The sequence below is a fragment of the Variovorax defluvii genome, from assembly GCF_039541515.1.
GTDB classification, from domain to species: Bacteria; Pseudomonadota; Gammaproteobacteria; order Burkholderiales; family Burkholderiaceae_C; genus Variovorax; species Variovorax defluvii.
The window spans coordinates 111,077-167,083 of sequence record NZ_BAABGJ010000002.1; the positions used below are offsets into that span (position 1 = coordinate 111,077).

The window sequence follows — 56,007 nt, forward strand, 5'->3', positions numbered from 1 at the left end:
CCAGCTTCTGCTGCTGTTCCTTCTTGCGCTCCGCCTCTTCCTCGGCGCGCTCGCGCTCGCGTTCCTTGGCTTCGCGTTCCTTCTTTTCCTGCGCGGCCTTGCGGGCGGCCTCGAGCTTCTTCTGCTGCTGCCGCTCCAGCTCCTCCTCGCGCTCGCGCTCCTTCTGTTCCCGCAGCTTCTTCTCGCGCTCCAGCGCGATGTCCGGCTGCTTGGGCGGCGGCGGTGCAGGCTCCGGCGGCCGCGCGGCCTGGGGCGGCGGCGGGGGAGGTGGTGGCGGAGGAGGGGCCGGTGTGGGGGCGGGCGCCGGGGGCGGCGGTGTCGGCGCCACGGCGCGCGGCGCGGCCTGCTGCACCGTCGAGGACCAGAGCTCGGCCTCGACCGCGGCATCTTCCGACTCGCGCCGCCAGCTCACGCCCCAGGTCAGCGCGATGATCAGGAGCGCATGGGCGATCAGCGCCAGCAGCAGCGCACGGAAGGTGCCGCGCTGCGGCGGCGGCGCGAACTCGGGGCGGTCGGCGGCCAGGGACATGGCTTACTTCGCACCCGTCGTCTGCACCGAGAGGCCGACGCGCTCGATACCGCTCTGCTTGAGCTGGTTCATCGCCTTGACCACGGTCTCGTATTTGACGGTCTTGTCGGCGCTGATGACCACCGGGCGCTGAGCATCGCCGCTTTGCGCGGTGCGTGCGGCGCTGCCGATCTGCGTCATGGGGATGGACAGTGCGCCGGTCCCGGTGGACGGGTCCTTCTTGATCTGGACCTCGTCGTCGCTCTTGATGACGATCTCGACCGGCCGATCGGGCTGTTTGTTGGCCCGGTCCACCGTCGGCAGGTTGATGACGCTCGGCGTGATCAGCGGTGCCGTGACCATGAAGATGATCAGTAGCACCAGCATCACGTCGATGAACGGGACCATGTTGATCTCGTTGATCGTTCGGCGTCCGCGGCCGCGGGAGGAGGTGGCTGGCATGGGGCGTTTCCTCGGGCTTCTCAGCGCACGGTGGCCGGTCCCATCGAGGCCGGATTGACGATGTGCGCGGTCAGGTTGCGCTGCAGGATGTTGGAGAACTCCTCGATGAAGGTCTCCAGGCCGATGGCGATCTTGTCGATCTCGCGGGCAAAGCGGTTGTAGGCTACGACGGCCGGAATGGCCGCGAACAGGCCGATGGCGGTGGCGACCAGCGCTTCGGCAATGCCGGGCGCCACGGTGGACAGCGTCACCTGCGCCAGCGCCGCCAGGCCCGTGAAGGCATGCATGATCCCCCAGACAGTGCCGAACAGGCCGACGTAGGGGGACACCGAGCCGACGGTGGCCAGAAAGGAAAGGTTCTGTTCCACCGCATCCAGCTCGCGCTGGAAGCTGGCCCGCATGGCACGGCGTGAGCCGTCGAGCAGCGTGCCGGCGTCGGTCACGTGGCGCTCGCGAAGCTTCTGATACTCACGCATGCCGGAGGCGAAGATGCGCTCCATCGGGCCGGCGAACTTGGCGTGCTGGGCCGCCGAAGAGAAGAGTTCGTTCAGGCTGGTGCCCGACCAGAACTCGCGCTCGAAATCCTCGTTGAGCGAGCGCGTGCGCTTGAGCGAGAAGTACTTGCGGAAAATCGCCGCCCAGCTGGCGACCGAGACAATGACCAGCAGCAGCACCACGAGCTGCACGGGCAGGCTGGCATGAAGCAGGAGGGAGAGGATCGAGAGGTCTTGATTCATGGCTTCTGAGGTTGAGACATGGAGCCGGCATGGGGCGCGAGGGTTCCCGAAACCTGCGCCGGGATGCGCGTGGGCCGCAGCGTGTCTGCGTGGACCCAGCCGATGCGAATGCTGCCTTCGCACAGCAAGGGGCCATCGGCCGGGGGAGGATTGTCGGCGGGGGCGTGCGCCGGGCGTGTCAGCACGCGCTGGGCGATGACGAGAGACGCGGTGCCGACCTGTTGCAGCTCGGCCGTGACCAGCAGCTCGTCGTCAAGCCGGGCCGGGCGATGGTACTTGAGCCTGGTTTCGCTGACCACGAAGATGCCGCCGCTCTCTTCGCGCAGCTTGCCCTGCGAGATGCCCAGCGAGCGGAGCCATTCGGTGCGGGCGCGCTCCATGTACTTGAGGTAGTTGGCGTAGAACACGATGCCGCCGGCATCGGTGTCTTCCCAGTAGACGCGGATCGGGAAGGCAAAGCTCATGCCGCCGCGCCCACCGTACCCGTGGCGGCCCAGGTCCGCAGGCGCTCCACCGACTGCTGCAGGTGCGTCATCGAGCTGGCGGTGGAGAAGCGCACGAAGCGGGCGGTTTCGGCCGCGCCGAAGTCGCGGCCCGGGGTGACGGCGAGGTGGGCCTTTTTCATCGCCTCGAAGGCGAAGTCCCAGCTGTTGGCGATGCCCAGCTTCTCGCCGAAGGCCGAGCAGTCGGCCCAGGCGTAGAAGGCGCCGTCGGGCACGACCGGTACGTCCAGCCCCAGGGCCTGGAGTTGCGGGATGAACCAGTCGCGCCGGGCCTTGAACTCCGCGCGGCGCCGCTCGTACTCGGCGATGCTCGCCGGATCGAAGCAGGCCAGGGCCGCATGCTGGGCCACCGTGCTGGCGCAGATGAAGAGGTTCTGCGCGAGCCGTTCGACCACCGGCACCAGGGCTTCGGGCACCACCAGCCAGCCCAGGCGCCAGCCGGTCATGCTGAAGTATTTGCTGAAGCTGTTGATGCTGATGATCTGGTCATCGATGGCCAGGGCGCTTTGCCCGAAGACGTCGTCGTGCGACAGGCCGAGGTAGATCTCGTCGATGAGCGTGATCCCGCCGCGCCGGGTCACCACCTCGTGAATGCGGCGCAGCTCGCCGGGCTCGATGGAGGTGCCGGTCGGATTGGAGGGCGAGGCCAGCAGCACGCCGCGGGTGCGCTCGGTCCAGGCAGCCTCGACCTTGGCGGCACTGAGCTGGAAGCGCTCGGCCGCCGTGGTCGGGACCAGCACCGCACGGCCCTCGGCCGCGCTCACGAAGTGGCGGTTGCAGGGATAGCTGGGGTCGGGAAGCAGGATCTCGTCGCCGGCCTCGATCAGCGCCAGGCAGGCCAGCTGCAACGCTGCCGAGGCGCCGGCGGTGATGATGATGCGGCGGGCCGGCACGTCGACGTTGAAACGCTGCGCATACCAACCGCTGATGCACTCGCGCAGTGCGTCCAGGCCGGTGGCAGGGGTGTACTGCGTCGCGCCCGCACGCACGGCCCGGATCGCGGCTTCCTGGACCAGCGGCGGGGCGGTGAAGTCGGGTTCGCCGATGTTGAGGAAGATCATCGGGCGGTCGGTGTGAGCGATGTCGCGCGCCAGGGCGGAGGCCGCCTTGGCGATCTCCATCACGTAGAAGGGCTCGATGCGCTGCGCGCGCTCGGCGATTCTCATGGCCTGGCCTTGCCGCTGGCGCGGTCCGCCTCCACCTCGGCCGGGCGCAGCTTCGGCGCCAGGCCGTTGAGCACCGCGTTCACGTACTTGTGGCCGTCGGTGCCGCCGAACTCCTTGGCGAGCTCGATGCATTCGTTGAGCACCACGCGCCAGGGCACGTCGAGGCAGTGCTGGAATTCGTAGACGCCGATCCACATGACCGCGTGCTCGATCGGCGAGATCTCTTCCAGCCTGCGGTCGAGCAGGGGCACGATCAGCGCGTCGAGCTCCGCCGCGGTGGCGATGGCGCCGTGCAGCAGAGCGTCGTAGTGGGCGGCGTCGGCCTTGTGGAAGCCGGAGAGGTCGCGCGTGAACTGGTCGATGGATTCCGCGTCGTTGCGGCCCACCAGGTGTTGGTAGAGCGCCTGCAGCGCGAACTCGCGCGCGCGGCTGCGCGTGGATTTGGCGGAGGCCTTGCGGGCGCCGGTGCTCTTGAGCCCGGTACGGGACTGGCGCGGCCGTTCGCCGCTGGTCTTGGTGTCGTCGGTCATGGAGAAGGTCAGGGCCGATCGGCCGGCGCCAGCAACCGGGCCATTTCGACTGCCACGCGGGCCGCATCGCGGCCCTTGTCGGTCTGGCGCGCGACCGCCTGTTCGAGGTTCTCGGTGGTGAGGATGGCGTTGGCGATCGGCATGCGGTAGTCGAGGGCGACGCGGCTCACGCCCGCGCCCGACTCGTTGGCCACGAGTTCGAAGTGATAGGTCTCGCCGCGGATGATGCAGCCCAGGGCGATCAGCGCGTGATAGCGGTTGCGTTCGGCCAGGGCCTGCAGCGCGATGGGCACCTCGAGTGCGCCCGGCACGCCGATGTGGTCGATGTCTTCGCCGGCGACGCCCAGCGACCCGAGTTCGCCGAGGCAGGCCGTGGCGAGCGCGTCGGTGATGTCCTCGTTGAAGCGGGCCTGCACGATCCCGATACGCAGCCCGCGGCCGTCCAGGGCGGCTGCGCTGCCTTTGTTGGCATCCTTCATTGTTCTTCCTTCGTGATGTAGCCCGCGATCTCCAGTCCGAAGCCGGCCGCCATGCTGGGCATGCGGCGCGGCGTGCCCAGCAGGTTCATGCGGTGCACGCCGCAGCTGCGCAGGATCTGGGCGCCGATGCCGTAGCTGCGCAGGTCCATGCGGCCGCGCTCGGGCGCCTGTGCGGGCCTGGCGGTGCCGTCGAACTGGGCGAGCAGCTCGGCGCCCGTTTCGCCGCAGTTGAGGAACACGGCCACGCCCTTGCCCTGGGCCGCGATGTGGGCCAGGCTGGCGTCGAGACTCCAGGAGTGCATCGAGCGGTTGACTTCCAGCACGTCGAGCACCGACAGCGGCTCGTGCACGCGCACGTCCACGGTGTCGTCGGGGCTCCATTTGCCGCGCACCAGGGCGAGGTGGACGCCCTTGCTGGGCTTGTCCTGGAAGGCATGGGCGGTGAACCAGCCCCAGGCGGTGTGGATCTCGCGGCAGCCCACTTTTTCGATCAGCGACTCGGTGCGGCTGCGGTGCTCGATCAGCGCGGCGATGGTGCCGATCTTGAGGCCGTGCTCGGCGGCGAATCGCTGCAGGTCGGGCAGGCGTGCCATGGTGCCGTCTTCGTTCATCACCTCGCAGATGACCGAGGCGGGCGAGCAGCCGGCCATGGCGGCGAGGTCGCAGCCGGCCTCGGTGTGGCCGGCGCGCATGAGTACGCCGCCATCCACCGCCTGCAGCGGGAAGATGTGGCCCGGCTGCACCAGGTCCGACGCGACCGCATTGGGCGCGACCGCCGCCTGCACCGTGCGTGCGCGGTCGGCGGCGGAGATGCCGGTGGTCACGCCTTCGGCCGCCTCGATCGAGACGGTGAACGCCGTGGAGTGCTTGGCGCCATTGCGCGCCACCATCGGCGGCAGGTTGAGCCGCTCGCACATCTCGCGCGAAAGCGTCAGGCAGATCAGGCCACGTGCGTGGCGCGCCATGAAATTGATCGATTCGGCCGTGATGTGGTCGGCCGCGATGACGATGTCGCCCTCGTTCTCGCGGTCCTCCTCGTCGACCAGGATCACCATGCGGCCGGCGCGCAATTCGGCCACGATGTCCTCGACAGGGGAGATGGGTGCCGGCGCGAGGTCGCTGCGCGTGGCGGTAATGGGGGTGACGGCGGCGTTCATGGCGTGGGGTCCTTGGGGGAAGACGGCAGGGCGCCGGCCTGGAGCATGCGCTCCACGTAGCGCGCGACGGTGTCGATCTCGAGGTTCACGCGGCTCCCGGTCTGCAGGCTGCCCAGCGCGGTGTTTTCTACCGTGTGGGGAATGAGGTTGATGCTGATCTCGCTGCCGTCGGCGCTGTCGGTCACGCGATTGACGGTGAGGCTCACGCCATTGACGGTGATCGAGCCCTTGTAGGCGAGGAAGCGGGCCAGGGAGGGCGGCGCCAGGACGCGCAGCTGCCAGCTCTCGCCCACGGGGGCGAAGTGGCTGACGATACCGATGCCGTCCACATGGCCCGAGACGATGTGGCCGCCGAGACGATCGCTGGCGCGCAGGGCTTTTTCGAGGTTGACCTGGCCGCCGGGCTCGGCGAGGCCGGCGGTCTTGTCCAGCGATTCGGCCGAAATGTCGATGGTGAAGAGATGCTGCGCCGGATCGAGGGAAGTGACGGTCATGCAGGCGCCATTGAGGGCGATGCTGTCGCCGAGGCCTACGTCGTCCAGGTAGCCGGCAGGCGTGGTGATGCCGAGGCGCTTGCCGTGAAATGAAGAGCTGCCGAGGTCATGGACGGCGGCGATGCGCCCCACGCCGGTGATGATTCCGGTGAACATCGCAACATTTTCGCAGAGATGCGAAGGTCGCCCCGGGCGCGGGCGGTCAGAAGCGGTCGCGGCCTGCCACGCGGGCGATGATCCGCAGGTCCGGACCGATGGTCTCGCAGGACTTGAATTGCAGCGGCAGGGCCTGGTCCAGGCGGGTCAGGGGGCCGGCCGCATGGGGCTGACTCGCGATGCCCAGGCCATCCCCGATGAGCTTGGGCGCCATGTAGAGAAGCAGTTCGTCGACCAGGCCCTCGCGGATCAGGGAGCCGTTGAGCTTGTGGCCGGCTTCGACATGCAGTTCGTTGATCTCGCGTGCGGCGAGGTCCCGCAGCACGGCGGCGAGGTCCACCTTGCCGCGGGGGTCGGGCAGGTAGCGCACCTCGGCGCCGCGGGCTTCCAGTGCGGCCTGCGCTGCGGAGTCGGGTACGGCGGCGTAGATCCAGACCGGGCGGGCGGGCTCGAAGATGCGCGCGGCGGGGGGTGTTTGCAGGCGGCTGTCGATCACCACCAGGGGCGGCTGCCGATGCGTCTCGGCCAGCCGCACGTCCAGCCTCGGATCGTCTTCGAGCACCGTGCCGACCCCGGTGAGCACGGCACCGGCACGTGCGCGCCAGGCATGGCCGTCGGCGCGTGCGGCCTCCGAGGTGATCCATTGGCTGGTGCCATCCGGCAAGGCCGTCTTGCCGTCCAGCGAGGATGCGACTTTGAGCCGCACCCAGGGCGTCTTGCGGATCATGCGGCTGAGGAAACCGATGTTGAGCTCGCGCGCCTCTTCTGCGCCCAGGCCGACCTCGACCTCGATGCCGGCGGCGCGCAGGCGTTCGAAGCCCTGGCCGGAGACGAGGGGGTTGGGGTCGGTCAGCGATGCCACGACCTTGCGGACTCCTGCTGCGATTAGGGCGTCGCAGCAAGGACCGGTGCGGCCTTGATGGGAACAGGGCTCGAGGGTGACGTAGGCAGTCGCATGAGCGACTGAGTGACCATGCGCCGCGGCGTCGCGCAATGCCATGATCTCGGCATGTGGACCACCGGGCGCCTGAGTGTGGCCTCGCCCGACGCATTCGCCGTCCGGCGACAGAATGACGCAACCGACAGATGGATTGGGCTGAGAGAGCAAGCGGGCCGAAGCGCTCAGATCCAGCGCCAGCCGCATGGCATCGGCGGCTGGCGTCGAATCTGAAGGAAGCGAATCAATCGTCGGAATCGGGGCCACTGCACTGGCTATCGGAGGCGCTTGCGGGCCGGCACGAGCGGATGCGTCCGGCTTTCGAAATCATAACGCGGCGTGTTTGGTCCCAGCGCGTGGAATCGGCGACGTCATTGCGTACGATGCTGAACGTCAAGTTCCCCCAGGGGGGGGCATTTGACGATCTCTTCTTCGGGTAGCCTGACCCATCGAACAGAATGTAAGGTGCCGATCCATCTGCGGTGCCGGAGGCGCTCACGGAAAGATGAGAAGCCAAGGCAGCTTGCCGAAAGATCACCTGGTCGCCGCTTTCGGTGAACGCCTCGTTCTGGTCCTTGTCGAGGAAGACCACCCAACCACTGTTCCACGACGATCCATCGGCAGGCACAACCATCGCCGGCTTCCCCGTCTTCATGGCTTCGCCACGGGCTGTCGCGAGACTCGCGACCAGACCGTTCGCAGCCGATGTGAGCTCGGAATTGCGCTGAAAGGCGAGGAAACTGGGGACGGCGATCGTCATCAGGACCGCCGCGACGGCCAGCGTCACCAACAGTTCGATCAGGGTCAAGCCGCGGACTGCGCGGCTGCTGCGGCGCGGCCTCATTGCCAGCACACCTTCGGCGGCGCAGCCGGCGGCGTGGTGCCGGCGGTGCCGTCGCAGTTCTTGATGCCGGAACTGGTTGCCCACAGCGTGCCGGCTTCGGAATCGGAAAAAGTCGGGGTCGCTTTGATTCGGATGCACTCCTTCTCACCGTCGGTAGCAGCAGTGCAGGGCTCTGCCGACAGGTGGTAGGGCGTGCCGGTGAGACTGTCGCCGGCGTAGGCCTTGAATGGAATGGTGGCAGGGCTGGTCACTCCTCCAACATTGGAGAACTTCATGTAGCTGTTGTACTGTGTCATGTAGCGCTCCTGCTGCTGCAGCAGCTCCAGGATGGCCGTGCGTCCTTGGGCGCGTTTGCCCCTGACCACCGCCCATTGGTAGGACGGATAGGCGATGCTTGCCAGGATGGCGATGACGGCGACCACGATCATGAGCTCGATGAGCGTGAAGCCTTTCTGGGATCGTTTAGTCATCATCGCTCCTTCAGAGCTTGGTAGTTGTGAATCTGGCGCCAGCTGAGGCGACCGGCAATTTCGTCGTGGGTGACCGTACTGCTCGTAGCCAAGCCCATCGTCCCCTGGGCGATGCTTTGCGTCGTCACGGTGCGGTGCCGCCGGCCGGTGCTGTCCGTCGTGCTCGACGTCGTCGCCGAAGTGATCCGCATGGCCATGCTCTCGCCCAGAAGGCCGACCGTCGAGACTCTGGATGCGCCGTCGCCGGTGTCGACATCAAGGCGGTACTCGCGCCCGCTGCCGCCTCCCGCGCCGCAGACGCTGGTCGTGGTGTTGGCGTTGGGTGTCAGGCTGTTGAAGATGAGGGTGCTGCCCGCCAGTGAGATGCCGCTCACCTGGCGTTCGCCCGTGCTCGGAAAGTCGAGGTACCAGCCGGATCGTTGGGTCGTGTCGCTGTCGCTGGTGGGGCGGCCCCAGACGAAGGTCGGCACATCGATGATGCCCGTCGAGCTGTCGATGGTGCCGGCCTGGAGCCGTCCGCGGCCCGTGATGGCGCTTGTTGGAGATGCTGCGCTGCTGTCGGCTCGGTTCGTTCCGTCATCATTCACCACATAGAACGAGTTGGTGCCTAGACGCCATAGGCAGGGTCGCCGAACACCTCGTATGCACTGCATTTGACTGAGTTGGATGCGGGTGCCACGAACCAACTTGTGCCTGCTCCATACCAGACTTCCTTGATGCCGGAGAACGTGCAAGTGCCTCCCTCCGTGGCACAGGCCGGCGATGCATCGCCGGGCAGGGTTTCGTTCCTGGAAGCGATCGGTCCGACGGCGCGGATGGGCACGTCGGCCCCGAGCGTGTAAGTGCCGTTGCCGGTATAGACGCCGGCCGTACCGCACGTGCCCCCACGGGCGGTTCCGAAGAAAACGCGATTGAGCAGGTTGGCAACCCAAATATCGTTGACGCCCGCGGCCCGCCGCATGGCAACGGGGACGGCGCCCCAGTAAGTGCCGGTGCCGCCCCCGTCGCGCTGCAGCTGCTTGGCGGGAAAGCTGGTGGAGTTCCACAGACATTGCGGATCGCCCGCGGGAATGTGGGCCCGCTGCAGGATGGTCAGGTCTTCACGGTCGATATAACGGTCGCCTCCGGAGAGGGCGAGTCGCAGCATGTCGATGGCCGAACCGGTGGCCCAGTTCAGGAAGTTGCCGCTGAATCCGTCGGCGCACTTTCGGGCGGTCGCTGGGCCGGTGCGCTCGAATCGTTTGTAGTCAGCGGCCGTCTGTCCGGAGTCCGGCGTTTCCGTCGGCCTGTCGTTGTACGTATAGCAGGCCTCCGTGTTGTAGTAGCCGATGTACTCCGTTGTGTTGGAGTAGGTGTCGTCGATCTTGCTGTCCGGGCCCTTGAAATACTGTGCGCCCGCCGTGGGCCATTCGACAGAGAGCGCCAGCGTCATCGTGGGCTTGTCGCCCGACGTGGTGGCATACAGCGGATCGCTGGACAGTGAGACTTGTGGTATGGCGGGCGGCGCCGTCTGACTGCGCACGGCCAGCGAGACGGCGATGGCCATGGCAAGGACGAGGACCCCGGCGAGGAGGCGCTGAACTTGGCTCCACGATCGGGGACGCAGGAAGCGATTGATCCTGTGTGTGGAAGTGCTGGGAGGGGCGATCATCGTTGTACTGCCGATCTAGTTTCGATAAATGATCTGGGTCACGGCCTGGATGTCCTGCCGCGGTCCGAATCCCATGGCAGTCACTCGATAGACGTAGCTGCCGGTCGAGGAGAGATCGCGGTTACCAGGATCGGGAATGGGCTCGATCACGTAGCGGGGGGCCTGAAAGGGCTCGATGCCGTTGGTCGATCCGGTGTCGCTGGCAGCGAAATTTCGGCCCGTGAAGGTCCCGAACTTCACGGTGCGTGCCTGTGCGTTGGTGACGATGAAATTCACTTTCAGCCAGGCGGGTGTCCCCGTCGCCACCAACGCGCAAAGTCCTAGACTGCTGACGGCAGCCGAGGTGTCGTGGGTGCCGCAGTCGGCGATGAAGCTGCTGGTGTCCCGCAGAGATCCGAGAAGGGCGCTGCGATTGTTGGTTCCTGGCCCGTGGATATCGAACTCTGCATCCTGCAATGCGGCTTCGGCAGCCTGCCAGGCCAGTTGCATGTCACGGTCGTTGCGCGCGCTGTGCTCGCCTTGCAGGGCGATCTGTGCGCCCCCGACGCCAAGGATCGAAACGACGATCAGGATGAGGAGCACGACGATCAGCGAGAAGCCGCCCTGACGACGCGCTGACGAGGCACTGCGGAAACAGGTGGATCGGCGCATCTTCAAAGTCCCTGGTCATTTCGCAGATGGACGGTGAAGGTCACGACCTGACGCAGCCGGTTATCGGCAGGCGTGACGAAGATCGTGCCCTCGTCCTGGGTCGAGGCGAAGGCGGAACCGCCCAGCGGATACAGCGTTGTCGACTTCGTCTCCACGGCGGCTCCCGGATCGCTGCGCAGAACCATGCCGATGCGCAGGCTGCGCACGCGTCGCCAATTCGCCTGCGTGGCCGCTGGATCGCCCGGGACGGTGAACTGGTCGGCCCGCAGGTATCGTTCCGGCACGGAATCGGGCTTCGAAGTGGGGTCTGCCGCATCAATGGCGGCACCGGGCTTCACGCCGTCGACGCCATACATGACCTGGAAGTTTTCAACACCTCGCACCAGCACATCTGCCGGCTTGAAGGGCGGTGAACCCGTGTCCGATCGATAGCATTTCAGTGCCGGCTCACCATCGTTGGAAGGCGCCACGAACAGGACGCTGGTGCGTACATCGTCCCTGTTCGTCGGCAGCGAATCGGCACGCACACCGGCGCAATCGATCATGGCCTCGTCGGCCTTGCCCGAGCCGGGAAAGGTTTCGGTGGCCTGGAAGCGAAGAACCAGAACATCACCAAACGTGTCGGGGGGTCGCGTGGCACCGGCGGCGAGTGAGTTTCTGTCTGCGATCGCGTTGTCGAAGCCGAACACCTGGGGCAGCGGAGCGGCACTGAGACCGACGGCGGAGCCGCGCTTGGTTGCCGCAAAGGCCAGATCCTTGTAGCCAGCCTGCACGGCAAGCCGCCGGATGAACTCGGTCGCGAAGCGGGCGTTGTCGCGCAACTGAGACGCTGCATCGACAGTGGCAAAGCCGCGGCGCGCAGCAACGAGGGCAGAGGCCGCGGCAAGGGCGATCATCAATCCCACGACCATCGCGACCATGAGTTCGACGAGCGTCATGCCTGCGGATCGACGCCGAGATGCTTGCTTCATGGCGTGGTGCTTCCCGCCGTCACCGGCAGAACGATGCCGGGGCGGCTGCCGGCGGAGTCGGTTCGGATGCTGCGGTCGAGTGCCCTGGCGTCCGTCGACAACTGGGTCCATCCGATCTTGATGACAACCGTGTCCGAACCCGGGCTCGCCGTGCAAGGCCACTGGGGCAATCCGCTGGTGCTGTAGGGAGCCGAATCCAGGCAGACGCTGGCACGTGCGCCTGGAAGGCTGACATCGACGCGCGCTAGCCAGTCGGTCAACTCGGCCACGGCAACGTCGGTCGGGCTGGCGCAGGGAGAGTCGCCTGTGAGGCGGCAGTTGGAAGCGTCGGAGGGCTTCAGCGGAGATGCGGAGAAATCACCCAGGTAGGGGTTGTGAGCCGCCAGCATCGCAACGTCTTTGTTGCCCCGCATCATTTCGGCCAGCTCTTGGGCCAGGCTGACGGCAATGGACTGGTAGCGGGCTTCTCGGTTGTTCTGCAAAGCTCTCGCCTGCAACCCGACCATGCCCAATAGTCCGAACGAGAGGACGAGCAGCGCGATCATCACTTCGATCAGCGCAAAACCCGACGCACCTTTGTTTCCCTGATTCCTCGCTTGCACCGTCTCTCCTGAGTTGCCGCCACTTGCGGGCGACCTAGGCGACGATTCTGGGAGGGGGCGTGGACGAAAAAGGGCCGCTGGGCGGTGCCTTCAGGCCGCTAATCATGGCCTTCTGGCGAAATCACAATGGCGCGCGAGCTTTTGTCAGATATCCCGCAGCAACTGCCGGAACTCGTCCACATCCTCGAAGCTGCGGTACACCGAGGCAAAGCGAACGTAGGCTACCTTGTCCATGCGCTTGAGCTCGCGCATGACGAGTTCGCCGACCTTCGTAGAGTCGATCTCCCGCAGCCCGCTGGACAACAGCTTCTGCTCGATGCGCAAGAGCGCATGATCGATCTGTTCGATGGTGACTGGCCGTTTGCGCAGCGCCAACATCATCGATGCGCGCACCTTCTTGGCATCGAAGTCGGCGCGGCTGCCGTCTTTCTTGACGACGACCGGGAAATTGACATCCGGCCTTTCGTAAGTGGTAAAGCGCTTTTCGCAAGCGCCGCATTGCCGGCGGCGCCGCACGAAGTCGCCGTCCTCCGACACGCGGGTCTCGACAACCTGCGTCTCGAGGTGGCCGCAGAACGGACACTTCATGCGTATGCCGGCGTGAGAGGGCGACGCTTATCAGCCGTAGACCGGAAAGCGGCTGGTCAACGCGTGCACCTTGGCGCGGACCGCTTCGATGGTCGCAGGGTCGCGCGGGTTGTCCAGCACATCGGCGATCAGGTTGGCGGTGATGCGTGCCTCTTCGTCCTTGAAGCCGCGCGTGGTCATGGCCGGCGTGCCGATGCGCACGCCGCTGGTCACCATCGGCTTCTCGGGGTCGTGGGGGATGGCGTTCTTGTTGATCGTCATGTGCGCGCTGCCCAGCACTGCCTCGGCTTCCTTCCCGGTGATGCCCTTGGCACGCAGGTCCACCAGCATCACGTGGCTCTCGGTGCGACCGCTGACGATTCGCAGGCCGCGCTCGGCGAGCGTTTCAGCCACGATGCGCGCGTTCGTCACGACCTGCTGCTGGTAAGTCTTGAATTCCGGCGAGAGCGCTTCCTTGAAGGCCACCGCCTTGGCCGCGATCACGTGCATCAGCGGGCCGCCCTGAAGGCCTGGGAAGATCGCGCTGTTGATCGCCTTCTCATGCTGCGACTTCATCAGGATGATGCCGCCGCGCGGGCCGCGCAGGCTCTTGTGGGTGGTGGAGGTGACAACGTCCGCGTGAGGCACGGGGTTCGGATAGACGCCTGCGGCGACCAGGCCGGCATAGTGGGCGATGTCCACCATGAAGATCGCGCCAACATCCTTGGCCACCTTGGCGAAACGCTCGAAGTCGATGCGCAGCGAATAGGCCGAAGCGCCCGCGATGATGAGCTTGGGCATGGCGTCGTGCGCCTTGCGTTCCATCGCGTCGTAGTCGATCTCTTCCTTGTCGTTCAGGCCGTAGCTCACCACGTTGAACCACTTGCCGCTCATGTTGAGCGGCATGCCGTGGGTCAGGTGGCCGCCTTCGGCCAGGCTCATGCCCATGATGGTGTCGCCGGGCTTGAGGAAGGCCAGCATCACGGCCTCGTTGGCGGAGGCGCCGCAATGCGCCTGCACGTTGGCCGCATCGGCTCCGAAGAGTTGCTTGACGCGTTCGATGGCCAGTTGCTCGGCCACGTCGACGTGCTCGCAGCCGCCGTAGTAGCGCTTGCCGGGGTAGCCTTCGGCGTACTTGTTGGTGAGCTGGGAGCCTTGGGCGGCCATGACGGCCGGCGAGGCGTAGTTTTCGCTCGCGATCAGCTCGATGTGCTGTTCCTGGCGGGCGTTTTCGGCCTGGATGGCGGCCCAGAGTTCGGGATCGGTCTGTTCGACCAGGGTCTGGCGGTGGTACATGGCAGTCCTTTGAGAACGGTGGTCCTTGTTCTTCAACCAAACAAGGGCTGCCCAGGCGAACGGCGGAACGCCTGCCGAGATCCGCAGGCGGCGCGCTTCCCAGTGGTCATCCACGTCAGCGCAGGGCACCTGCAGGGCACCGCGCCTATCGCCAGTCGCGCGCCGCCCGAGTGTAGCTGACAGCGGTGCGCCCGTGGCCTCAAAGGCCTCTCACAGATCGGCCAGCGCCACCTTCGGATTGCTGCCGGATTCCGGCTTGGCCGGCGCGACCACCGGCAGCGGCTGGGCCCGCAGGCCGGGCGGCGTCGGCGTGGTGGAGGGCGTGCGGCCCGCGATCACCTGCTGCAGGCGCGAATGCTCGGCGAGCACCTTGCTCGCGTAACCGCCGTCGTCGGACAGATTGGCGGCGCCGACGTAGTACTTGAGCCCGCCTTCGAGCGAGCCCGCGCGGGCGATGCATTCCTGCAGCACCTTGACGCCGACACGCATGTTGGTGACCGGGTCGAAGGCGGTGAGGGTCCCGCCGGCGCTTTCGTATTTCTCGCCGTGAACGCGGGTCATCACCTGCATGAGGCCTTGGGCCCCGACGTGGCTCTGGGCAAAGGGGTTGAAGCTGGATTCGACGGCCATGATGGCCAGGATGAGGGTGGGGTCGAGCTTGGTGCTTTTGCCCAGCTCGAAGGCTTCGGAGACGAGCACGCTCAGGGGCTCGACGGCGACGCGGTACTTCTTGCTCAACCAGTAGGCCACCGCGGCCTGCGGCTTCGGCAACTCGTGCGGGCTCGCAGCCGTCGTGCGGTCGATGGCCGTGGGCTGAAGGTCGGTCGGTTCCGGCGGCGCCTTGCGCGACTGCAGCCAGCCCATGAGCTGTTCCTCGCCGGACTGGCGCAAGTCCGGCCGCGCGACCAGCGTCAGCACGGCGAACACGCAGGCCAGCCCAAGCAGGGCAAAGCCGTTGTGGGTCACTTCGAAAAAGCCTTCGGCCACATCGGACACGAATGTCCGCAGCCCGCGGGCTGTGGCGTCAAACGCCTTGTTCATCGCTCTTCCTCCTTCTGTGCGGCACCTGCGTCGCAGTCCCGAAAAGGGCATTGCGGAGAGGCGGCAGCGCTTGTGGATGGGTACGAGTCAGGTTCCGCGCGAGAAGTGGAGGCGCGGGAGCCTGATGTAAGCCGAAAGATTTCGGCGGCGGTAAGGGTGCAATCCCGGCCTGGGGTTGAGCGGCTCGGGCTGCGGCGATTTTAGGAGGCGCTTAATATCAGGTCAAGAATATCAAATTATTGTTTTATGAATAATGGAGCTTTGGAAACGCCCGTGAATCGCCACCGCCTCGGCCATTGAAAAGCTCATTTGCAATCTCGCGGGCGGGGTTCTACCCTCACGAAGCCCGAATATTCGGGCGTTCGACCGAGGTCCGGAACCGGGAGACATCCCTCGAACGGTTCAGTGGCCGAGGCCCGATGGTGGCAATCTCTTGCTGCCAGCATGACCGGAACGATGAAACTTCCGGTGCAGCGAAAAGATGGCATGGGCCTTGCGCCAGCCATCGAGCCCGGTGGCCAGACGTCAATGTCTGGCCCCCGGGCTTTCTACTTTCTGGGAAGCGTCTCTGGTTTGGGGCACACTCGTCCCCCGATGAATGCTGCTTCGCTGAGACAGAACAAGTGGGTCAGGCGCGCAGTGCTGGCGGTGCTGGTGCTGGTTGCCTTCTGGGGGCTGGCGTGGTTGGTGGTCCCGCCCCTGGCCAAGAGCCAGATCCAGAAGATCGCGAGCGAAAGGCTCGGGCGCCAGGTCACGATCGGCAAGATCGACTTCAAGCCGTGGACACTCGAACTCACGCTCGACGACTTTCGAATCGCCACGGCCGACGGCAGTCGTTCGCAGGTGGCGGTGGGCCGCATCTACGCCGATGCCGAACTGCAGTCCATCGTGCGCCTGGCGCCGGTCATCGACGCGCTCAGCGTCGACGGCCCGGCCATCCTGCTGACACACCAGGCCGACGGCAAATACGACATCGACGACATCCTGGCCCGGCTGGCCAGCGCACCAGAGGCGCCCAAGAGCGAGCCGCCGCGCTTCGCCATCTACAACATCGCCGTCACGAACGGGGCGGTCGAGTTCGACGACCAGGCCGTCAAGCGCAAGCACGAGCTGCGCGACTTCGTCCTGAAAGTGCCATTCCTGAGCAACCTGCCATCGCAGCGCGAGATCAAGACCGAGCCCAAGCTGGCCTTCGTGCTCAACGGCAGCCCGTTCGACTCGGCTGCAGCGAGCACGCCCTTCGCCGATGACCACAAGACGGATGCGCAGATCAGCTTCAAGGACCTGGACCTGGCCCCGTACCTGGGCTATGTGCCGGGTGGGCTTCCGGTGGCGCTGCGTTCCGGCAAGCTGGATGCGGACCTCAAGATCGACTTCGTCCAGACCGCGAGCACGGGGCTGAAGATCACCGGCACTGTGGCCGCGCGCAGCATCCAGCTGGCGGACTCTCAGGCGCGCGATCTTCTTCGCTTCGATTCGCTCAAGGTGGCGCTGGCCGATGTGCGACCCCTGGATCGTGTGGTGCACCTGGGCGAGGTGGCGCTGGCCGCGCCGCACTTGGTGGTGGCGCGCGATGCCGCCGGGAAGCTCAATCTGCTGCCCGCCGGCCAGGACGATGCCGCCGCTGCCAAGCCGGTACCGGATGCGCCACCGACCGGCGAGGCTGTGGTCAAGCCCAGCGCGCCGCCCGGTTGGCGCGTGCAGGTCGACAAGTTCGCGCTGTCCGGCGGCGAAATAGGTTGGCGTGACCAGAGCATCCAGCCGGCCGCCGCCATCGACGTCCAGCGGTTCCAGGTCGAGGCGAGCGCCATCGCCTGGCCGATGGACAAGCCCGCCGTCTTCAGCGGCTCCTCGGCCGTCGGCGGCGCCGCGCTCAAGTTCAACGGAGAGGCCACCGACAAGGTCGCCAAGATACAGGCCGAGGTCGAGGCCCTGCCGCTGTCCCTGGCGGCGCCCTACCTGGCCCAGAGCCTGGAGCCGACGCTGGACGGCAGGCTCAGCGGCCAGGTGGACGTGGCCTGGAACCGGCCCAACCTGAAGCTCATGGCCCGGCGTGTGGCGCTCGATGGCCTGGCGCTGACGCAGGAGAAGACGGCGCTCGCGAGCGCCGGGCGCTTCGAGTTGGTCGATGCCGAAGTCGACATGACGCGGCACACGCTCACGGTCGCCTCGTTCAGCGCCAACAGCCCCAGGATCGCCGTCGAGCGTGACAAGGAAAAGCGTTGGATGTTCGAGCGCTGGCTGAAGGCGCCGCAGGGAGGTGCCGATGCGAAGGTCGCCGCACCCAAGAGCCCGAAGGCGGCGGAGGCGGCCACCGGTGACAACACCCAGCCCTGGGCGCTGACCATCGGCAGCGTGGCGGTCGACAACGGCGCTCTGTCCTATTCGGACAAGGCCGGCGCGACGCCGGTGGCCTTCGAGGTCAGTGCCTTGAAGCTCAACGCGCAGAAGATCGCGCCCGAGACGGCGACCGTCTCGCCGCTGCAGTTGTCCGGGCGCATCGCCGCGGGCCGTGCCGAGGCTGGACGCTTCGATTACAAGGGCTCGGTGGTCCTCAAGCCGATCGCTGCCGAGGGCCGGCTGGAGGTCGCTTCCGTCCCCGCCCATGCCTTCAAAGGCTACTTCGGTGATGCGCTGAACATCGACATCCGTCGCGCCTTCGCCAGCTACCGTGGGACGGTCAAATACCAGACGGCGCACGGGGGCATGAGCGTGAGGCTGGCGGGCGACACGGCGCTGGAGGACTTCCGCGCCAACAGCGCGTCGCTGACCCAGTCGCCCGGCCAGGCCGAGCGCAGCAGCCGGTTGCTGAGCTGGAAGACCCTCAGCCTTCGCGGCCTGCAGGTCAACATGGCGCCAAATTCACCGCTCGCGGTGGATGTGCGCGAAACCACGCTCAGCGACTTTTTCGCTCGCGTGATCATCGACCCGACGGGGCGTCTCAACCTCCAGGATCTCACCGGGAAGCCCGGAGCGCCGGCGCCTGCGACTGCGACTGCGGGCGAAGCGAGCACGCGGCGAAGCCTCGGCGGCACCACGACGACCACGATCGCGAGGAGCGCGCCCGCTGCCTCCGGCGGCGCGCCGGTGCCGGCGGAAGCGATGGTGGGCAGCGCGCCGGCCGCGGCGGCGCCCGCCGCGCGGCAGGTGGCCAAGGCCGCCGAGCCCGCCCGCAGCGGCCCCGAGCCGGTCATCAACTTTGGCCCGATCAGCCTGGTCAACGGGCGTATCGACTTCAGCGACCTGTTCGTCAAGCCCAACTACTCGGCCGACCTGAGCGAACTGACCGGCAAGCTCAGTGCCTTCTCCTCGAAACCGCAGGGCGAACGGCCGGTGCTGGCCGACCTCGAACTGCGCGGCAAGGCCCAGCAGACCGCCTCGCTGGAGATCACCGGCAAGCTCAACCCGCTGGCCAAGCCGCTCGAGCTGGACATCACCGCGAAGATGCGCGAACTCGACCTGCCGCCGCTGTCGCCGTACTCGGTGCGCTACGCCGGCCACGGCATCGAGCGCGGCAAGCTCAGCATGGACGTGAACTACAAGATCGCGCCGGATGGCCAGCTCACCGCGACCAACAAGCTGGTGCTCAATCAATTGCAGTTCGGCGACGAGGTGCAGGGCGCGCCCAACAGCCTGCCGGTGCGGCTGGCGGTGGCGCTGCTGGCGGACCGCAATGGTGTCATCGACATCGACTTTCCGATCAGCGGCTCGCTCAACGATCCGCAGTTCAGCCTCGGCCCCCTGATCCTCAAGGCGATCGTCAATCTGATCGTCAAGGCCGCCACCGCACCCTTTGCGCTGCTGACGGGCGGTCTGGGCGGGGGTGGCGGCGATTCGAGCACCGTCGCCTTCGCGCCCGGCAGCGCGACGCTGTCCGCGGAGGCAAAGCAGAGCCTGGACAAGGTCGCGAAAGCACTCGCGGACCGTCCGGCCTTGCGCATGACGGTCGTGGGCACCGCCAGCCTTCAGCAGGAGCGCGAGGCCTACCAGCGCCAGCGCGTGCGCGAGTTGGCGCAGGCCGAGAAGCGGCGCAGCGCGGTGCGGGCTGGCCGGGACGCGGCCGAGGTCGCGCCCCTCACCGATGCCGAATACCCCGAATTCCTGGCAGCCGCCTACAAGCGTTCCGACCTCGGCACCAAGCCGCGCAACCTGATCGGCCTGGCCAAGGACATCCCCGTCAAGGAAATGGAGGATCTGCTCATGGCCAGTATTCCGGTCGACGAAGAGTCGATGCGCCAGCTGGCCGTCCAGCGCGGCGCCGCCGCGCGCGACTACCTGCTGGCGCAGAAGCTGCCCAGCGAGCGGCTGTTCCTCGGCGCCGTCCGCACCCAGGGTGGCGGAGCCGACTGGAGGCCCGGTGTGGAGCTGAATCTGGCCACCCGCTGAAGGAAGCTCCAACGACCCGCCGCATCTCGGTGAAAATGGTGCCTTGCGCCGGCCCCTGCCGGCGCCTTCGCTTTTCCTCATCAGATCACGTTTATTCGCGCAGTGACCTCAACTTCGACCAAGTCCCACGACCTCCAGTCCCTCGACACGATGACCGGCGGCGCCTTCACTGCGCCGACCTCCGGCGAGCGCGCACAGCGCATCCGCGAGTGGCTGGCCGGCAATCCCGCGCCCGAGCAGATGCAGGAGGTGTTCAAGGAACTGAGCGGCCGCGACAAGGGCGCCGCCCGCCTCCTGCGCGAAAAGCTCGACGAGCTCAAGCGCGCACGCGGCCAGGAGGCCATTGCGGCCGAATGGGCCCAGAAGGCCGAGGCGCTGATCGCCCAGCCCAAGCTCAATATTGCCGATGCACTGGCCTGGCAACGTGATGCCGCCAAGGCGGGGGCGCCCCTGTCGCGCGAGCCCCTGGCAAGCTTCAAGGCCCGCCTGGCCGAACGCGTCAAGGGCATCGAGGACCTGCAACACCGCGCCCAGGTGCACCGCGAAGCCGCGGTGCTGCTCGCGCAGCGCTTCGAAGTCCTGTCGACCAAGGGCTGGCGCGACGCGCAGGCCGCGGAGGAGGCTCTGCGCGCCGACGTGGCGCACTGGCAGCAGCAGGCCGCCGAGATCGCGGCAGACGCGAACTGGAACAGCCTGGATGCCAAGTTCGCTCCGCAGCTCGAGACTTCCAAGTCGCAGTTGCTGGTGGTGTCCGAGGCTTTCCATCAGGCCCTGGCGCAGACCGTCGCGGCTGCGGCCGATGCGCAGGCGCCCCTGCCGCCGGTCCCCGTCTGGGCCGACGAACTGCGCGTGGCCCGCGGCGGCACGCCCGAGGCAGCGGCGCCCGCCGTGCAGAAGCCGGCCGCGCCCAAGGTCGATCCCGAGAAGCGCGCCGCGGCGCAGGCAGCGGTGCAGGCCGCGCTGGCCAAGCTGGAGCAGGAAACCGCCGAAGGCCACGGCAAGGGCAGTGCCGGTGCAGCCACCGCCCTGCGCGCCGTGCTGAAGGAGCATGGTCGACTGGTCGATTCGGCACTGGAGGCCCGCGTGCATGCCGCGTTGATCGCCGCCGGCGAGCTCGAGGGGTGGCAGCGCTGGAGCGCCGACAAGGTGCGCGAGGAACTGGTCGCCAAGGCAGAGGGCCTGCTCAAGCGGCCCGAGGGCCAGGCCCTGGGCGGACGCAAGATGCAGGAAACCTTGCGCAGCCTGCGCGAGCAATGGAAGCAGGCCGATCAGGGCGGCGTGCCCAACCATGCGATGTGGAAGCGCTTCGACGAGGCCTGCAACGAGGCCCACAAGGTGGTCGAGGCCTGGCTCGAAAAGGTGCGCGCCGATGCGGCTGAGCACCGCGCGCAGCGCCTGGCGCTGATCGAGGAGGTGAAGGCATGGGCCGAAGCCCAGGCCGGCTCGACGGACCTCAAGGCCTACAACCGTGCGCTCCACCAGTTCGCCGACCGCTGGCGCGATGCCGGCCACGTGGGCGAGAAGGTCTTCGCCGAACTGCTGCCGCAATGGACCTCGGCCTTCGGCGCCGCGCGTGCGCCCTTCGAGGCCGCGCAGAAGGCGAGCATCGAGCGCCGCCAGGCCATGATCGCCGAGGCCGCCGAACTCGGGGCCGTCCCCACGCTGCGCATCGATGCCGTCAAGGCCCTGCAGCAGCGCTGGCAGGCCGAGGCCCAGACCGTGCCGCTGGACCGCCGGCAGGAACAGAAGCTCTGGGACGCCTTCCGCGCCCCCATCGACGAGGCGTTCAACCGCAAGAGCGCTGAGCGCGAGAAGGCGGCCGCCGCGATGAGCGAGCACGACCGCCATGTGCTCGAGGCGTCGAAGGCGCTGGACGCCGCGAACGCGACCGGCGATGCGCAGAAGATCCGTGGCGCGATGGCCCGTCTCGACGCCGCGCTCCGTGGCGAAGTCCCCAAGCCGTCCGCCGACGGCCCGTCCGTGGGCGCGACCGAAGTCGTGGCCCCGGGGCAGGCCGCGGCCGAGTTCAGCGAAAGCGCGCAGCAGGAGCCCGCGCCCGGCGATGCGCCGCCGCCCGCCGCGCCGGCCGAGGCTGCGGGGGCGACGCCCGATCTGGTGGCGCCCGCCGATGGCGCCGATCCCTCCGCCCGCAGCGATGCGGCCGAAGCCGAGGCGGCCCCTGCGCCCGTGGCGCCACCCAAGCCTGCGCCCAAGCCCGTCATCGCCGTGCGCGGCGACGACCGGCCCGGCAACAAGAAGATGGAGGCCGTGCCCGCAGGGCGCGGCGCCGGTGGCCGCTTCGGCGACCGCCGCGACGGCCGCGGCGGGCCGTCCTCACGTCCCAATGACCGCGGCGCATCGCGCGGTGGCGACCGGGGTCCGGGTGCCGGCCGCTTCGGCGACCGTCCGCCGCGCGAGGAGCGTGGCCCGCGTCTGAGCGATGTTGCTTTCCGCGCTCAGCGCGAAGCGCTGGAGCGCGCCGAGCAGGCGCTGCGCAAGCTGGCGGCCCAGGCGCACGGGGAAGCCTTGACGCAGGTGCTGGGCGCCTGGGAGCAGCGCGATGCGTCGAAGCTGCCGAGCATCCAGGAACTGGGCCGGGCCGTCACGCCCGCGGTGCGCGGAAAGTGGTCGCAGGCGCTGGCCGCCGGGCCTTCGGCCAAGGCCGAGGAAGCGGCCGAGGCACTGCTGCGCCTGGAGATGGCGGCCGAGGTGCCCACGCCGGCCGAGCAGTTGGACGCACGCCGTGCACTGCAGCTCAAGCTGCTCACGCGGCGCGGCGATCCGGCGCCGGCCCAGACCTGGGGGCAGGATGCCGGCACCGTGCTCGCGGCTCCGCACGATGCCACCTCGGCGCGCCGGCTGCAGAGCGCGCTCAAGGCGCTGCTGCGCAAGTAGGCGGGGCAGGGCGCCTAGTCCTGGCCTTCGGTCGGGCGCCTGAAAAACTCGTCGAACAGCTTGGCGAGGCCGGCGAACTCGCTGGCGAGCTTCGCGCGGTTCACGAAGTAGGCCTCGCAGGCCACCGCGAAGAATTCGCCGGGCGAGGTCGCGCCGTAGGCATCGAGCCAGGGCGCCTCGCCGCCGAAGCGCTCGGCGACGATGGTTCGCTCGCGGAAGTCCTCGTACGCCGGTTGCAGCACCGAGAACCACGCGACGCGCGCATCGCGTGCCGATCGGGTCCCCGCAAAGCCAGCCGGCAGCGGCGGGCAGCCGTCGGCCGTGCCGCTTCGCATGTCGATCTTGTGGGCGAACTCGTGGATCACGACGTTGTAGCCGGCCTCCTGCGTGATGCTGCCGGCCAGCACGTCCTGCCAGCTCAGCATCACCGGCCCGCGGTCCATCGCCTCGCCGGCCAGCACCTCCTCGTATTCGTGCACCACGCCGGTTTCGTCGACTGTCTTGCGGCGGGCCACGGCTTCGCTGGGATGGATCACGATGCCGACGAAATCGTCATACCAGCGCAGGCCACCTGGCAGGTGCAGCACCGGCAGCACGGCCTGCGCCGCGACCGCGAGCGCCACCTCGTCGGTGATGACGAAGCCATGGGCGCCGTGGAATTCCTTGTCGCGCAGGAACTCCGCTGCCAGGCGGCGCAGGCGCTCGACCGCATCCGCGGAACGTGCCGCGAGGAAGGGGTAGCGCGCGAGCGTGGCCTGCCAGGCCGGCTCGGGAATGGGAGGGGGAGGGCGCAGACGGCGCAGCCAGCCGAGCATCAGCGAAGGTCGACGCGCTGCGCGCCGGCGCTCGACAGGCACAGCAACTGGGCACGCGCGGGGTGCACCTGCAGGTCCCAGTCGCTCAGCACGATGCGCGAGAGGCCATCGCCCAGCGCGTGCGTCGCGGGCCGGTGCGTGTGGCCGTGCACCAGCGTGTCCGCGTCGGCCTGCCGCAACCACGCGCGGGCGGCATCGGCGTCGACATCGGCCCAGACCATGCCGGGGCTGCGCTTGCGGTCTTCGCTTTGCGCCCGCATGGCGCGGGCGAGGGCGCGCCGCTCCGCCAGGGGGCGCGCCAGGAAGGCCTTCTGCCAGGCGGGTGTGCGGACTTCCGCCCGGAAGTGCAGGTACTCGGTGTCCTCGATGCAAAGAAGGTCACCGTGGCTCAGGAGCCAGCGCCGGTCGTGCAACACCAGCACCGTCGGGTCGTCGAGCAGCTGCAGGCCGGATTGCGCGGCGAAGGCGGGCCCCAGGAGGAAATCGCGGTTGCCGTGCATGAAGTAGACCGGCCGGCGTACCGTGGCCTCGCGCAGCAGCTCGGCGCACTGCGCCTCGAAGCCGGGTTCCCCGGCCGCATCGTCGCCCACCCAGACCTCGAACAGGTCGCCGAGGATGAAGATCGCGTCGGCCGGCGTGGTCTGCAGATAGCCACGCCAGGCCTCGAAGGTGGCCGGCTCCGAGGCCTGCAGGTGGAGGTCGGACATCAGGTCGACCGTGCGCCAGCCCGCAGGCGCCACGAGCTCTCCGAAGGAGGTCATTTCATGCTCCCTTCGGCGCGTCATCGCCGACGAGGACAAGCCCGGGGGAGGGCCCCATTCAGGCCTTGACGACAGCCTTTTCGATCACCACGTCCTCGAGCGGAACGTCGTCGTGGAAGCCCTTGCGGCCGGTCTTCACCGCCTTGATCTTGTCGACCACTTCCTTGCCCTCGATCACCTTGCCGAAGACCGCATAGCCCCAGCCCTGCGCGGAGGGTGCCGTGTGGTTGAGAAAGCCGTTGTCGGCGACGTTGATGAAGAACTGCGCGGTGGCCGAGTGCGGTGCGCTCGTGCGGGCCATGGCAACGGTATAGGTGTCGTTCTTCAGGCCGTTGTTGGCTTCGTTCTGGATCTCGGCGCCGGTGGGCTTCTGCGACATGCCAGGCTCGAAGCCACCGCCCTGCACCATGAAGCCGGGGATCACGCGGTGGAAGATGGTGTTGTCGTAGTGGCCCTTCGTCACGTAGGCGATGAAGTTCTCGACCGACTTCGGCGCCTTGTCCTGGTCCAGTTCGAGGGTGATGACGCCCTGGTCCTTGATATGCAGTTCGACTTGGGGATTGCTCATGAGGGCTCCTGGTTGGGTGGCTTACTTCGCCACGGGGGTGGCAGACAGAATGGTGACGCTTTCGACGGGCACGTCCTGCATGCCGTTCTTGTTGCCCGTGCGCACCGCGCGGATTTTGTCGACGACCTCGCTGCCCGCGACCACCTTGCCGAACACCGTGTAGCCGTAGCCGTCGGGGTTGGGCGCGTTCAGCATCGCGTTGTCCTTCACGTTGATGAAGAACTGCGAGGTCGCGGAGTTGGGATTGGGGGTGCGGGCCATCGCGATCGTGTACTTGTCGTTCTTGAGGCCGTTGTTCGCCTCCAGCGGGATCGGCGCGCGCGTGGGCTTCTGCTGCAGCTCCGGCGTGAAGCCGCCGCCCTGGATCATGAAGCCGTCGATCACGCGGTGGAACACGGTGCCGTCGTAGTGCTTGTCGCGCACGTACTGCAGGAAGTTGTCGACCGTCTTCGGTGCCTTGTCGGGCGCGAGCTCGACCACGATGTCGCCGGCGGAGGTGTGGAGCTTGACTCGCGGCGCACTCGCCTGCTGCGCCGATGCGATGCCGGCGAGATGGAGGGTCGAGGCGAGGATCACAGCCGTCAAAGCCGTGCGGCGGGAAGGAATGGGCATGGCAGGAAAAGGTGTGGCGAAAGACGAAGAGGCGTTCGCGTCGCGTGGCAGGGCGCTGCCTGGTACTCGGCGGCCGCTCAGCGGCGCACCGGTTTGCGGGGCTCGGCCGGGGCGGCGGGCAGGGTGCCGCTTGCGGGCGCGGCGAAGAGCTGGCGGATCAGCGCGATCTTGGGCGCCACCGTGCTGTTGCCCGATTCGAGCTGCTGCGCGCGGCCGTAGGACTGGCCTGCCAGGCGCGCATAGACGTCGCCCAGGTTCTCGTGTGCAGTGGCGTAATTCGGGTTGAGCTTGACGGCCATTTCGAGGGCCGCGCGGGCCTTGTCGAACTGGCTTTGCCCGGCGTAGAGCGCCGCGAGGTTGTTGTAGGGCTCGGGCAGTTCCGGGAAGTCCTGCGTCAGCTGCGTGAAGGCTGCCGTCGCCTCGGCCTGCTTGCCCTGCTCGGTGAGGATCACGCCGCGCAGGAAGCGCATCTGCGGATCGCGCGGCTTGCCGGCAATGTAGGCATCGGCCTTGGCCAGCGCCTCGGCGGCCTTGCCCTGGCGCAACAGCGCGTTGACGTCGCCGTAATCGTCGGCATGGGCCGCGGCCGCCGCCAATGCAACGAAGACCACCGGCAGAAAGCGGGACAGAAAGCGGGCAGGAGAGGAAGAGGACAGGGCTGCGGCGTGCTTCATGAGCCTCAAGGGTTGGGGTGGGACGCGGGCCTCGGAAACACCCGGAATTTAACGGCTGCGGCCGTTTATACTGGCAGGGGATTGTAGCCGAGGGGCTCCGTTCTTCTCCTCGTTGGCATAGCATCCTCACCCCTGAAAATCATTGCCGCTCGCCCCTTTAAGCGTGGGCGCACCGGCGTTTCCCGTACCCATGAGTCTTCGCATCTACAACACGCTGTCGCGTGAACTGGAGGAGTTTTCTCCGCTGCAGCCCCCACGGGTGCGCATGTACGTGTGCGGCATGACGGTGTACGACTACTGCCACCTGGGCCATGCGCGCTCGATGGTGGCCTTCGACGTCGTGCAGCGATGGCTCAAGGTCTCGGGCTTCGAGGTCGAGTACGTGCGCAACATCACCGATATCGACGACAAGATCATCCGCCGCGCGGTGGAGAACGGCGAAAGCATCCGCGCGCTCACCGACCGCATGATCGACGCGCTCCACGAAGACGCCGATGCCCTGGGCATCGAGCGACCCACCCACGAGCCGCGCGCCACCGACTACGTGCCCCAGATGCTGTCGATGATCGCCACGCTGGAGCACAAGGGCCTGGCCTACCGCTCGCCCAATGGCGACGTCAACTACGCGGTTCGCAAATTCCCCGGCTACGGCAAGCTCAGCGGCAAGTCGCTCGACGAACTCCATGCCGGCGAGCGGGTGGCGGTGCTGGACGGCAAGGAAGACCCGCTCGACCCGGTGCTATGGAAAAGCGCCAAACCCACCGAGCCCGAGGAGGTGAAGTGGGCCAGCGACTTCGGCCCCGGCCGCCCCGGCTGGCACATCGAATGCTCGGCCATGGCCTGCCACCTGCTGGGCGAGACCGTCGACATCCACGGCGGCGGGATGGACCTGCAGTTCCCGCACCACGAGAACGAGATCGCCCAGAGCGAGGGCGCCACCGGCAAGCCGCTGGCCCGCACCTGGATGCACAACGGCTTCATCAACATCGACGACGAGAAGATGTCCAAGAGCCTGGGCAACTTCTTCCTGATCCGCGACGTGCTCAAGCAGTTCGATGCCGAAACGGTGCGCTTCTTCGTCGTGCGGGCGCATTACCGCAGCCCGCTCAACTACAGCGACGTGCACCTGGACGATGCGCGCGCTTCCCTCAAGCGCCTCTACACCGCGCTCCAAGGGGTGGCGCCGGAGCCGGTCACGATCGATTGGGCCGACCCCTACGCCGCCCGCTTCAAGGCGGCGATGGACGAGGACTTCGGCACGCCCGAGGCTGTCGCCGTGCTGTTCGACCTGGCCGGCGAGGTGAACCGCAGCAAGTCAACCCGCAGCGCCGGCTTGCTGAAGGCGCTGGGCGGCTGCCTCGGCCTGCTGCAGGCCGAACCGCAGGCCTTTCTCCAGGCCGGCAGCACGCTGGACGATGCCGCCATCCAGGCCGCGATCGCGCAGCGCGCGGCGGCCAAGGCGGCAAGGAATTTCGCCGAGGCCGATCGCATCCGCGACGAATTGCTGGCGCAAGGCATCGTGCTCAAGGATTCGCCCACCGGCACCACCTGGACCACCGTCAAGTGAGGGCATGAGAAGCACCATGCCTGCCCCCATCAAGCAGCCCGTCATCCAGCTCCAGACCCCGCCTTACTGGGAGGAGGCCTGCAAGTACCTCGCCCGCAAGGACCGCGTGATGAAGCGGCTGATCCCCCAGTTCGGCGACGCCTGCCTGGAGTCGCACGGCGACGCCTTCACCACCCTCGCCCGCAGCATCGTCGGGCAGCAGATTTCGGTGAAGGCGGCCCAGTCCGTGTGGGACCGCTTCGCCAAGCTTCCGCGCAAGATGACGCCGGCCAACGTGCTGCGGCTCAAGGTCGACGACATGCGCGCGGCCGGCTTGTCGGCGCGCAAGATCGAATACCTGGTCGACCTGGCGCTGCATTTCGATTCGGGCGTGGTGCACGTGGACGCCTGGGACCAGATGTCCGACGAGATGATCATCGAGGAACTGGTCGCGATCCGCGGCATCGGCCGCTGGACCGCGGAGATGTTCCTGATCTTCCATCTCATGCGGCCCAACGTGCTGCCGCTGGACGACCTGGGCCTCATCACCGGCATCAGCCGCAGTTATTTTTCGGGCGATCCGGTCAGCCGCAGCGATGCCCGCGAAGTCGCCGTGGCCTGGGCTCCTTTTTGCAGCGTCGCGACTTGGTATATTTGGCGATCGCTCGACCCCCTGCCGGTGGTCGCATACTGAAAAGAGGAGAAGACGTTGGCGAAACGAACCTTTCTCGACTTCGAGCAGCCCGTGGCGGAGCTCGAATCCAAGATCGAAGAGCTGCGCTATGTACAGAGCGAGTCCGCGGTCGACATTTCCGAAGAGATCGACCAGCTCGGCAAGAAGAGCCTGCAGCTCACCAAGGAAATCTACAGCGACCTGACGCCGTGGCAGATCACCAAGATCGCCCGGCACCCGGAGCGCCCCTACACGCTGGACTACGTCCACGAGATCTTCACCGATTTCGTCGAGCTGCACGGTGACCGCCATTTCGCCGACGACCTTTCCATCGTCGGCGGCCTGGCGCGCTTCAACGGCACACCCTGCATGGTGCTGGGTCACCAGAAGGGGCGCGACACCAAGGAGCGCACCGCTCGCAACTTCGGCATGAGCAAGCCCGAGGGCTACCGCAAGGCGCTGCGCCTCATGAAGACGGCCGAGAAGTTCAAGCTGCCGGTCTTCACCTTCGTCGACACGCCCGGTGCCTACCCCGGCATCGACGCCGAAGAGCGCGGCCAGTCCGAGGCCATCGGCCGCAACATCTTCGAGATGGCGCAGCTGGAGGTGCCGGTCATCGTCACCATCATCGGCGAGGGTGGCTCCGGCGGCGCGCTCGCCATCTCCGTGGGCGACCAGGTGCTGATGCTGCAGTACTCCGTCTACTCCGTGATCAGCCCCGAAGGCTGCGCCTCGATCCTCTGGAAGACCAGCGACAAGGCGCAGGAAGCAGCCGATGCGCTGGGCATCACCGCGCACCGCCTCAAGGCCCTGGGCCTGGTCGACAAGATCGTCAACGAGCCGGTCGGCGGCGCGCATCGCGACCACCGCCAGATGGCCGCCTTCCTCAAGCGTGCACTCAACGACGCGTACCGCCAGGTGGCCGACCTGCGGCCCAGGGAACTGCTCGAACGGCGCTACGAGCGCTTGCAGAGCTACGGCCGCTTCGCCGACACCAAGGCGGACAGCGGCAGGTAAGTCGCGGCGGACCGACCGGTGTCGGTCCGCTTGTTCAGCATGCAGAATCCCGCCGCCCTCGCGATCGCGTCCTGGGCGGCGCCCCTGCCGCTGGGCGTGGCCTACAGCGGCGGCGCCGATTCGACCGCCTTGCTGTACGCTGCCGCGGCCCGCTGGCCGGGCCAGGTGCAGGCGCTCCATGTCCACCATGGCCTGCAAGCGGCCGCGGACGGCTTCGAAGCCCACTGCCGTGCCACCTGCAAGGCCCTGGGCGTGCCGCTCCACGTCGGCCGCGTCGATGCACGCCACGCCCCCGGTGAAAGTCCGGAAGACGCGGCCCGGCGCGCGCGCTATGCCACCCTGGCGCAACTGGCCCAGGCTCAAAAGCTCCCGGATGTGGCCCTGGCCCAGCATGCCGACGACCAAGTGGAAACCATGCTCATCGCGCTCGGCCGCGGGGCCGGCCTCGACGGTCTCGCCGGCATGCCCCGCCACATGCAGCGGCATGGCGTGAATTTCCATCGTCCGCTGCTGGAGGTGCACGCGGTGGCGCTGCGCGAATGGATCACGGCCAGCCGCACCCCCCACATCGACGACCCCAGCAACGCCGACCTGCGCTACACCCGCAACAGAATCCGCCTGCAACTGCTGCCGGCCCTGGCGGCGACCCTGCCGCAGTTTCGCGAGACCTTCGCGCGCACGGCGCGCAACGCCGCCAAGGCCTCGCGGCTGCTGGCCGAAGTCGCTGCCACGGACATCGCGGCGGCCGGCGTGCCGCCTGCGCTGGCCATCCTGCGCAGCTTGCCGCGGGAGCGGCTCGCCAACGTCCTGCGGCACTGGCTCAGGCGCGAGCACGACGCCGTGCCCAGCGAGGCCCAGCTCGACCAACTCCTCGACCAGATCGCGGCCTGCAGCACCCGCAGCCACCGCATCCGCCTCAAGGTTGCGGACGGTTACGTCCAGCGCGAGGGTGACGTGCTGCATTGGTACAATGCCCGGCCCCCGTCGCAGCCTGCAGCTTTGCGCTGAGTTGCTTTCAACAGGCACATGACAGGCCCTGGACCGCCTGCATCGCGGCAGTCGTCCGAATTCTTCTCTTTGACTTCACCCATGGCATTGATCGTTCACAAATACGGCGGCACGTCGATGGGCTCGACCGAGCGCATCCGCAATGTCGCCAAGCGCGTCGCCAAGTGGTCGCGCGCCGGGCACCAGATGGTGGTGGTCCCGAGCGCCATGAGCGGCGAGACCAACCGCCTGCTCGGCCTCGCCAAGGAACTCGCACCCGGCAGGTCGGACGACGACCACAACCGCGAACTCGACATGCTCGCCGCCACCGGCGAACAGGCTTCGTCGGCGCTGCTGGCCATCGCGCTGCAGGCCGAGGGCGTGCAGGCCGTCAGCTACGCCGGCTGGCAGGTCCAGGTGAAGACCGACAGCGCCTTCACCAAGGCCCGCATCGAGAGCATCGACGACGCCCGCGTGCGCGGCGACCTCGAGGCGGGCAAGGTGGTGGTCATCACCGGCTTCCAGGGCGTGGACGAGGCGGGCAACATCACCACGCTGGGCCGCGGCGGCAGCGACACCTCCGCGGTGGCGATCGCCGCGGCGATGAAGGCGCACGAGTGCCTCATCTACACCGACGTCGACGGCGTCTACACCACCGATCCGCGTGTCGAGCCCGATGCGCGCCGGCTCAGCACCGTGAGCTTCGAGGAAATGCTCGAAATGGCGAGCCTGGGCTCCAAGGTGCTGCAGATCCGCTCCGTCGAGTTCGCGGGCAAGTACAAGGTGCCGCTGCGCGTGCTCTCCAGTTTCACGCCGTGGGACATCGACCTCCAGGAAGAGGCCAAGTCCGGCACCCTGATCACATTCGAGGAAGACGAAAACATGGAACAAGCCGTTGTCTCCGGCATCGCGTTCAACCGCGACGAAGCCAAAATCTCCGTGCTCGGCGTGCCCGACAAGCCCGGCATCGCGTACAACATCCTCGGCGCCGTGGCTGATGCGAACGTCGAGGTCGACGTCATCATCCAGAACCTGAGCAAGGACGGTCGCACCGACTTCAGCTTCACGGTGCACCGCAACGACTACGCCAAGACCGTCGACCTGCTCAAGGACAAGGTGCTGCCCACGCTGGGTGCCAGCGACATCGTCGGCGACACCAAGATCTGCAAGGTCAGCATCGTCGGCATCGGCATGCGCAGCCATGTCGGCGTGGCCAGCAAGATGTTCCGCGTCCTGAGCGAGGAGGGCATCAACATCCAGATGATCTCCACCAGCGAGATCAAGACCTCCGTCGTGATCGACGAAAAGTACATGGAACTCGCCGTGCGCGCCCTGCACAAGGCCTTCGATCTCGATCAACCGGCCTCGTAAGCTGGCATAATCGCTGATTCCTGGAAACGTGACCGAGTGGCCGAAGGTGCTCCCCTGCTAAGGGAGTATGGGGTGTAGAGCCTCATCGAGGGTTCGAATCCCTCCGTTTCCGCCAATCTGAAACCCCTGTCGATTTCGTCGGCAGGGGTTTTGTCTTTTCGGCTCGGGCTGCAACCGTATCGAAGACTGTGGCGGGCGAATCACTCGCCGTGCGCGCCCTGCTCGCGCCCCGACGCAATCTCGTCGGCGAATCCCGAGCGCACGATCGCCTCCATCGGCTGCGGCTGCAGCGACTCGATGCGCAACTGCCCGCCGCGCGCGAGCACGGCCTTGTGCACCTGGCGCAGCGCGTCCAGGCCGGTGGCGTCGAGCGAGATCAGGTGCATGGCGTCCAGCACCACCACCATGCCGCGCGGCGCCCGCTCGATCGCGTGGATGGCCGGGTCCAGCTTGGCGGCGGCGCCGAAGAAGAGGGTGCCGTAAAGCCGGAAGGTGAGCTGCGGCGGCTCCAGCGACACCATCTCGACGCTGAAAAGCTGGCTCATGCGGCGCACGAAGAGGGCGCAGGCGAGCACGATGCCGGCCTGCACGGCGACCGTCAGGTCGAACACCACCGTCAGGAAGAAGGTGCCCAGCAACAGCAGCCGGTAGTGCCGGCTGAAGCGGCGCAGCATGTAGGGCGAAAACTCGCGCCACTCGCCCATGTTCCAGCCCACGAACACCAGGATGCCGGCCAGAACCGCCAGCGGCACATGCTGCGCAAAGGGTGCCGCCGCCAGCACGACCACCATCAGCGTGAGCGCGTGGACGATGCCGGCGACGGGCGAGGTCGCCCCCGCGCGCACGTTGGTCACGGTGCGCGCGATGGTCCCGGTGGCCGGCATGCCGCCGAAGAAGGGCGTCACCATGTTGGCCACGCCTTGCGCCATCAGCTCCTGGTTCGGATCGTGCCGCGGCTGGCCGCTGACCTGGTCGGCCACCCGGGCGCAGAGCAGGGACTCGATCGCACCCAGCAACGCGATGGTCAAGGTGGGCGTCACCAGTTGCTTGACTGTCTCCCACGAAAAGTCCGGCAGCGCGAACGTCGGCAGGCCATCGGGGATGCCGCCGAAGCGGGTCCCGATGGTCTCGACCGGCAGGCCGAAGCCCCAGGACACCAGGGTGAGCGTGACCAGCGCGACGATCGGCCCCGGCACGCGCGAGCCGGCGCGCACCGCGCGCAGTTCGGTCACGCGGCCCAGCACCAGCCGCACTGCATAGCCGAAGCGGGTCTTGTCGTGCAGCAGCGTGGGCCAGACGAACAGCCCCACCAGGCAGGCCAGTCCGAGGCCGAAGGCGTAGGGGTTGAAGCTGTCCAGGCTGGTGACCAGCGTGTGCAGCTGGGAGAACATGTCGGCCGGCATCTTGGGAATCGCGAGGCCGAGCCAGTCCTTGATCTGCGAGATCAGGATCAACACCGCGATGCCATTGGTGAAGCCGATCACGATCGACACCGGCACGTAACGCACCAGCGTGCCGAGCCTGAACAGCCCCATCAGGAACAGGAGCACTCCGGCACAGGCCGTGGCGATCAAGAGGTTGGCCACGCCGTAGCGCTCGACGATGCCGTAGACGATCACGATGAAGGCGCCCGCCGGCCCGCCGATCTGCACTGCCGAGCCGCCCAGGGCCGAGATCAGGAAGCCCGCGATGATCGCGGTCCAGATGCCGGCTTCCGGCTTGAGGCCGGAAGCGATGGCAAAGGCCATTGCGAGCGGCAGCGCCACGATGCCCACCGTGACGCCGGCGCCGAGGTCCTTGAGGAAGCGGCCCCTGTCGTAGCCCGCCAGCGCGTCGATGAGGCGGGGACGGAAACGGGCGATCGGCAGGGGCGAGCTCATGCCCCCATTGTGAACGCGCCTTTTCTGGCCGGGAGCAGCGGCAAGTTGCTTGTGTACGACCCGGGCGTGTCCCAGGCCTGACCGGACGCTATTCGTCGCCGGGCAGCACCGCGTCGGCCGCCGCCCCCACCGCCTTGCCGGTGATGCGCGCGGTGCCGATGGCGGCGTCGGCGGCCAGGCCCACCGCGCCGGCGGTGACGCTCACCGCCGTGCTGGCCACCGTGACGACGGCGCAGCCGGACAGCAGGAGGGCGGCGAGGAAGGGCAGGGCGATGTGCTTCATGGGACCTTCTCGTGAGGGCGTCAGCGTACCCGCATCCCCGGCGTCGCGCCAGGCCAGGGCTCCAGCACGTGAATGCCGGGCTGGGCCTTCTCGTCCGCGTGGCTGGCGGCCAGCACCATGCCCTCGGAGACGCCGAACTTCATCTTGCGCGGGGCCAGGTTGGCCACCATCACGGTGAGCTTGCCGATCAGCTGCTCGGGCTGGTAGGCGCTCGCGATGCCGGAGAAGACGTTGCGCGTCCTGCCCTCGCCCGCATCCAGCGTGAGGCGCAGCAGCTTGGTCGAACCCTCGACCTTTTCGCAGGCCACGATCTTGGCGATGCGCAGGTCGATCTTGGCGAAGTCCTCGATGCCGATGGTCGCGGCCACCGGCTCGCCGCCCGGGGCGGGCGCCGCGCTGGTGGGCTCTTCGGCGGCCTGGGGCGGGGGTTCGAAGAGCTGGTCGAGCAGCTTGGGGTCCACGCGCTGCATGAGGTGCTTGTAGTCGGCAATGGCATGGCCGGCGCCCAGCAGGTGCGCCGCCTCGTGCCACTGCAGCGCCGCACAGCCGAGGAAGCCCTCGACCTGCGCCGCCAGCGCCGGCAGCACCGGCTTGAGGTAAAGCGTGAGCAGGCGGAAGGCCTCGATGCAGGTGGTGCACACGTCGTGCAGCCGCTCGAGGCGGTCAGGCTGTTTGGCGAGCTCCCAGGGCTTGTTCTGGTCGACGTACTCGTTGACTTTGTCGGCCAGCTGCATCACGTCGCGCAGCGCGCGTGCGAAATCGCGGCTGTCGTAGAGCTGCGCGATGCCCTGCGCTTCTGCCTGCAGGCCGGCCAGCAGCGCGGCGCCGTCGGCGCTCGGCGTGCCCAGCTTGCCGCCGAAGCGCTTGCTGATGAAGCCCGCCGCGCGGCTGGCGATGTTGATGTACTTGCCCACCAGGTCGCTGTTGACGCGGGCGATGAAGTCCTCGGGGTTGAAGTCGATGTCCTCGTTGCGACCGTTGAGCTTGGCGGCCAGGTAATAGCGCAGGTGCTCCGGATTCAGGCCGAGGTCCAGGAAGCGCAGCGGGTCGATGCCGGTGCCGCGGCTCTTGCTCATCTTCTCGTTGTTGACCGTGAGGTGGCCGTGCACGTAGATGGCGTCGGGCGCCTTGCGGCCGGAGAAGTGCAGCATCGCCGGCCAGAACAGGGTGTGGAAGGTGATGATGTCCTTGCCGATGAAGTGCACCTGCTCCAGGTCGGGCTGGGCCATGTACTCGGTGTAGGAAATGCCGGCGCCGGCGGCCTCGACACAGCTCTTGTCGAGCAGGTTCTTCAGCGACGCGAGGTAGCCGACCGGCGCGTCGAGCCAGACGTAGAAGTACTTGCCCGGCGCGTCGGGAATTTCGATGCCGAAGTAGGGGGCGTCGCGGCTGATGTCCCAGTCGCCCAGGCCGCCGGTGCCGTCTTCCTTCTTGACCAGCCACTCGCGGATCTTGTTCTGCACCTCCGGCTGCACGTGGCCGGGGGTGGTGGTCCATTCCTTCAGGTAGGCCTCGCAGCGCGGGTCGGACAGCTTGAAGAAGAAGTGGTCGGAACTGCGCAGCTCGGGTTTGGCGCCCGACAGGGCCGAATAGGGGGCGATCAGCTCGGTGGGCGCATACACGGCGCCGCACACCTCGCAGTTGTCGCCGTACTGGTCCTTGGCATGGCAGTTGGGACATTCGCCCTTGATGAAGCGGTCGGCCAGGAACATGCCCTTTTCGGGGTCGTAGAACTGCTCGACCGGGCGTGTCTCGATCAGGCCTGCCTTCTTCAGGTCGAGGTAGATCTGGCGTGCCAGTTCGTGGTTCTCCGGTGCATCCGTGGAGTGCCAGTTGTCGAAGGCGATGTGAAAGCCGTCCAGGTAGGGCTTGCGGCCTGCGGCGATGTCGGCCACGAACTGCTGCGGCGTCACGCCGGCCTTGTCGGCCGCGATGGTGATGGCCGCGCCGTGCGCGTCGTCGGCGCAGACGAAGTTCACCTCGGCGTCCTGCATCCGCTGGAACCGCACCCAGATGTCGGCCTGGATGTATTCCATGATGTGGCCGATGTGGAACTTGCCGTTGGCGTACGGCAGGGCGGTGGTGACGAAGAGCTTGCGCTGGGACATCGAGGAGGCGCTTTCTGGGAACTGCAGGAACCGCCGCTCGTGGCGGCGGCGGGAGGGGCATTTTAGGGGCCGTCCGGCGCTTACACTTCGACGCTCCCCCGCGAGCTGCCCGCCATGACCTCCACCGTGCCCACCCTGTCCGCCATCGAAACCCGCGTGCTCGGCGTGCTGGCCGAGAAGCAGCGCACCGTGCCCGACAGTTACCCGCTCAGCCTCAATGCGCTGGTGTCGGGCTGCAACCAGAAGACCAGCCGCAATCCCCTCATGGAGCTGACCGACACCGAGGTGCAGGTGGCGCTCGACAGTCTCAAAGGCTACAGCCTGGTCATGGAATCGAGCGGCAGCCGCGTCGCGCGCTACGAGCACAACATCGAGCGGGTGCTGCGCGTGCCTTCGCAGTCGACCATCCTGCTGACCGTGCTCATGCTGCGCGGCCCGCAGACCGCGGGTGAACTGCGCATCGCCAGCGAGCGCATGCACAACTTCGCCGACATCTCCTCGGTCGAGGCCTTCCTCGACGAGCTGGCCGAGCGGCCGGCCGGTGCGCTGGTCGTGAAGCTCGCGCGCCTGCCCGGCGCGCGCGAGAGCCGCTGGATGCATCTGCTGGCCGGCCCGCCGGCGGAGCAGGTCTACGAGGCCGGCGCCACGTCCGCCGCTGCGGCGCCCTCCGAGGCGTCGCTGGGCGAAGTGGCGGCGCTGAAGCTCAACGTGGCCCGGCTCGAATCGGAGGTGGCCGCCCTCAAGGCGCTGACGGCGCGCATCTGCACGGAGCTGGGCATCGGCGACGTCAGCGACAGCAGCAGCGCCGGCGACGCCGCCTGAAGCGCCTCAGGCCTCGTCGCGCACTGCGGCGTCGGACGCCAGGGCCTCTTCCACCACCTCGCGCGTCAGCGCCGGCGCGAAGGACTATGCCGCCTTTTCGGTGGCGCTGGCCTGCCTGCAGACGGTCGTGCATCTCGACCTGGCCGGCGGATGCCCTGCCGGTCGGATGGAATGCGATCCCGGAGGGCGAGGTCTCGGTGGATGCAGGCGAGCGATGCTGGCCGGCCGCAATTCGGCGCTGCTGCGGGGGGGGCTCGGTGATCCTCCCCGAGGAATTCAAGGGACTCGTGAACCCGCGGCATCCGGATGCCGGCCGTCTCGTGGCAACCAAGCTGCGGCCCCCTGGTTCTTCGACCAGCGCCTGGGCAGTGGGCGCGGGCGTTGATGTCGGCATGGGGGCATCCCCTGCCGGCCGGACCGGGCCGCGGCGCCGCACTAGACTACCCGCCATGACCGCAACAAACCAGGCGCTCACCGAAGCGCTCAAGACCGTCCTCGACCCGAACACGGGCAAGGACTTCGTCAGCACCAAGGCGCTGAAGAACCTTCAGATCCACGAGGGCGAGGTGTCCTTCGACATCGAACTCGGCTACCCCGCCAAGAGCCAGGTCCCGGCCCTGCGCAAGGCGCTGGTGACGGCCGCCAGGAGCGTTCCGGGTGTCGAAAACGTCTCGGCCAACATCACCACCAGGGTCATCAGCCATGCCGTGCAGCGCGGCGTCCAACTGATGCCGAACGTGCGCAACATCATCGCCGTGGCCTCCGGCAAGGGCGGCGTGGGCAAGAGCACCACCGCCGCCAACCTCGCGCTCGCGCTGGCTGCCGAGGGCGCCCGGGTCGGTCTGCTGGACGCCGACATCTACGGCCCCAGCCAGCCGATGATGCTGGGCATCTCGCGCCGCCCCGAGAGCGAAGACGGCAAGACCATGGAGCCGCTGGAGAACCACGGCGTGCAGGTGATGTCCATCGGCTTCCTGGTCGACCAGGACGAGGCCATGATCTGGCGCGGCCCCATGGCCACGCAGGCGCTGGAGCAGTTGCTGCGCCAGACCAACTGGAAAGACCTCGACTACCTCATCGTCGACATGCCCCCCGGCACCGGCGACATCCAGCTCACGCTGTCGCAGCGCGTGCCGATGACCGGCGCGGTGATCGTGACCACGCCGCAGGACATCGCGCTGCTCGACGCCCGCAAGGGCATCAAGATGTTCGAGAAGGTGGGCGTGCCCATCCTCGGCATCGTCGAGAACATGGCGGTGCACGTGTGCTCGAACTGCGGCCACGTGGAGCACATCTTCGGGGCCGAGGGCGGCAAGAAGATGGCGGCGCAATACAACATGGAGTACCTCGGCGCGCTGCCGCTGGACATCAACATCCGGCTGCAGGCCGACAGCGGCAAGCCCACGGTGGTCGCCGACCCGGACGGCGAGGTCGCCGGCATCTACAAGGCGGTGGCCCGGCGCGTGGCCGTGGGCATCGCCGAGAAGGCCAAGGACTTTTCCTCCAAGTTCCCCACCATCACCGTCAGCAAGAACACCTGATGAACCTGCTCGCCTCGATGCGCTACCTCGTCGCGTTGAGCGAGCATCGCCATTTCGGCCGCGCCGCCCAGGCCTGCCACATCACGCAGCCGGCCCTGTCCAATGCGCTGCGCGCGCTGGAAGAAGAGTTCGGCGTGGTGATCGTCAAGCGCGGCCGCGCCTACGCCGGGCTCACGCACGAGGGCGAGATCGTGCTGTCCGCGGCCCACCGCATGCTGCACGAGGGCGAGGTGCTGCAGCAATTGCTCAGGAGCGAGGCGGAGCACCCGCGCGGCCATTTGCGCATGGCGGCCGTGCCCACCGCGATTCCGATCCTCACGCGCTTCGCCGGGCGGCTGCAGGCGCGGCATCCGGGCATCTCGCCGAGCGTGCTGTCGATGAGCTCGCTCGAGCTCGAGACCGGCCTGGAGAGCCTGTCGCTCGACGTCGCCCTGGGCTATACCGAGCGCATGAACGTGCGCGGCGTCAAGCTCAGCGCCTGGCCTCAGAGCATCGAGCACTACTTCCTGGTGCGCCGCGCGTCGCATGCCCGGGCGCTGCAGATCGGCGAGCCGATCGGCTGGGCCGAGGCCGGAGGGCTGCCGCTGTGCCTGCTGACGCCGGAGATGCACAACCGCTTCATCATCGACCAGGCCTTCGCGGAAGCGGGCGTGACGGTGACGCCCGCGATCGAGACCAACTCGGTGCTGACCCTGGCCCTCAGCGTGGGCGCCGGCAGCGTCTGCGCCGTGCTGCCCGGCGCCATGGTCGATGCCATTCGCAGCCATGGCCAGCTGGAGGCGCTGCCGCTGGTGGGGCCCGAAGTGCGCACGCCGATCGGCTTCATGACGCAGGCCGCGGTGCGGCCTTCGCGCGCCCTGGAGGCGGCGCTGGCGCTCATACAAAGTCCCGAGTGGCAACAGGAGGTCGCGGCGCACAGCGGGGCGCTGCGACCCTGACCGGCGGCCCTGGGGGGGCTCATTTCCTTTTTGAATTGCCCCATGTCCGGATTCAATTTGCCGAAAACGGCCGGGCGCGCCACAGTCGGGCACGAACACCCAGTCCGCCCCGGCGGCCCAGGCAATGAATTCACCGAACATCGCGGCGATCCCGCTCGCCACCCCCGACCAGCTGCGCGAGCGCATCCGCCGCAAGAGCAAGCTCAAGGGCCGCCAGCCCGAGGCGCCGGCCTTGCAGGAAGTGGCCGCACTGCTCGGCCCGCGCCCCGACGGCGGCTGGCCGCGCGATCTGCTGATCGAGCATCTGCACCGGCTCAACGACGCGTACCGCGGCCTGCACGAGCGCCACCTGGTCGCGCTGGCCACGCTGACCAACATCCCGATGGCCGAGGTCTACGAGGTGGCGACCTTCTATCACCACTTCGAGATCCTGCGCGGCGACGCCCAGACGCCCGGCCTCACGGTGCGCGTGTGCGATGGCCTGGCCTGCGAGCTGGCCGGCGCACAGGACCTCCTGGCCCGTCTTCCGGCCCTGCTGGGCGTGGCCGGCCGCGACGACGTGCGCGTCATCGCCGCCCCCTGCATCGGCCGCTGCGAGCAGGCGCCGGCGGTCGCGGTGCACCAGCGCGCCGTGCCGCTGGCCGATCCGGACAAGGTGATGCAGGCGCTGGAAGCCGAGCTGCCGGTACGGGCCCTGGCCGAGTTCGATCCCGCCGCCGTGGCCGAGCGCAGCGTCTCCCCGCCGCCCGGGGCCATCGAGATCCTGCCCCCGTACACCGACTACGCCACCTACCGCGCCCGCGGCGGCTATGCGCTCGCGGCCGCCGTGGCCAGCGGCGAACGCGACGCCGACAGCCTGATTCGCGCGATGGAGGACTCCGGGCTGCGCGGCCTCGGCGGCGCGGGCTTCCCGGCCGGACGCAAGTGGCGCATCGTGCGCGAGCAGCCGGCACCGCGCCTGATGGCGGTGAACATCGACGAGGGTGAGCCCGGCACCTTCAAGGACCGCACCTACCTCGAGCGCGACCCGCACCGCTTCCTCGAAGGCCTGCTGATCGCCGCCCGGATCGTGGGCACCGAGGCCTGCTACATCTACTTGCGCGACGAGTACCACGACTGCCGCGCGCTGCTCGAGGCCGAGCTCGCGAAGCTGAAGGCCGACCCGCCCTGTGAGCTGCCGCGCATCGAGCTGCGGCGCGGTGCCGGCGCCTACATCTGCGGCGAGGAGTCCGCGATGATCGAGAGCATCGAGGGCAAGCGCGGCGAGCCGCGCATGCGCCCGCCCTACATCGCCCAGGTGGGCCTGTTCGGCCGACCCACCCTGGAGCACAACTTCGAGACGCTCTACTGGGTGCGCGACATCGTCCAGCGCGGCCCGCAGTGGTTCAGCGGCTTCGGCCGGCATGGCCGCAAGGGCCTGCGCAGCTTCAGCGTGAGCGGGCGGGTGAAAGAGCCGGGCGTCAAGCTGGCGCCGGCCGGCATCACGGTGCGGGAACTCATCGACGAATATTGCGGCGGCATGCTGGACGGCCATGCGCTCTACGCCTACCTGCCCGGCGGCGCCTCCGGCGGCATCCTGCCGGCGCGGATGGACGACATCCCACTCGATTTCGACACCCTGCAGCCGCACGGCTGCTTCATCGGCTCGGCCGCCGTGATGGTGCTGAGCCAGCACGACCGCGCGCGCGATGCGGCCCGCAACGTCATGCGCTTCTTCGAGCACGAGAGCTGCGGCCAGTGCACGCCCTGCCGCGTGGGCACGGCCAAGGCGGCGGCGCTGATGGAGGCGCCGGTGTGGGACCAGGCCACGCTGGAAGACCTGGCGCAGGTGATGGGCGACGCCTCGATCTGCGGCCTCGGCCAGGCCGCGCCCAACCCGATCCGCTGCATCCAGAAGTACTTCCCCGAGGAGATCCAATGAACGCGCCCGCCAAGCTCAATGAGCTGATGCCGCAGACGGTCGAGTTCACGCTCGACGGACGCGCGGTCCAGGCCTTCGAAGGCGAGAGCATCCTGAAGGCGGCCGAGCGCCACGGCGTCCAGATCCCGCGCCTTTGCTACATGGACGGGCTGCGGCCCGACGGCAATTGCCGTTCCTGCGTGGTCGAGATCCAGGGCGAGCGCACCCTGGCGCCGAGCTGCTGCCGCAGCGTGACCGCGGGCATGGAGGTCCGCGCCACCAGCGAGCGCGCGCTCAAGAGCCAGCGGATGGTGGTGGAGATGCTGCTGTCCGACATGCCGGAGACGGGCTACAAGTGGAATGACGCCGCCCACGCTGACGCCGAAAGCGCCCCGGCCCCGGTCGGCCAGCACGGCGAACTCAGCGAATGGGCCACGCGCCTCGCGGTGGAAGTCCGCCCCGCCTTGCAGACCTTGCGTCGGACGCAGCCAGCCGCCGATGTCTCGCATCCCGCCATGGCCGTCAACCTCGACGCCTGCATCCAGTGCAACCGCTGCGTGCGCGCCTGCCGCGAGGAGCAGGTCAACGACGTCATCGGCTATGCGATGCGCGGCGCCGATTCCAGGATCGTCTTCGACCTTGACGATCCCATGGGCGACAGCACCTGCGTGGCCTGCGGCGAATGCGTGCAGGCCTGCCCGACCGGCGCGCTCATGCCCAAGACCCGGATCGGCTCGCAGCAGGTGGACCGCCAGGTCGATTCGGTCTGCCCCTTCTGCGGCGTGGGCTGCCTGATCACCTACAACGTGAAGGACGAAAAGATCGTCAGCGTCGACGGCCGCGACGGCCCGGCCAACCACGGGCGCCTGTGTGTCAAGGGCCGCTTCGGCTTCGACTATGCGCACCACCCGCAGCGCCTGACCGTGCCGCTGATCCGCAAGCCCGGCGTGCCCAAGGACTTCGGCGACGCGCCGCGCCCCGGCGACTGGGGCGGCGCCTTCCGCGAGGCCACCTGGGAAGAGGCGCTCGCGCTGGCCGCCGGCAAGCTCAAGGACCTGCGCGACACGCACGGCAGCAAGGCCCTGGCCGGCTTCGGCTCCGCCAAGGGCAGCAACGAGGAGGCTTACCTGTTCCAGAAACTGGTGCGCACCGGCTTCGGCAGCAACAACGTCGACCACTGCACGCGCCTGTGCCACGCCTCCAGCGTCGCGGCCCTGCTCGAAGGCGTGGGCTCCGGCGCAGTGAGCAACCAGGTCAACGACGTGGAGCATGCGGACCTGATCTTCGTGATCGGCTCCAACCCCACCGCCAACCACCCGGTCGCCGCCACCTGGATGAAGAACGCGGCCAAGCGCGGCGCGAAGATCGTGCTGGCCGACCCGCGCGTCACCGACATCGGCAAGCACGCCTGGCGAACCCTGCAGTTCAAGGCCGACACCGACGTGGCCATGCTCAACGCGCTGATCCACACCGTCATCGAGGAGGGCCTGGTCGACGAAGCCTTCGTGCGCGAGCGCGCGAGCAACTTCGAGGCCCTGCGCGAGAACGTCAAGGGCTACAGCCCCGAGGCCATGGCGCCGATCTGCGGCATCCCGGCCGAGACGCTGCGGGAAGTGGCGCGTGCCTTCGCCACCGCCAAGGGCGCCATGGTGCTGTGGGGCATGGGCGTGAGTCAGCACGTGCACGGCACCGACAACGCCCGCTGCCTGATCGCCTTGGTGACCGTCACCGGCCAGATCGGCAAGCCGGGCTCCGGCCTGCACCCGCTGCGCGGCCAGAACAACGTGCAGGGCGCCAGCGACGCGGGGCTGATACCGATGATGTTCCCGAACTACCAGCGCGTGGACGACGCCGCCGCGCATGCCTGGTTCGAGAACTTCTGGGGCGTGCCGCTCGATGCGACCCCCGGCTACACGGTGGTCGAGATCATGCACAAGGCGCTCGCGCCGGACAGCGATCCGCACAAGATCCGCGGCATGTACATCATGGGCGAGAACCCGGCCATGAGCGACCCGGATCTCAACCACGCGCGCCACGCCCTCGCCAGCCTGGAGCACCTGGTGGTGCAGGACATCTTCATGACCGAGACCGCGTGGCTGGCCGACGTGGTGCTCCCCGCCAGCGCCTGGCCCGAGAAGACCGGCACGGTGAGCAACACGGACCGCATGGTGCAGCTGGGCCTGCGTGCCCTGAACCCGCCGGGCGAGGCGAAACCGGACCTCTGGATCATCCAGCAGATCGCACGGCGGATGGGCCCCCACGCTCCGCACTTCGTGTCGTCGCTGCCCCCCGAGGGGGCCGTCCGCGCCTTGGGGCGGCCCGGCGGCGCGGAGGGCCTCGACTGGAACTACCAGGGCGATGAGTCTGGCGTTGCCGCGGTCTACGAAGAGATGCGCCAGGCCATGCACGCCGCCATCAGCGGGATCAGCTGGGAGCGGCTGCAGCGCGAGTCCAGCGTGACCTACCCTTGCCTGAGCGAAGACGACCCGGGCCAGCCCATCGTGTTCGTCGACGACTTCCCGACCGCGGACGGCCGCGTGAAGCTGGTGCCGGCCGACATCATCCCGGCCGACGAGCGGCCCGACGCGCAGTACCCCTTCGTGCTGATCACCGGCCGGCAGCTCGAGCACTGGCACACCGGCAGCATGACGCGCCGCGCGACCGTGCTCGATGCGCTCGAACCCATGGCCACCGCCTCGATGAACCAGGGCGACCTCGACGCGCTCGGCCTGCAGGCCGGCGACGTGGTCACGTTGCGCTCGCGCCGCGGCGAGGTGGCCATCCACGTGCGGCGCGACGATGGCACGCCGGCCGGCGCGGTCTTCGTGCCCTTCGCCTACTACGAGGCCGCGGCCAACCTGATGACCAACGCGGCGCTGGACCCGTTCGGCAAGATTCCCGAGTTCAAGTACTGCGCGGTGCAGGTGCTGCGCGGCGGCACGCCCGTGGCGGCGGCGGGTTACGGTACCGGTGCGGTCCCGACGGCGGCGGCTTGAGCCCCGGCGCCTGACGGGCTCCTGACGCGCTCTTCCGAAGCGCGCGCGGCGCGATGCAAAGCTGAATCCAGCGTTCAGCTTGGCTTCACAAGTGCCTCCTAGAGTCGCGGCCATGCTGGCAATTCTGCGACTCCACGCCCTGTCTGCCGTGTGTGGCGGTGACGGCCGAGGGCGCGCATGAGGGGAGAAAGGGGCGCCACCATGGGCCGTACGGCCGTTCCGAAGGCGAATACCGTAGCCGCAGGCGAAGGTGCTCCGATGAACCGTCTCTTCAACGCACCGCGTGCCGCCGTGGAGCTCGCAGGCACGCACACGCCGGCTCGTCGCACGATCTCCTGCGTCATTCCCTGCTTCAACGAAGGCGACAACCTCAACGCACTGCTGTCGAGCCTGGAAGAGACCCTGTGGGCCACGCATCTCGACTGGGAGATCATCGTGGTCGACGATGGCAGCACCGACGACACGGCGACCGTGGCCGAAGCCTGGTGCCAGCTCACGGGCTTCCGCTGCATCAGCCTGTCGCGCAACTTCGGCAAGGAGGCAGCGCTCACGGCCGGGCTGCAGGCGGCGTGCGGCGATGCAGTGGTCCTGCTCGACGGCGACCTGCAGCACTCGCCCGCGCTGATCGCGGACATGCTGGCCCGCTGGCAGGAAGGCGCCGAGGTGGTCTACACCGTGCGCCAGACACGCGACGACGAAATGACCTTCAAGCGCCTGGGCACGCACCTCTTCTACAAGATCGTGAATGCCTCGCAGCGCTTCGAACTGCCCGAGGACGCCGGCGACTTCCGGCTCATGGACCGCCGCGTCGTCGATGCCCTGTTGAGCCTGCCGGAGCGCACGCGCTTCATGAAAGGCCTTTATGCCTGGGTCGGCTTCAGGGCGGTCGCGCTTCCTTACACGCCCTGTCCGAGGGCGAGGGGCAGGAGCAGCTTCGGCGCCCTGCGCCTGGTCAACTTCGCGATCGACGGGCTGACCTCCTTCACCAACTGGCCGCTGCGCATGGTCAGCGTGGTGGGATTGCTGCTGGCGGTGCCGGCCTTCGCCTACGGGGTCTACCTGGTGCTCGAACACCTGGTGATCGGCAATCCGGTGTCGGGCTGGACCACCATCGTGGTGAGCCTCATGTTCTTCATCGGCATCCAGATGATCTCCACCGGGATCGTCGGGGAGTACGTGGCGCGCATCTTCGAGGAAGTGAAGGGCCGGCCCCTCTATGTCGTGAGGAAGGTGCTGGGCCGCGGCCTGGACATTCAGCAGCCATGAAGACAGTGCGCGCAGGGGCGAGGCCGGCAGAGGCCGTGCTCGTCGTGGCCTGCCTCTTCGCCTGGCTCTCGGTGACCGCCTGGATCCGGCCCCTGATGTCACCGGACGAAGGGCGTTATGTCGGCGTGGCCTTCGAGATGCTGCGCTCGGGCGACTGGCTGGTGCCTCGCCTTGATGGGCTGCCCTTCTTCCACAAGCCGCCGCTCTTCTACTGGATCAGCGCAGCCGCGATGTGGACGATGGGCTGCGCGGAATGGCCGGCAAGGCTGCCCTCGGTCATTGGCGCCACGGTCGCGGCGGGCGGGCTCTACCTCTTCCTGCGGCGGTGGGCCGACGCCGCCGTCGCGGCTCTGGCGGCCGTGGTGCTGGCCACCATGCCCTTCTTCTTCATCGCGGCCCAGTTCGCCAATCTCGACATGCTGGTCGCGGGTTGCATCACCGCGACGCTCCTGCTCGCGGCCGATGCGGCACTGGCAAAGGCGAAAGGGGGGCACTGGCGGGCGAGCCTGGCGGGGGCCTTCGTCTTCGCCGGCCTCGGCGTCCTGGCCAAGGGGTTGATCGGCCTGGTGCTTCCTGCATTGATTTTCCTGGCCTGGTGCGTGGCGATCCGGCGACTGCGGCTGGCGTGGCTGATGGCCTGGCCGCCCGGCTGGGCCCTGCTGGTGTCGATCGTGGTGCCCTGGTTCGCCGCGGTGGCGTGGCGGCATCCCGGGTTTCTCGACTACTTCGTCGTGACGCAGCACTTCCGGCGCTTCGCGAGCACGGGCTTCAACGGCGAACATCCTTTCTGGTTCTACCTGCCCGTCGTGGGTCTTTTCACGCTGCCATGGATCGGGTGGCTGGCCACCGTGCGCCGGCCGGCGAGCGAAGCGCGCGTGCCGCCTTCCGAACTGGACTGGCTGATGGGGATCTGGGGGGTCGCCATCCTGGTGTTCTTTTCGCTGCCGCGCTCCAAGCTCATCGGCTATGTCCTGCCTGCGCTGCCGCCGCTGGCGTACCTGATCGCGAAGGCCGCGATGGTTGTTGCGCAGCATGGTGGCCGCTGGCGCCGCGCGCTGCGCTGGACGTCGGCCTTGGCCGCGGGCGCCTGCATCGCCGGGCTCGCCTGGCTGGCGATGCAGCCCGGTCCTGTGGGTCATCGGCTTCGCCTGCCGCCCGGCGAGGCCGTGGGGGCGTCGGACCAGGTCATCATGCTCGGCGCCTACGACTACGAATTGCCTTTCTACTGGCGCCTGGCGCGGCCCGTGCTCGTGCTGGCCGACTGGTCGCCCGAGGCGGTGCTACGGCATGACGATTGGCGCAAGGAACTGTTCGAGGCAGGGCGCTTCGACCCGGCGCGCAGCAAGGCGCTGCTGATCGACCTGACGCATGTCCGGGATGCGCTGTGCGTCCCGCACGCGACCTGGCTCGTCGGCGCGGCGGTCGCGCCCACGGTGCTGCCCTGGCTGGCCCAGGCCCGACGGGTGGCGGTCGACGGAGACAGTGCCGTCTGGCGTTTCGCGGGCGGCGCGGCGAGCGATCGGGACTGCCTCCAGCGCTTCGAAGCCGTGGCCCCATGACGGCCGGCCGCGATCGGTTTCTCTGCATCTGCGCGGACGACTTCGGCATGAGTGCCGGCATCAACGCGGCCGTGCTGGAGCTCATCGCCGGTGGACGGATCTGCGCGGCCTCGTGCATGGTGCTGCGCGGTGCCTGGACGGCGGGGGCGGTCGCCTTGCGCCGCGTCGATCCGGCCGTGGCAGACCTCGGACTCCACCTCGAACTGGGCCGCCCGCCCTCGGATTCGCCGCGCGAGCCGCCGCTGAGCAGCCTGGTGGCCGCCAGCTACCTCGGCCTGCTCCGCCCGGGGACGGTACGGGCCGATATCCGCGAGCAGCTTGCGCGCTTCGAGGACGCGCTCGGCCGCCCGCCCGCATTTGTCGATGGGCATCGGCATGTGCACCAGTTGCCGGTGGTGAGGGACGTGCTGGTGGAGGAGATCGCGTTTCGCTACGGCGTTGCGGCGCCCTGGCTGCGCAGCACGGCGCCCGCGGCGCCGCGCGCCTTGTTGCCAACCAAGGCCGACCTGATCTTTGCCCTGGGCGGTTGCCGGTTGGTGTCGCTGGCCGCGGCGCGAGGCATCCGGATCAGCCGCGCGCTGCTCGGCGTCTACGGCTTCGACAGCGATGCGCGGAGCTACCGGCAGCACCTGGCGCAGTGGATCAGCGCCTGCCGCAGCGGCGACGTCCTGTTGTGCCACCCTGCATGCGACCTGGCGCCGGGGGTGCCCCATGGCATCGCCCGATTGCACGAATACCGCGCGCTGGGCGGGCTGTCGTTTCCGATCGAAGCGCAGGGCGGCGACATCGTGCTGCGCCCCTTGTCCCGCCAGCCGTTGTTGGCCGCGAGCGATGCCTGACGCGGCTGGCGCCGAGACCCCGGGACTGCCATCGCCCCGCCTGCAGGTCCGCGCGCTGCGTTCGTCTTTCGGCGGGCCTTTCGAACTCGCGTTGGGGCGGGGCGAATGCGTCTGCATCGTCGGCCGCTCGGGCTCCGGCAAGAGCGTGCTGCTGCGTCTGATCGCCGACCTGGACCCGGGCACCGGCGAGGTCTCGCTCGACGGCACGCCGCGCGAGCACTGGAGCGCGCCGGCGTGGCGCCGCCGCGTGGTCTATCAGCCGGCCGAGCCGGCCTGGTGGGCGCCGCGGGCCGGCGATCACTTCCAGGGCGGCGATGCCGTGCTGGTGCAGGCATCGATGCAGCGCCTGGGCCTCGTGCCCGCTCTGCTGGACGCCGAGGTGGACCGCCTCTCCACCGGCGAGCGCCTGCGGCTCGCCCTGGTGCGTTCGCTCGCGATTGGACCTCGGGTGTTGCTGCTGGATGAGCCAACCGCCGCCCTGGACGAAGCCTCGGTGGCGTCGGTCGAGACGCTGTTGCGCGAACGGCTCGCGCAGGGCCTGTCGCTCTTGATCGTCACGCATGCGCAGGAGCAGGCGCGACGCATGGGCGCGCGCGTGTTCGAGATGGTCAGCGGCCGGCTGTATCCGCGATGAATGCCGTGACGCTGCAGGCCGCGGATGTGGCCATCGCCGCACTGCTGGTGCTAGCCAACGCGCTTGCATCGTTGCTGCTGGGCCTGCGCATCCATAGGCAACTGTTGTGGGCGGCTGCGCGCATGACGGTTCAGTTGCTGCTGGTCGGGCTGGTCCTGCGCTTCGTGTTCGTGGCGTCGTCGCCAGCCTTCACGCTGGTGGCCGTCGCGCTGATGATCGCGGCCGCGGCCCGTGAGGTCGCGGTGCGCTCGGCGCCGCGCCTGCGTGGCGCCGGCAACTTGCGCATCGGCGCTGCGGTGGTCGGCCTGTCGAGCATGGCCACCGTGGTGCTGGCGCTGCTGACGGCGATTCGGCCGCAGCCCTGGTATGACCCGCGCTACGCCATTCCGCTGATGGGGATCGTGCTTGGCAGCGTGCTGAATTCCGCCAGTCTCGGCCTCGACAATTTCTTCGGCGGCGTGCGCGCGCAACGCACAGCCATCGAGGCACAACTGGCGCTGGGTGCGAGCATCCGGCAGGCGCTGGCCGAACTGGTCCGCGGCTCGATCCGGCGCGGCATGATCCCGATCGTGAACCAGATGACGGCCGCCGGCGTGATCACCCTGCCAGGCACCATGACCGGGCAACTGCTGGCCGGCATGGACCCGGTGCAGGCGGTGAAGTACCAGATCCTGCTGCTCTTCCTGCTGGCCGGTGCAGGCGGCTTCGCCGCCATGGGTGCCGTGCATCTCGCGTCGCGCGCCGTCACCGACGGGCGGCAACGGCTGCGCACGGACCGGCTCGAGGACGGCCGTTGAGAACTTTTGCACGCAACCCGACGACGCAGTGAAAAGAACCTGCTTGTGCCATTTGTTCCCGGCTTTCGGCGGGGAAGGTCGCCCCTAAGCTGCCTGACAGTTCCAAGAATCACAGGAAGCAGGAATGCCCCGACTCATCGTTCTGGCCCGCAACAGCAGCGTGCGGCAGATCAACATCGCAGGTCCCATGACCACCATCGGCCGCGCCGCGGACAACCGCGTGTGCATCGACAGCAGCCAGGTGAGCCGGCGGCACGCGCGGATCCAGTGGTCGGGCGACCGCTACCTGCTGAGCGACCTGGGCAGCCGCAACGGCAGTTACGTCAATGGCGAGCGGGTGGCCGACAGCCGTGCGCTGTGCAACGGCGATGCGATCACCCTGGGCGATTGCCAGCTGCGCTTTCTCTACAGCGCCGACATGCTGCCGGACACCGATGCCCTGCGCCTGCTGACCCTGCCGGGCGAACTGTCCCATGCCGCCACGGTGCGGCGTGCGCCTGCCCGAGCCGGGTTCCTGCTGACCTGAGGGCGGTCGACCAACCCGCCGGTGCGCCGAAAGCCACGCCGGCGTGTCCATCCGCGGCATCGGCTATCGTCGGCCGCATGAATCCGCTTTCCGGCCCTGGTGAAGACGCGGCCCGCCCCTTGCTCGAGGTCGCCGTCGTCATGCGCCGCGAGCGCCTGCACGGCCCTTCCAGCCACTGGCAGCCCTGGCGCTGGACGCTCGAGGACGTGGTGCCCGACGAGCCGGCCTTCGGCAGCGCACCGCGCCTGCTGCAGGACGACGAGGAGGTGCAACGCTGGCTCCATCCCGGCTTCCGGGTCGAACTGTTCCGCGACGACACCGACGGCTATCGGCTCAACGCCACCACCCCTGCACCCGGCTGGTTCGTGCTCTGGCGGATGGAAGAAGAAGCCGGCATCGCACCCGAGCCGATCGCGCGCCCGGTGGTCGTGAGCCTCAGCTACAGCGAGGCCGGGCGCTGGCTCGACGCGCAGGAAAACGTCGACCAGGTCCCTGCGCCGCCCGAGGTGGTGCAGTGGCTGCGCGCCTACGTGGACGAACACCACGTGGACGAGCCGCGGCGGCGCAAGCGGCCCGAGAGCTTCAAGCCGCTGGTCGACCGCTTCGGCAACGCGGCCAGCGTCTCCACCGAGAAGAAGCGCGGGCGAGGTGCGGGCGATGTCTGAGGGCTTCTTCGAGCGCTGGTCGCGGCGCAAGCAGCAGGCGAGGGAAGGGGATGCACTGCCGCCGGAGGCGCCTGACAAGTCGACGACGGCGGTCGCGCCGGCCGCGCCAGTCGCCGAAGCTGCGAGCCCTCCACCCGGCCTTCCTCCGGAGGGTGAAGGAGAAAAACCGGCGCCGTTGACGCTGGCGGACACCGATGCGCTCACGCCCGAGTCCGACTTCAAGCCCTTCCTCGCCGGCCACGTCGCGCCCGAGGTGAAAAACGCCGCACTCAAGAAGCTCTTCGCCGACCCCCATTTCAACGTGATGGATGGCCTGGACACGTACATCGACGACTATTCGCAATCCACCCCCGTGCCCGAGAGCGTGCTGCGCCAGATGGCCAGCGCAAAGTTCATGAAGCTGTTCGACGAAGAGCCCGACCAGGATCGGCCCGACGACGGGCAACTCGACAAAGACCCTGAGACCGACCCCCTGCCGGACGTGGCACAGTCGACCTCGACCGACCCCGTTCCCAGCCAACCGGTTGCCTCCGAGGCGCAGCCGGCCAGCCAGCAAGACGATGACCACCACGCTGATCTGCGACTGCAACAAGACCATGCCCCTGGCGCCGAAGGCCCTCGGCGCCGCATTGGCTGACAACGACCTGCCCCTGCACTCGGCCCTGTGCCGCCGCGAGGCGGCGGCCTTTCAGCGGGCCATCCAGTCCGGCGACGAGGTGGTGGTGGCCTGCACCCAGGAGAAGCAGCTGTTCGCCGAACTGGCCCGGCAGACGCCGCAGGCCGAGTCGCCGATCCGCTTCGTCAACATCCGCGAGACCGGCGGCTGGAGCCGCGATGCCGCGCAGGCCATGCCGAAGATCGCCGCCTTGCTGGCGCAGGCGAAGCTGCCCGAGCCCGAGCCGGTGGCCACCGTCGGCTACGCGAGCCAGGGGCGGCTGCTGATCGTCGGCCCGCTCGACCAGGCGGAGCAGGCCGCGGCGCTGCTCGCCGATGCGATGGACATCACGCTCTTCTCGCGCGGCCCGGGCAGCGCCGGCGGCGCGCAGGAGCGGCGCTGGCCCGTGCTCGCCGGCCGCATCGACACGCTCGACGGCTGGCTCGGCGCCTTCCGGCTCGGCTGGACCCGGGACAACGCCATCGACCTCGATCTCTGCACCCGCTGCAACGCCTGCCTGGCCGCCTGCCCCGAGCAGGCCATCGGCCTGGACTACCAGATCGACGACACCCGGTGCCGTGCGCACCGCGACTGCGAGCGCGTCTGCACGGCCGCCGGTGCGATCGACTTCAACCGCCTCGCCGATGCGCACGAAGCCGAATTCGACCTGGTGCTCGACCTCGGCGCCGCGCCGCTGATCGACTGGCATGCGCCGCCGCAGGGTTACCAGCACCTGCGCGGCGGCATGGCCGATCCGCAGGCGAGCGCCACGCTGCTGCGCCTGCGCGGACTGGTCGGCGAGTTCGAGAAGCCCAGGTTCTTCGACTACCGCCAGAAGCTCTGCGCGCACAGCCGCAACGAGCAGCTGGGCTGCAACGCCTGCGTCGAGGTCTGCTCGGCCCATGCGGTGCGCAGCGACCTGGCGCGCCAGCGCATCGTGGTCGAGCCGCACCTGTGCGTGGGCTGCGGCGCCTGCACCACCGTCTGCCCGACCGGCGCGCTGGCCTACGCCTATCCGCACGCGCCCGACCAGGGCACGCGGCTGCGCACGCTGCTGGGCACCTATGCCACCGCGGGCGGACGTGACGCGGTGCTGCTGCTGCACAGCCAGGAAGGCGGCCGGGCCTTGATCGAGCAACTGGGCCGCGACGCACGCCTCGGCCGCGCGCAGGGCGTGCCGGCGCAGGTCATCCCGGTCGCGCTGTGGCATGCGGCGAGCACCGGCATCGACTTGTGGCTGAGCGCGCTGGCCTTCGGCGCGGCGCGGGTGGCCGTGCTGGCGACCGGCGAGGAGGCGCCGGCCTACCTGGAGGCGCTGCGCGCGCAGATGGCCGTCGCGCAGGCGCTGATGAACGGCCTGGGCTACGCGGGCACGCATTTCACGCTGATCGAGGCCGGCACGCCCGCCGCGCTCGACGGCGCGCTGGCCACGTTGCGCGAGGCACGCCCGCAGACGCCGGCGGCGGCAGCGCGTTTCGCCGTCGGCGCCGAGAAGCGCAGCACGCTCGAACTCGCGCTCGACCACCTGATCGACGCCGCGCCCGCTCGCCGGGCCGAGGGCGATGCGGCACGGGTGATCCCGCTGCCCGCCGGCTCGCCCTTCGGCGCGATCGAGGTCGACCGCGACAAGTGCACCCTGTGCCTGGCCTGCGTGAGCGCCTGCCCCGCCAGTGCGCTGCAGGACAACCCCAACGCGCCGCAACTGCGCTTCGTGGAGCGCAACTGCGTGCAGTGCGGGCTGTGCGACAGCACCTGCCCCGAGGATGCGATCTCGCGGGTCCCGCGGCTGCTCGTTGCACCCGAGCGCAGCCAGCCGGTGGTGCTCAACGAGGCCAGGCCCTGGTCCTGCATCCGCTGCGGCAAACCCTTCGGCACGCAGAAGGCCATCGAGGCCATGCTCGGGCGCCTGGCCGGTCACGCGATGTTCCAGGGCGAGGCGCTGGAGCGGCTCAAGATGTGCGGCGACTGCCGCGTCATCGACCTCTACACCGCGCCGAACGAACTGAAGATCACGCAGCTATGAGCCGCACGGCCGTTCCGAAGGCGAATATCGCAGCGCTGTGCGCGGAGGTTTTTCAATGACCGAACGGTTTTCCCCGACCACGGCGCTCGATGAGGAGCTCGCGCGCGCCGAGCTCTACGGCCTGCTCGCGCGGCTCTGGTACGCCGCGCCTGACCCCGATCTGCTCGCCGCCTTCCAGGTCGCCCCGACCGAGGCGCCGGCGGCAGGGGCCTTCCTCGAGGAGCCCTGGCGCCACCTGGTGGGCGTGGCGCGCGCCCTCGATGTCGCCGCGGCGCGCGACGAATACGATGCCCTCTTCGGCGGCATCGGCAAGCCCGAGGTCTATCTCTTCGGCTCGCACTACCTCAGCGGCTTCCTCCACGACAAACCGCTCGCGCGCCTGCGCGGCGACCTCGCGCGGCTGGGCCTGGCGCGCGGCGAGGCGGTGTTCGAGAGCGAGGACCACGTGGCCTGCCTGTTCGAGGTCATGCGCTACCTGATCGCGGGCGAGGATGCGGCGGTGGCCAACCTCGCGCAGCAGCAGTCCTTCTTCTCGACCCATCTGCAGCCCTGGCTGCCGGCCCTGTGCGATGCGGTGGCGCAGCACCCGAAGGCGCGCTTCTACGCGGCGCTGGCGGGCCTGACACGCGCCTTCGGCGAGGTCGAGGCCCAGGGCTTCGACATGTGAAGTGAACTCTCCCCCAGGCTCCCCCACTTCGTGTGGTCCGCCAACCCCCTCACCGGGGGCGCACCCAGCGGCCCGGCAAAGCCGGCTCCGCGTGTGCTTCCGAAGGGGCCGGCGTCTCGGCCTGCGTGTTGCGCGCGTTGCAGGTCTTGCGCAGCGCGCTGGAGCAAGTCAGATGAGGGGCGGCCCGACGCGCCGTAGGGCGAGCGCCAGCGCGGGCGTCAGATGAGTCCGACAGCATTCGATGGCCCTTTGCCCTTGTATTAGGGTCTCGACTAGTATCCAAACATATGTAACTGGTTTCATATCGGCCTTGTCCGGTTGATACCGGTTTTTGAAGCCACCAGAGCCACTCCTGGAGTACGCATGCAGGACAGCCAACCCGCCGGCGCTCAGCCGGCATCCCGTCGGGGATTCTTCCTGGGCGCCGCCGCTGTCGGCGCCGCCGCAGCCGCCGTCACGGTGCTGCCACGCGTGGGCGAGGCGCCAGCCGCCGCCGCTGCCACGCTCCCGCCCCCACCCGAGAACGGAGGCGGCTACACGCTGAGCGAGCACGTCAAGCGCTACTACCAGAGCACTTCGGCCTGAGGACCATCACGCCATGCTATTGACCCGCAAGACCAGCGGCCCCGCACACGAGGGCGCCGCTTCCCGTACCGCATCCTCCTCGTCCTTCGTCCACAGCCTGCGCCGCGGCCTCGCCGGCGCGCTGCCGACGATGGACCGGCGCGCCTTCCTGCGCCGCTCAGGCCTGGGCGTGGGCGTCGGCCTCGCGGCCGGCCAGCTCAGCCTGATCCGCAAGGCCGAGGCGGCCGAGGGCAGGGCGCCCGCGATCGGCCAGGGCAAGATCGAGGTCCGCCGTACCGTCTGCTCCCACTGCTCGGTCGGCTGCGCCTCCGACGCCGTGGTCGAGAACGGTGTCTGGGTGCGCCAGGAGCCGGTGTTCGATTCGCCGATCAACCTGGGCGCGCACTGCGCCAAGGGCGCCGCACTGCGCGAGCACGGCCACGGCGAATACCGCCTGCGCTACCCGATGAAGCTGATCGACGGCAAGTACCAGCGCATCAGCTGGGACCAGGCCCTCGACGAGATCACCGCGAAGCTCAAGGAACTTCGCCAGGCCAGCGGGCCCGACTCGGTCTACTGGATCGGCTCCAGCAAGCACAACAACGAGCAGGCCTACCTGCTGCGCAAGTTCGTCAGCTTCTTCGGCAGCAACAACTGCGACCACCAGGCGCGCATCTGCCACTCGACCACGGTGGCGGGCGTGGCCAACACATGGGGCTACGGCGCCATGACGAACTCGTACAACGACATGCGCAACGCCAAGGTGGCGCTGTACATCGGCTCGAACGCGGCCGAGGCGCACCCGGTGAGCATGCTGCACATGCTGAATGCCAAGGAAAACGGCTGCAAGATGATCGTGGTCGACCCACGCTTCACGCGCACCGCGGCCAAGGCGGACGAGTACGTGCGCATCCGCTCCGGCTCGGACATCCCCTTCCTGTTCGGCGTGCTCCACCACATCTTCAAGAACGGCTGGGAAGACAAGAAGTACATCAACGACCGCGTCTTCGGCATGGACGAGGTGCGTGCCGAAGTGATGACCAAGTGGACCCCGGACAAGGTCGAGGAAGCCTGCGGCGTCAAGGAGGCCCAGGTGCTCAAGGTCGCGACCTGGCTGAACGAGAACCGCCCCGGCACCATCGTCTGGTGCATGGGCCAGACCCAGCACACCATCGGCAACGCCATGGTGCGCGCCTCCTGCATCCTGCAACTGGCGCTGGGCAACGTGGGCAAATCAGGTGGCGGCACCAACATTTTCCGCGGCCACGACAACGTGCAGGGCGCGACCGACGTCGGTCCCAACCCCGACTCGCTGCCCGGCTACTACGGCATCGCCGAAGGCGCCTGGCGCCACTTCGCGGCCACCTGGGGCGTGGACTACGAGTGGATCAAGAAGCAGTTCTCGTCGCCCGCGATGATGACCAAGCCGGGCATCACCGTCTCGCGCTGGATCGACGGCGTGCTCGAAAAGAACGAGCTGATCGACCAGGACGCCAACCTGCGCGGCGTCTTCTACTGGGGCCACGCGCCCAACTCGCAGACCCGCGGCCTCGAGATGAAGCGGGCCATGGACAAGCTGGACCTGCTGGTGGTGGTGGACCCGTACCCCTCGGCCACCGCGGCCATGGCGGCGATGCCGGGGCGGGCCGACGACCTGAACCCCAAGCGCGCGGTCTACCTGCTGCCCGCGTGCACGCAGTTCGAGACCAGCGGCTCCGTCACCGCGTCCAACCGCTCGCTGCAATGGCGCGAGAAGGTCATCGAGCCGCTGTGGGAAAGCCGCAGCGACCACATGATCATGCAGCAGTTCGCCGACC

The 56,007-nt window shown here is 68.3% G+C and carries 52 protein-coding genes, 1 tRNA gene and 1 riboswitch (2 of these 54 only partly in view); of the genes, 25 read left to right on the plus strand and 28 right to left on the minus strand.

Features of this window, described 5'->3' with window-relative positions; translation table 11 throughout:
• From tolA to ABEA07_RS02000, 20 genes are all read right to left on the minus strand, one after another.
• Positions 1-529, minus strand: partial view of a cell envelope integrity protein TolA gene (tolA, locus tag ABEA07_RS01905; RefSeq protein ID WP_345535518.1) — the 5' portion only. It extends 461 nt beyond the left edge of the window; 529 of the gene's 990 nt are visible here — the first part of the coding sequence; it begins with the start codon at positions 527-529; the stop codon falls past the left edge of the window.
• Between the two features lie 3 nt (positions 530-532).
• Positions 533-970 (minus strand): biopolymer transporter ExbD, encoded by a 438-nt coding sequence (locus ABEA07_RS01910; RefSeq protein ID WP_345535519.1) that lies wholly within the window; start codon positions 968-970, stop codon positions 533-535.
• Between the two features lie 20 nt (positions 971-990).
• Positions 991-1,707, minus strand: a complete 717-nt coding sequence (tolQ, locus tag ABEA07_RS01915) for a protein TolQ (RefSeq protein WP_086923700.1) — start codon at positions 1,705-1,707, stop codon at positions 991-993.
• Positions 1,704-2,171, minus strand: coding sequence for a tol-pal system-associated acyl-CoA thioesterase (locus tag ABEA07_RS01920; RefSeq protein ID WP_345535520.1), 468 nt, complete (start codon positions 2,169-2,171; stop codon positions 1,704-1,706). The genes tolQ and ABEA07_RS01920 overlap by 4 nt, the downstream gene beginning before the upstream one ends.
• Positions 2,168-3,376, minus strand: coding sequence for a pyridoxal phosphate-dependent aminotransferase (locus ABEA07_RS01925; RefSeq protein WP_345535521.1), 1,209 nt, complete (start codon positions 3,374-3,376; stop codon positions 2,168-2,170). Before ABEA07_RS01925 ends, ABEA07_RS01920 begins: the two co-directional genes overlap by 4 nt.
• Positions 3,373-3,906: a transcription antitermination factor NusB gene (gene nusB, locus ABEA07_RS01930; protein ID WP_345535522.1), complete on the minus strand. Its 534-nt coding sequence runs from the start codon at positions 3,904-3,906 to the stop codon at positions 3,373-3,375. Before nusB ends, ABEA07_RS01925 begins: the two co-directional genes overlap by 4 nt.
• Positions 3,907-3,914: 8 nt before the next feature.
• The gene (ribH, locus tag ABEA07_RS01935; protein ID WP_345535523.1) at positions 3,915-4,385 is read right to left on the minus strand and encodes a 6,7-dimethyl-8-ribityllumazine synthase; all 471 of its coding nucleotides are present in this window, start codon (positions 4,383-4,385) and stop codon (positions 3,915-3,917) included.
• Positions 4,382-5,542, minus strand: a complete 1,161-nt coding sequence (gene ribBA / locus ABEA07_RS01940; RefSeq protein WP_345535524.1) for a bifunctional 3,4-dihydroxy-2-butanone-4-phosphate synthase/GTP cyclohydrolase II — start codon at positions 5,540-5,542, stop codon at positions 4,382-4,384. Before ribBA ends, ribH begins: the two co-directional genes overlap by 4 nt.
• Positions 5,539-6,192, minus strand: a complete 654-nt coding sequence (locus ABEA07_RS01945) for a riboflavin synthase (protein ID WP_345535525.1) — start codon at positions 6,190-6,192, stop codon at positions 5,539-5,541. Before ABEA07_RS01945 ends, ribBA begins: the two co-directional genes overlap by 4 nt.
• Positions 6,193-6,238: 46 nt before the next feature.
• Positions 6,239-7,336, minus strand: coding sequence for a bifunctional diaminohydroxyphosphoribosylaminopyrimidine deaminase/5-amino-6-(5-phosphoribosylamino)uracil reductase RibD (gene ribD, locus ABEA07_RS01950; RefSeq protein ID WP_345535526.1), 1,098 nt, complete (start codon positions 7,334-7,336; stop codon positions 6,239-6,241).
• Between the two features lie 37 nt (positions 7,337-7,373).
• A complete protein-coding gene (locus ABEA07_RS01955; protein WP_425584057.1) occupies positions 7,374-7,973 on the minus strand; it encodes a GspH/FimT family pseudopilin in 600 nt (199 codons plus the stop codon).
• Positions 7,970-8,446 (minus strand): type IV pilin protein, encoded by a 477-nt coding sequence (locus ABEA07_RS01960; RefSeq protein ID WP_345535528.1) that lies wholly within the window; start codon positions 8,444-8,446, stop codon positions 7,970-7,972. The genes ABEA07_RS01955 and ABEA07_RS01960 overlap by 4 nt, the downstream gene beginning before the upstream one ends.
• Complete coding sequence (locus ABEA07_RS01965) at positions 8,443-9,030, minus strand: hypothetical protein (RefSeq protein ID WP_345535529.1); 588 nt, start codon at positions 9,028-9,030, stop codon at positions 8,443-8,445. Before ABEA07_RS01965 ends, ABEA07_RS01960 begins: the two co-directional genes overlap by 4 nt.
• 20 nt (positions 9,031-9,050) lie before the next feature.
• Positions 9,051-9,989: a hypothetical protein gene (locus tag ABEA07_RS01970; RefSeq protein ID WP_345535530.1), complete on the minus strand. Its 939-nt coding sequence runs from the start codon at positions 9,987-9,989 to the stop codon at positions 9,051-9,053.
• Positions 9,990-10,109: 120 nt separating this feature from the next.
• Positions 10,110-10,745 carry a pilus assembly PilX family protein gene (locus tag ABEA07_RS01975; protein ID WP_345535531.1) on the minus strand — a complete coding sequence of 212 codons (636 nt, stop codon included), beginning with the start codon at positions 10,743-10,745 and terminating at the stop codon, positions 10,110-10,112.
• 2 nt (positions 10,746-10,747) lie between these two features.
• Complete coding sequence (locus ABEA07_RS01980; protein WP_345535532.1) at positions 10,748-11,716, minus strand: PilW family protein; 969 nt, start codon at positions 11,714-11,716, stop codon at positions 10,748-10,750.
• Positions 11,713-12,318: a type IV pilus modification protein PilV gene (pilV, locus tag ABEA07_RS01985; RefSeq protein ID WP_345535534.1), complete on the minus strand. Its 606-nt coding sequence runs from the start codon at positions 12,316-12,318 to the stop codon at positions 11,713-11,715. The genes ABEA07_RS01980 and pilV overlap by 4 nt, the downstream gene beginning before the upstream one ends.
• A gap of 144 nt (positions 12,319-12,462) precedes the next feature.
• Entirely contained in the window at positions 12,463-12,906 is a 444-nt protein-coding gene (gene nrdR / locus ABEA07_RS01990) for a transcriptional regulator NrdR (protein ID WP_345535535.1), read from the minus strand.
• Between the two features lie 30 nt (positions 12,907-12,936).
• Positions 12,937-14,181 carry a serine hydroxymethyltransferase gene (glyA, locus tag ABEA07_RS01995; RefSeq protein WP_345535537.1) on the minus strand — a complete coding sequence of 415 codons (1,245 nt, stop codon included), beginning with the start codon at positions 14,179-14,181 and terminating at the stop codon, positions 12,937-12,939.
• Positions 14,182-14,223: 42 nt separating this feature from the next.
• Positions 14,224-14,350: riboswitch (ZMP/ZTP riboswitch) on the minus strand.
• 41 nt (positions 14,351-14,391) lie between these two features.
• A complete protein-coding gene (locus ABEA07_RS02000) occupies positions 14,392-15,222 on the minus strand; it encodes a lytic transglycosylase domain-containing protein (RefSeq protein ID WP_345535538.1) in 831 nt (276 codons plus the stop codon).
• A 594-nt stretch (positions 15,223-15,816) separates the two neighbouring features.
• Here ABEA07_RS02000 and ABEA07_RS02005 point away from each other — a divergent pair.
• Entirely contained in the window at positions 15,817-19,608 is a 3,792-nt protein-coding gene (locus tag ABEA07_RS02005; RefSeq protein ID WP_345535539.1) for a DUF748 domain-containing protein, read from the plus strand.
• Between the two features lie 102 nt (positions 19,609-19,710).
• The gene (locus ABEA07_RS02010; protein WP_345535540.1) at positions 19,711-22,503 is read left to right on the plus strand and encodes a DUF349 domain-containing protein; all 2,793 of its coding nucleotides are present in this window, start codon (positions 19,711-19,713) and stop codon (positions 22,501-22,503) included.
• Positions 22,504-22,517: 14 nt separating this feature from the next.
• Here ABEA07_RS02010 and ABEA07_RS02015 read toward each other — a convergent pair whose 3' ends face one another.
• From ABEA07_RS02015 to ABEA07_RS02035, 5 genes are all read right to left on the minus strand, one after another.
• Positions 22,518-23,318: a M90 family metallopeptidase gene (locus ABEA07_RS02015; protein ID WP_345535541.1), complete on the minus strand. Its 801-nt coding sequence runs from the start codon at positions 23,316-23,318 to the stop codon at positions 22,518-22,520.
• Positions 23,318-24,079: a UDP-2,3-diacylglucosamine diphosphatase gene (locus tag ABEA07_RS02020; protein WP_345535542.1), complete on the minus strand. Its 762-nt coding sequence runs from the start codon at positions 24,077-24,079 to the stop codon at positions 23,318-23,320. Before ABEA07_RS02020 ends, ABEA07_RS02015 begins: the two co-directional genes overlap by 1 nt.
• A gap of 58 nt (positions 24,080-24,137) precedes the next feature.
• Positions 24,138-24,647, minus strand: a complete 510-nt coding sequence (locus ABEA07_RS02025; RefSeq protein ID WP_345535543.1) for a peptidylprolyl isomerase — start codon at positions 24,645-24,647, stop codon at positions 24,138-24,140.
• 21 nt (positions 24,648-24,668) lie between these two features.
• Positions 24,669-25,259, minus strand: coding sequence for a peptidylprolyl isomerase (locus tag ABEA07_RS02030; protein ID WP_345535544.1), 591 nt, complete (start codon positions 25,257-25,259; stop codon positions 24,669-24,671).
• 77 nt (positions 25,260-25,336) lie between these two features.
• Positions 25,337-25,933, minus strand: coding sequence for a tetratricopeptide repeat protein (locus ABEA07_RS02035; protein WP_345535545.1), 597 nt, complete (start codon positions 25,931-25,933; stop codon positions 25,337-25,339).
• 190 nt (positions 25,934-26,123) lie between these two features.
• Between ABEA07_RS02035 and cysS the strand changes: the two genes are divergently transcribed.
• From cysS to ABEA07_RS02065, 6 genes are all read left to right on the plus strand, one after another.
• Entirely contained in the window at positions 26,124-27,500 is a 1,377-nt protein-coding gene (cysS, locus tag ABEA07_RS02040) for a cysteine--tRNA ligase (RefSeq protein ID WP_345535547.1), read from the plus strand.
• A gap of 16 nt (positions 27,501-27,516) precedes the next feature.
• Positions 27,517-28,173, plus strand: a complete 657-nt coding sequence (locus ABEA07_RS02045; RefSeq protein WP_345535548.1) for a DNA-3-methyladenine glycosylase family protein — start codon at positions 27,517-27,519, stop codon at positions 28,171-28,173.
• A gap of 15 nt (positions 28,174-28,188) precedes the next feature.
• On the plus strand, positions 28,189-29,169 hold the full coding sequence (locus ABEA07_RS02050; RefSeq protein ID WP_345535549.1) for an acetyl-CoA carboxylase carboxyltransferase subunit alpha: 981 nt from the start codon (positions 28,189-28,191) through the stop codon (positions 29,167-29,169).
• Between the two features lie 39 nt (positions 29,170-29,208).
• Complete coding sequence (tilS, locus tag ABEA07_RS02055; RefSeq protein ID WP_345535550.1) at positions 29,209-30,177, plus strand: tRNA lysidine(34) synthetase TilS; 969 nt, start codon at positions 29,209-29,211, stop codon at positions 30,175-30,177.
• A gap of 81 nt (positions 30,178-30,258) precedes the next feature.
• Positions 30,259-31,527: an aspartate kinase gene (locus ABEA07_RS02060; protein WP_345535551.1), complete on the plus strand. Its 1,269-nt coding sequence runs from the start codon at positions 30,259-30,261 to the stop codon at positions 31,525-31,527.
• Between the two features lie 22 nt (positions 31,528-31,549).
• Positions 31,550-31,642: transfer RNA gene (locus tag ABEA07_RS02065), tRNA-Ser, on the plus strand.
• Positions 31,643-31,727: 85 nt separating this feature from the next.
• Here ABEA07_RS02065 and ABEA07_RS02070 read toward each other — a convergent pair.
• The 3 genes from ABEA07_RS02070 to metG all read right to left on the minus strand — a co-directional run bounded on the left by ABEA07_RS02070 (position 31,728) and on the right by metG (position 35,798).
• Positions 31,728-33,407: a SulP family inorganic anion transporter gene (locus ABEA07_RS02070; RefSeq protein WP_345535552.1), complete on the minus strand. Its 1,680-nt coding sequence runs from the start codon at positions 33,405-33,407 to the stop codon at positions 31,728-31,730.
• Between the two features lie 88 nt (positions 33,408-33,495).
• Entirely contained in the window at positions 33,496-33,690 is a 195-nt protein-coding gene (locus ABEA07_RS02075; protein ID WP_345535554.1) for a hypothetical protein, read from the minus strand.
• 20 nt (positions 33,691-33,710) lie between these two features.
• A complete protein-coding gene (metG, locus tag ABEA07_RS02080; RefSeq protein ID WP_345535556.1) occupies positions 33,711-35,798 on the minus strand; it encodes a methionine--tRNA ligase in 2,088 nt (695 codons plus the stop codon).
• A 114-nt stretch (positions 35,799-35,912) separates the two neighbouring features.
• On the opposite strand from metG, the gene ABEA07_RS02085 reads away from it, so the two are divergent.
• The 17 genes from ABEA07_RS02085 to ABEA07_RS02165 form a co-directional block, all read left to right on the plus strand.
• Positions 35,913-36,620 (plus strand): YceH family protein, encoded by a 708-nt coding sequence (locus tag ABEA07_RS02085; protein WP_345535557.1) that lies wholly within the window; start codon positions 35,913-35,915, stop codon positions 36,618-36,620.
• 449 nt (positions 36,621-37,069) lie between these two features.
• A complete protein-coding gene (gene apbC, locus ABEA07_RS02090; protein WP_345535558.1) occupies positions 37,070-38,161 on the plus strand; it encodes an iron-sulfur cluster carrier protein ApbC in 1,092 nt (363 codons plus the stop codon).
• On the plus strand, positions 38,161-39,099 hold the full coding sequence (locus ABEA07_RS02095) for a LysR substrate-binding domain-containing protein (protein WP_345535559.1): 939 nt from the start codon (positions 38,161-38,163) through the stop codon (positions 39,097-39,099). The genes apbC and ABEA07_RS02095 overlap by 1 nt, the downstream gene beginning before the upstream one ends.
• A gap of 124 nt (positions 39,100-39,223) precedes the next feature.
• Positions 39,224-41,020, plus strand: coding sequence for an NADH-ubiquinone oxidoreductase-F iron-sulfur binding region domain-containing protein (locus ABEA07_RS02100; protein WP_345535561.1), 1,797 nt, complete (start codon positions 39,224-39,226; stop codon positions 41,018-41,020).
• Positions 41,017-43,995 carry a molybdopterin-dependent oxidoreductase gene (locus ABEA07_RS02105; RefSeq protein ID WP_345535562.1) on the plus strand — a complete coding sequence of 993 codons (2,979 nt, stop codon included), beginning with the start codon at positions 41,017-41,019 and terminating at the stop codon, positions 43,993-43,995. Before ABEA07_RS02100 ends, ABEA07_RS02105 begins: the two co-directional genes overlap by 4 nt.
• 258 nt (positions 43,996-44,253) lie before the next feature.
• On the plus strand, positions 44,254-45,261 hold the full coding sequence (locus tag ABEA07_RS02110) for a glycosyltransferase family 2 protein (protein WP_345535563.1): 1,008 nt from the start codon (positions 44,254-44,256) through the stop codon (positions 45,259-45,261).
• Positions 45,258-46,820: a phospholipid carrier-dependent glycosyltransferase gene (locus tag ABEA07_RS02115; RefSeq protein ID WP_345535564.1), complete on the plus strand. Its 1,563-nt coding sequence runs from the start codon at positions 45,258-45,260 to the stop codon at positions 46,818-46,820. The genes ABEA07_RS02110 and ABEA07_RS02115 overlap by 4 nt, the downstream gene beginning before the upstream one ends.
• Positions 46,817-47,659 (plus strand): ChbG/HpnK family deacetylase, encoded by an 843-nt coding sequence (locus ABEA07_RS02120; RefSeq protein WP_345535566.1) that lies wholly within the window; start codon positions 46,817-46,819, stop codon positions 47,657-47,659. The genes ABEA07_RS02115 and ABEA07_RS02120 overlap by 4 nt, the downstream gene beginning before the upstream one ends.
• Positions 47,652-48,293, plus strand: coding sequence for an ABC transporter ATP-binding protein (locus ABEA07_RS02125; RefSeq protein WP_345535567.1), 642 nt, complete (start codon positions 47,652-47,654; stop codon positions 48,291-48,293). Before ABEA07_RS02120 ends, ABEA07_RS02125 begins: the two co-directional genes overlap by 8 nt.
• Complete coding sequence (locus tag ABEA07_RS02130) at positions 48,290-49,090, plus strand: ABC transporter permease (RefSeq protein WP_345535569.1); 801 nt, start codon at positions 48,290-48,292, stop codon at positions 49,088-49,090. Before ABEA07_RS02125 ends, ABEA07_RS02130 begins: the two co-directional genes overlap by 4 nt.
• A gap of 124 nt (positions 49,091-49,214) precedes the next feature.
• Complete coding sequence (locus ABEA07_RS02135; protein WP_345535570.1) at positions 49,215-49,616, plus strand: FHA domain-containing protein; 402 nt, start codon at positions 49,215-49,217, stop codon at positions 49,614-49,616.
• 77 nt (positions 49,617-49,693) lie between these two features.
• A complete protein-coding gene (locus tag ABEA07_RS02140; RefSeq protein WP_345535571.1) occupies positions 49,694-50,281 on the plus strand; it encodes a DUF3305 domain-containing protein in 588 nt (195 codons plus the stop codon).
• Positions 50,274-50,918, plus strand: a complete 645-nt coding sequence (locus ABEA07_RS02145) for a DUF3306 domain-containing protein (protein ID WP_345535572.1) — start codon at positions 50,274-50,276, stop codon at positions 50,916-50,918. The genes ABEA07_RS02140 and ABEA07_RS02145 overlap by 8 nt, the downstream gene beginning before the upstream one ends.
• Entirely contained in the window at positions 50,842-52,959 is a 2,118-nt protein-coding gene (locus ABEA07_RS02150; RefSeq protein ID WP_345535573.1) for a 4Fe-4S binding protein, read from the plus strand. The genes ABEA07_RS02145 and ABEA07_RS02150 overlap by 77 nt, the downstream gene beginning before the upstream one ends.
• 55 nt (positions 52,960-53,014) lie before the next feature.
• Positions 53,015-53,626 carry a TorD/DmsD family molecular chaperone gene (locus ABEA07_RS02155; protein WP_345535575.1) on the plus strand — a complete coding sequence of 204 codons (612 nt, stop codon included), beginning with the start codon at positions 53,015-53,017 and terminating at the stop codon, positions 53,624-53,626.
• Positions 53,627-53,989: 363 nt separating this feature from the next.
• Positions 53,990-54,211 (plus strand): formate dehydrogenase, encoded by a 222-nt coding sequence (locus ABEA07_RS02160; RefSeq protein WP_345535576.1) that lies wholly within the window; start codon positions 53,990-53,992, stop codon positions 54,209-54,211.
• A gap of 13 nt (positions 54,212-54,224) precedes the next feature.
• Positions 54,225-56,007: the 5' portion of a formate dehydrogenase subunit alpha gene (locus tag ABEA07_RS02165; RefSeq protein ID WP_345535577.1), read on the plus strand. The gene runs 1,202 nt beyond the window's last position; 1,783 of the gene's 2,985 nt are visible here — the first part of the coding sequence; its start codon is at positions 54,225-54,227; the stop codon falls past the right edge of the window.

Excerpts from the sequence above, each read along its gene's own strand:
- ABEA07_RS01910 (WP_345535519.1), bottom strand. The coding sequence starts at position 970 with ATGCCAGCCACCTCCTCCCGCGGCCGCGGACGCCGAACGATCAACGAG.
- tolQ (WP_086923700.1), bottom strand. The coding sequence starts at position 1,707 with ATGAATCAAGACCTCTCGATCCTCTCCCTCCTGCTTCATGCCAGCCTG.
- ABEA07_RS01920 (WP_345535520.1), bottom strand. The coding sequence starts at position 2,171 with ATGAGCTTTGCCTTCCCGATCCGCGTCTACTGGGAAGACACCGATGCC.
- ABEA07_RS01925 (WP_345535521.1), bottom strand. The coding sequence starts at position 3,376 with ATGAGAATCGCCGAGCGCGCGCAGCGCATCGAGCCCTTCTACGTGATG.
- nusB (WP_345535522.1), bottom strand. The coding sequence starts at position 3,906 with ATGACCGACGACACCAAGACCAGCGGCGAACGGCCGCGCCAGTCCCGT.
- ribH (WP_345535523.1), bottom strand. The coding sequence starts at position 4,385 with ATGAAGGATGCCAACAAAGGCAGCGCAGCCGCCCTGGACGGCCGCGGG.
- ribBA (WP_345535524.1), bottom strand. The coding sequence starts at position 5,542 with ATGAACGCCGCCGTCACCCCCATTACCGCCACGCGCAGCGACCTCGCG.
- ABEA07_RS01945 (WP_345535525.1), bottom strand. The coding sequence starts at position 6,192 with ATGTTCACCGGAATCATCACCGGCGTGGGGCGCATCGCCGCCGTCCAT.
- ribD (WP_345535526.1), bottom strand. The coding sequence starts at position 7,336 with ATGCGGCTGGCGCTGGATCTGAGCGCTTCGGCCCGCTTGCTCTCTCAG.
- ABEA07_RS01955 (WP_425584057.1), bottom strand. The coding sequence starts at position 7,973 with ATGAGGCCGCGCCGCAGCAGCCGCGCAGTCCGCGGCTTGACCCTGATC.
- ABEA07_RS01960 (WP_345535528.1), bottom strand. The coding sequence starts at position 8,446 with ATGATGACTAAACGATCCCAGAAAGGCTTCACGCTCATCGAGCTCATG.
- ABEA07_RS01970 (WP_345535530.1), bottom strand. The coding sequence starts at position 9,989 with ATGGCCATCGCCGTCTCGCTGGCCGTGCGCAGTCAGACGGCGCCGCCC.
- ABEA07_RS01975 (WP_345535531.1), bottom strand. The coding sequence starts at position 10,745 with ATGCGCCGATCCACCTGTTTCCGCAGTGCCTCGTCAGCGCGTCGTCAG.
- ABEA07_RS01980 (WP_345535532.1), bottom strand. The coding sequence starts at position 11,716 with ATGAAGCAAGCATCTCGGCGTCGATCCGCAGGCATGACGCTCGTCGAA.
- nrdR (WP_345535535.1), bottom strand. The coding sequence starts at position 12,906 with ATGAAGTGTCCGTTCTGCGGCCACCTCGAGACGCAGGTTGTCGAGACC.
- glyA (WP_345535537.1), bottom strand. The coding sequence starts at position 14,181 with ATGTACCACCGCCAGACCCTGGTCGAACAGACCGATCCCGAACTCTGG.
- ABEA07_RS02000 (WP_345535538.1), bottom strand. The coding sequence starts at position 15,222 with ATGAACAAGGCGTTTGACGCCACAGCCCGCGGGCTGCGGACATTCGTG.
- ABEA07_RS02005 (WP_345535539.1), top strand. The coding sequence starts at position 15,817 with ATGAATGCTGCTTCGCTGAGACAGAACAAGTGGGTCAGGCGCGCAGTG.
- ABEA07_RS02015 (WP_345535541.1), bottom strand. The coding sequence starts at position 23,318 with ATGCTCGGCTGGCTGCGCCGTCTGCGCCCTCCCCCTCCCATTCCCGAG.
- ABEA07_RS02020 (WP_345535542.1), bottom strand. The coding sequence starts at position 24,079 with ATGACCTCCTTCGGAGAGCTCGTGGCGCCTGCGGGCTGGCGCACGGTC.
- ABEA07_RS02025 (WP_345535543.1), bottom strand. The coding sequence starts at position 24,647 with ATGAGCAATCCCCAAGTCGAACTGCATATCAAGGACCAGGGCGTCATC.
- ABEA07_RS02030 (WP_345535544.1), bottom strand. The coding sequence starts at position 25,259 with ATGCCCATTCCTTCCCGCCGCACGGCTTTGACGGCTGTGATCCTCGCC.
- ABEA07_RS02035 (WP_345535545.1), bottom strand. The coding sequence starts at position 25,933 with ATGAAGCACGCCGCAGCCCTGTCCTCTTCCTCTCCTGCCCGCTTTCTG.
- cysS (WP_345535547.1), top strand. The coding sequence starts at position 26,124 with ATGAGTCTTCGCATCTACAACACGCTGTCGCGTGAACTGGAGGAGTTT.
- ABEA07_RS02045 (WP_345535548.1), top strand. The coding sequence starts at position 27,517 with ATGCCTGCCCCCATCAAGCAGCCCGTCATCCAGCTCCAGACCCCGCCT.
- tilS (WP_345535550.1), top strand. The coding sequence starts at position 29,209 with ATGCAGAATCCCGCCGCCCTCGCGATCGCGTCCTGGGCGGCGCCCCTG.
- ABEA07_RS02060 (WP_345535551.1), top strand. The coding sequence starts at position 30,259 with ATGGCATTGATCGTTCACAAATACGGCGGCACGTCGATGGGCTCGACC.
- ABEA07_RS02070 (WP_345535552.1), bottom strand. The coding sequence starts at position 33,407 with ATGAGCTCGCCCCTGCCGATCGCCCGTTTCCGTCCCCGCCTCATCGAC.
- ABEA07_RS02075 (WP_345535554.1), bottom strand. The coding sequence starts at position 33,690 with ATGAAGCACATCGCCCTGCCCTTCCTCGCCGCCCTCCTGCTGTCCGGC.
- metG (WP_345535556.1), bottom strand. The coding sequence starts at position 35,798 with ATGTCCCAGCGCAAGCTCTTCGTCACCACCGCCCTGCCGTACGCCAAC.
- ABEA07_RS02085 (WP_345535557.1), top strand. The coding sequence starts at position 35,913 with ATGACCTCCACCGTGCCCACCCTGTCCGCCATCGAAACCCGCGTGCTC.
- apbC (WP_345535558.1), top strand. The coding sequence starts at position 37,070 with ATGACCGCAACAAACCAGGCGCTCACCGAAGCGCTCAAGACCGTCCTC.
- ABEA07_RS02095 (WP_345535559.1), top strand. The coding sequence starts at position 38,161 with ATGAACCTGCTCGCCTCGATGCGCTACCTCGTCGCGTTGAGCGAGCAT.
- ABEA07_RS02100 (WP_345535561.1), top strand. The coding sequence starts at position 39,224 with ATGAATTCACCGAACATCGCGGCGATCCCGCTCGCCACCCCCGACCAG.
- ABEA07_RS02105 (WP_345535562.1), top strand. The coding sequence starts at position 41,017 with ATGAACGCGCCCGCCAAGCTCAATGAGCTGATGCCGCAGACGGTCGAG.
- ABEA07_RS02110 (WP_345535563.1), top strand. The coding sequence starts at position 44,254 with ATGAACCGTCTCTTCAACGCACCGCGTGCCGCCGTGGAGCTCGCAGGC.
- ABEA07_RS02115 (WP_345535564.1), top strand. The coding sequence starts at position 45,258 with ATGAAGACAGTGCGCGCAGGGGCGAGGCCGGCAGAGGCCGTGCTCGTC.
- ABEA07_RS02120 (WP_345535566.1), top strand. The coding sequence starts at position 46,817 with ATGACGGCCGGCCGCGATCGGTTTCTCTGCATCTGCGCGGACGACTTC.
- ABEA07_RS02125 (WP_345535567.1), top strand. The coding sequence starts at position 47,652 with ATGCCTGACGCGGCTGGCGCCGAGACCCCGGGACTGCCATCGCCCCGC.
- ABEA07_RS02130 (WP_345535569.1), top strand. The coding sequence starts at position 48,290 with ATGAATGCCGTGACGCTGCAGGCCGCGGATGTGGCCATCGCCGCACTG.
- ABEA07_RS02135 (WP_345535570.1), top strand. The coding sequence starts at position 49,215 with ATGCCCCGACTCATCGTTCTGGCCCGCAACAGCAGCGTGCGGCAGATC.
- ABEA07_RS02140 (WP_345535571.1), top strand. The coding sequence starts at position 49,694 with ATGAATCCGCTTTCCGGCCCTGGTGAAGACGCGGCCCGCCCCTTGCTC.
- ABEA07_RS02145 (WP_345535572.1), top strand. The coding sequence starts at position 50,274 with ATGTCTGAGGGCTTCTTCGAGCGCTGGTCGCGGCGCAAGCAGCAGGCG.
- ABEA07_RS02150 (WP_345535573.1), top strand. The coding sequence starts at position 50,842 with ATGACCACCACGCTGATCTGCGACTGCAACAAGACCATGCCCCTGGCG.
- ABEA07_RS02155 (WP_345535575.1), top strand. The coding sequence starts at position 53,015 with ATGACCGAACGGTTTTCCCCGACCACGGCGCTCGATGAGGAGCTCGCG.
- ABEA07_RS02160 (WP_345535576.1), top strand. The coding sequence starts at position 53,990 with ATGCAGGACAGCCAACCCGCCGGCGCTCAGCCGGCATCCCGTCGGGGA.